General features: G+C 72.3%; 50 protein-coding genes and 2 pseudogenes (1 of these 52 cut by a window edge). 32 read left to right on the forward strand and 20 right to left on the reverse strand.

What is annotated here, in order from left to right; translation table 11 throughout:
• Positions 1 to 147 precede the first annotated feature (147 nt).
• Complete coding sequence (locus ACZ5WK_RS13420; RefSeq protein WP_405361588.1) at positions 148 to 864, reverse strand: LuxR C-terminal-related transcriptional regulator; 717 nt, start codon at positions 862 to 864, stop codon at positions 148 to 150.
• Between the two features lie 321 nt (positions 865 to 1185).
• Positions 1186 to 1848, reverse strand: coding sequence for a DUF3000 domain-containing protein (locus ACZ5WK_RS13425; RefSeq protein ID WP_465547477.1), 663 nt, complete (start codon positions 1846 to 1848; stop codon positions 1186 to 1188).
• 247 nt (positions 1849 to 2095) lie between these two features.
• Between ACZ5WK_RS13425 and hemE the strand changes: the two genes are divergently transcribed.
• Positions 2096 to 3109, forward strand: a complete 1014-nt coding sequence (gene hemE / locus ACZ5WK_RS13430; RefSeq protein ID WP_465547535.1) for a uroporphyrinogen decarboxylase — start codon at positions 2096 to 2098, stop codon at positions 3107 to 3109.
• Positions 3110 to 3172: 63 nt separating this feature from the next.
• On the opposite strand, the gene ACZ5WK_RS13435 is transcribed toward hemE, so the two are convergent.
• A complete protein-coding gene (locus ACZ5WK_RS13435; RefSeq protein WP_465547478.1) occupies positions 3173 to 4243 on the reverse strand; it encodes a DUF4349 domain-containing protein in 1071 nt (356 codons plus the stop codon).
• A 180-nt stretch (positions 4244 to 4423) separates the two neighbouring features.
• Positions 4424 to 4609: pseudogene (locus ACZ5WK_RS13440) on the reverse strand (2-thiouracil desulfurase family protein); the annotation flags it as partial.
• Between the two features lie 273 nt (positions 4610 to 4882).
• Here ACZ5WK_RS13440 and hemG point away from each other — a divergent pair.
• Together hemG and hemQ are read left to right on the forward strand one after the other, a co-directional pair.
• Positions 4883 to 6319, forward strand: coding sequence for a protoporphyrinogen oxidase (gene hemG, locus ACZ5WK_RS13445; RefSeq protein ID WP_465547479.1), 1437 nt, complete (start codon positions 4883 to 4885; stop codon positions 6317 to 6319).
• Positions 6316 to 7041: a hydrogen peroxide-dependent heme synthase gene (hemQ, locus tag ACZ5WK_RS13450; protein WP_465547480.1), complete on the forward strand. Its 726-nt coding sequence runs from the start codon at positions 6316 to 6318 to the stop codon at positions 7039 to 7041. Before hemG ends, hemQ begins: the two co-directional genes overlap by 4 nt.
• 73 nt (positions 7042 to 7114) lie before the next feature.
• Here the strand turns inward: hemQ and ACZ5WK_RS13455 are convergent, their stop codons facing one another.
• The 3 genes and pseudogenes from ACZ5WK_RS13455 to ACZ5WK_RS13465 all read right to left on the reverse strand — a co-directional run bounded on the left by ACZ5WK_RS13455 (position 7115) and on the right by ACZ5WK_RS13465 (position 10437).
• Positions 7115 to 7894, reverse strand: a complete 780-nt coding sequence (locus ACZ5WK_RS13455) for a TIGR04222 domain-containing membrane protein (protein ID WP_465547481.1) — start codon at positions 7892 to 7894, stop codon at positions 7115 to 7117.
• Between the two features lie 86 nt (positions 7895 to 7980).
• Entirely contained in the window at positions 7981 to 9051 is a 1071-nt protein-coding gene (locus ACZ5WK_RS13460; protein WP_465547482.1) for a TIGR04222 domain-containing membrane protein, read from the reverse strand.
• Positions 9052 to 9089: 38 nt separating this feature from the next.
• Positions 9090 to 10437: pseudogene (locus ACZ5WK_RS13465) on the reverse strand (multinuclear nonheme iron-dependent oxidase).
• 257 nt (positions 10438 to 10694) lie between these two features.
• On the opposite strand from ACZ5WK_RS13465, the gene ACZ5WK_RS13470 reads away from it, so the two are divergent.
• The 8 genes from ACZ5WK_RS13470 (at position 10695) to ACZ5WK_RS13505 (ending at position 18601) form a co-directional block, all read left to right on the forward strand.
• The gene (locus tag ACZ5WK_RS13470; RefSeq protein ID WP_465547483.1) at positions 10695 to 11618 is read left to right on the forward strand and encodes a GNAT family N-acetyltransferase; all 924 of its coding nucleotides are present in this window, start codon (positions 10695 to 10697) and stop codon (positions 11616 to 11618) included.
• Between the two features lie 187 nt (positions 11619 to 11805).
• Positions 11806 to 12552, forward strand: a complete 747-nt coding sequence (locus ACZ5WK_RS13475; protein WP_465547484.1) for a hypothetical protein — start codon at positions 11806 to 11808, stop codon at positions 12550 to 12552.
• Positions 12553 to 12780: 228 nt separating this feature from the next.
• Positions 12781 to 13800, forward strand: coding sequence for an MBL fold metallo-hydrolase (locus ACZ5WK_RS13480; RefSeq protein ID WP_465547485.1), 1020 nt, complete (start codon positions 12781 to 12783; stop codon positions 13798 to 13800).
• A 60-nt stretch (positions 13801 to 13860) separates the two neighbouring features.
• Positions 13861 to 15780 carry an ATP-binding protein gene (locus ACZ5WK_RS13485; protein WP_465547486.1) on the forward strand — a complete coding sequence of 640 codons (1920 nt, stop codon included), beginning with the start codon at positions 13861 to 13863 and terminating at the stop codon, positions 15778 to 15780.
• Positions 15777 to 16208, forward strand: a complete 432-nt coding sequence (locus ACZ5WK_RS13490; protein ID WP_465547487.1) for a roadblock/LC7 domain-containing protein — start codon at positions 15777 to 15779, stop codon at positions 16206 to 16208. Before ACZ5WK_RS13485 ends, ACZ5WK_RS13490 begins: the two co-directional genes overlap by 4 nt.
• Complete coding sequence (locus ACZ5WK_RS13495; RefSeq protein ID WP_396320539.1) at positions 16205 to 16567, forward strand: DUF742 domain-containing protein; 363 nt, start codon at positions 16205 to 16207, stop codon at positions 16565 to 16567. The genes ACZ5WK_RS13490 and ACZ5WK_RS13495 overlap by 4 nt, the downstream gene beginning before the upstream one ends.
• Positions 16568 to 16703: 136 nt before the next feature.
• Positions 16704 to 17264, forward strand: a complete 561-nt coding sequence (locus ACZ5WK_RS13500) for a GTP-binding protein (RefSeq protein ID WP_465547536.1) — start codon at positions 16704 to 16706, stop codon at positions 17262 to 17264.
• Between the two features lie 128 nt (positions 17265 to 17392).
• Positions 17393 to 18601 carry a cytochrome P450 gene (locus ACZ5WK_RS13505; RefSeq protein ID WP_465547537.1) on the forward strand — a complete coding sequence of 403 codons (1209 nt, stop codon included), beginning with the start codon at positions 17393 to 17395 and terminating at the stop codon, positions 18599 to 18601.
• Positions 18602 to 18649: 48 nt separating this feature from the next.
• Here the strand turns inward: ACZ5WK_RS13505 and msrB are convergent, their stop codons facing one another.
• The 4 genes from msrB to ACZ5WK_RS13525 form a co-directional block, all read right to left on the reverse strand.
• Positions 18650 to 19060 carry a peptide-methionine (R)-S-oxide reductase MsrB gene (gene msrB, locus ACZ5WK_RS13510; RefSeq protein ID WP_465547488.1) on the reverse strand — a complete coding sequence of 137 codons (411 nt, stop codon included), beginning with the start codon at positions 19058 to 19060 and terminating at the stop codon, positions 18650 to 18652.
• 27 nt (positions 19061 to 19087) lie between these two features.
• Positions 19088 to 20476: a UDP-N-acetylmuramate--L-alanine ligase gene (murC, locus tag ACZ5WK_RS13515; RefSeq protein WP_465547538.1), complete on the reverse strand. Its 1389-nt coding sequence runs from the start codon at positions 20474 to 20476 to the stop codon at positions 19088 to 19090.
• A gap of 164 nt (positions 20477 to 20640) precedes the next feature.
• Entirely contained in the window at positions 20641 to 21102 is a 462-nt protein-coding gene (locus tag ACZ5WK_RS13520) for an indole-3-glycerol phosphate synthase (RefSeq protein ID WP_396320536.1), read from the reverse strand.
• A gap of 143 nt (positions 21103 to 21245) precedes the next feature.
• Positions 21246 to 22031, reverse strand: coding sequence for a dihydrofolate reductase family protein (locus tag ACZ5WK_RS13525; protein ID WP_396320535.1), 786 nt, complete (start codon positions 22029 to 22031; stop codon positions 21246 to 21248).
• A gap of 75 nt (positions 22032 to 22106) precedes the next feature.
• On the opposite strand from ACZ5WK_RS13525, the gene zapE reads away from it, so the two are divergent.
• The 4 genes from zapE (at position 22107) to ACZ5WK_RS13545 (ending at position 27422) form a co-directional block, all read left to right on the forward strand.
• Positions 22107 to 23207 (forward strand): cell division protein ZapE, encoded by a 1101-nt coding sequence (gene zapE, locus ACZ5WK_RS13530; protein WP_465547489.1) that lies wholly within the window; start codon positions 22107 to 22109, stop codon positions 23205 to 23207.
• A 36-nt stretch (positions 23208 to 23243) separates the two neighbouring features.
• Positions 23244 to 25337 (forward strand): excinuclease ABC subunit UvrB, encoded by a 2094-nt coding sequence (gene uvrB / locus ACZ5WK_RS13535; protein WP_465547490.1) that lies wholly within the window; start codon positions 23244 to 23246, stop codon positions 25335 to 25337.
• Positions 25338 to 25592: 255 nt separating this feature from the next.
• Positions 25593 to 26174, forward strand: coding sequence for a TerD family protein (locus ACZ5WK_RS13540; protein ID WP_465547491.1), 582 nt, complete (start codon positions 25593 to 25595; stop codon positions 26172 to 26174).
• 267 nt (positions 26175 to 26441) lie between these two features.
• Entirely contained in the window at positions 26442 to 27422 is a 981-nt protein-coding gene (locus ACZ5WK_RS13545; protein ID WP_465547492.1) for a TerC family protein, read from the forward strand.
• 95 nt (positions 27423 to 27517) lie between these two features.
• Here the strand turns inward: ACZ5WK_RS13545 and ACZ5WK_RS13550 are convergent, their stop codons facing one another.
• Both ACZ5WK_RS13550 and ACZ5WK_RS13555 read right to left on the reverse strand, forming a co-directional pair.
• On the reverse strand, positions 27518 to 28171 hold the full coding sequence (locus ACZ5WK_RS13550) for an MBL fold metallo-hydrolase (RefSeq protein WP_396320529.1): 654 nt from the start codon (positions 28169 to 28171) through the stop codon (positions 27518 to 27520).
• A 78-nt stretch (positions 28172 to 28249) separates the two neighbouring features.
• Positions 28250 to 29023, reverse strand: a complete 774-nt coding sequence (locus tag ACZ5WK_RS13555; RefSeq protein WP_465547493.1) for a maleylpyruvate isomerase family mycothiol-dependent enzyme — start codon at positions 29021 to 29023, stop codon at positions 28250 to 28252.
• A 274-nt stretch (positions 29024 to 29297) separates the two neighbouring features.
• Between ACZ5WK_RS13555 and uvrA the strand changes: the two genes are divergently transcribed.
• The 11 genes from uvrA (at position 29298) to ACZ5WK_RS13610 (ending at position 42421) form a co-directional block, all read left to right on the forward strand.
• Positions 29298 to 32198, forward strand: a complete 2901-nt coding sequence (gene uvrA, locus ACZ5WK_RS13560; RefSeq protein WP_465547494.1) for an excinuclease ABC subunit UvrA — start codon at positions 29298 to 29300, stop codon at positions 32196 to 32198.
• Positions 32199 to 32324: 126 nt separating this feature from the next.
• Positions 32325 to 32777: a Rieske (2Fe-2S) protein gene (locus ACZ5WK_RS13565; RefSeq protein ID WP_465547495.1), complete on the forward strand. Its 453-nt coding sequence runs from the start codon at positions 32325 to 32327 to the stop codon at positions 32775 to 32777.
• A gap of 66 nt (positions 32778 to 32843) precedes the next feature.
• Complete coding sequence (uvrC, locus tag ACZ5WK_RS13570) at positions 32844 to 34955, forward strand: excinuclease ABC subunit UvrC (protein ID WP_465547496.1); 2112 nt, start codon at positions 32844 to 32846, stop codon at positions 34953 to 34955.
• A gap of 124 nt (positions 34956 to 35079) precedes the next feature.
• On the forward strand, positions 35080 to 35985 hold the full coding sequence (gene rapZ, locus ACZ5WK_RS13575) for an RNase adapter RapZ (RefSeq protein ID WP_465547497.1): 906 nt from the start codon (positions 35080 to 35082) through the stop codon (positions 35983 to 35985).
• A gap of 239 nt (positions 35986 to 36224) precedes the next feature.
• The gene (locus ACZ5WK_RS13580; RefSeq protein WP_465547539.1) at positions 36225 to 37196 is read left to right on the forward strand and encodes a gluconeogenesis factor YvcK family protein; all 972 of its coding nucleotides are present in this window, start codon (positions 36225 to 36227) and stop codon (positions 37194 to 37196) included.
• Positions 37187 to 38167 carry a DNA-binding protein WhiA gene (gene whiA, locus ACZ5WK_RS13585; protein ID WP_148642545.1) on the forward strand — a complete coding sequence of 327 codons (981 nt, stop codon included), beginning with the start codon at positions 37187 to 37189 and terminating at the stop codon, positions 38165 to 38167. The genes ACZ5WK_RS13580 and whiA overlap by 10 nt, the downstream gene beginning before the upstream one ends.
• A gap of 294 nt (positions 38168 to 38461) precedes the next feature.
• A complete protein-coding gene (gene gap, locus ACZ5WK_RS13590; protein ID WP_465547498.1) occupies positions 38462 to 39466 on the forward strand; it encodes a type I glyceraldehyde-3-phosphate dehydrogenase in 1005 nt (334 codons plus the stop codon).
• A gap of 142 nt (positions 39467 to 39608) precedes the next feature.
• Positions 39609 to 40814, forward strand: coding sequence for a phosphoglycerate kinase (locus tag ACZ5WK_RS13595; protein WP_465547499.1), 1206 nt, complete (start codon positions 39609 to 39611; stop codon positions 40812 to 40814).
• A gap of 4 nt (positions 40815 to 40818) precedes the next feature.
• On the forward strand, positions 40819 to 41604 hold the full coding sequence (gene tpiA / locus ACZ5WK_RS13600; protein ID WP_396320520.1) for a triose-phosphate isomerase: 786 nt from the start codon (positions 40819 to 40821) through the stop codon (positions 41602 to 41604).
• Between the two features lie 87 nt (positions 41605 to 41691).
• Positions 41692 to 41928 (forward strand): preprotein translocase subunit SecG, encoded by a 237-nt coding sequence (gene secG / locus ACZ5WK_RS13605; protein WP_465547500.1) that lies wholly within the window; start codon positions 41692 to 41694, stop codon positions 41926 to 41928.
• Between the two features lie 157 nt (positions 41929 to 42085).
• Complete coding sequence (locus ACZ5WK_RS13610; protein ID WP_104818705.1) at positions 42086 to 42421, forward strand: RNA polymerase-binding protein RbpA; 336 nt, start codon at positions 42086 to 42088, stop codon at positions 42419 to 42421.
• Positions 42422 to 42483: 62 nt separating this feature from the next.
• On the opposite strand, the gene pgl is transcribed toward ACZ5WK_RS13610, so the two are convergent.
• The 5 genes from pgl to tkt all read right to left on the reverse strand — a co-directional run bounded on the left by pgl (position 42484) and on the right by tkt (position 49304).
• Positions 42484 to 43272, reverse strand: a complete 789-nt coding sequence (gene pgl / locus ACZ5WK_RS13615; protein WP_465547501.1) for a 6-phosphogluconolactonase — start codon at positions 43270 to 43272, stop codon at positions 42484 to 42486.
• A complete protein-coding gene (gene opcA, locus ACZ5WK_RS13620) occupies positions 43269 to 44363 on the reverse strand; it encodes a glucose-6-phosphate dehydrogenase assembly protein OpcA (protein ID WP_465547502.1) in 1095 nt (364 codons plus the stop codon). Before opcA ends, pgl begins: the two co-directional genes overlap by 4 nt.
• Complete coding sequence (gene zwf, locus ACZ5WK_RS13625; RefSeq protein ID WP_396320573.1) at positions 44360 to 45916, reverse strand: glucose-6-phosphate dehydrogenase; 1557 nt, start codon at positions 45914 to 45916, stop codon at positions 44360 to 44362. Before zwf ends, opcA begins: the two co-directional genes overlap by 4 nt.
• A gap of 61 nt (positions 45917 to 45977) precedes the next feature.
• A complete protein-coding gene (gene tal / locus ACZ5WK_RS13630) occupies positions 45978 to 47117 on the reverse strand; it encodes a transaldolase (RefSeq protein ID WP_465547503.1) in 1140 nt (379 codons plus the stop codon).
• A gap of 87 nt (positions 47118 to 47204) precedes the next feature.
• Positions 47205 to 49304 (reverse strand): transketolase, encoded by a 2100-nt coding sequence (tkt, locus tag ACZ5WK_RS13635; protein WP_465547504.1) that lies wholly within the window; start codon positions 49302 to 49304, stop codon positions 47205 to 47207.
• Positions 49305 to 49760: 456 nt separating this feature from the next.
• Here tkt and ACZ5WK_RS13640 point away from each other — a divergent pair, with 456 nt between their 5' ends.
• A complete protein-coding gene (locus ACZ5WK_RS13640; protein ID WP_465547505.1) occupies positions 49761 to 50702 on the forward strand; it encodes a heme o synthase in 942 nt (313 codons plus the stop codon).
• Between the two features lie 126 nt (positions 50703 to 50828).
• On the opposite strand, the gene ACZ5WK_RS13645 is transcribed toward ACZ5WK_RS13640, so the two are convergent.
• Complete coding sequence (locus ACZ5WK_RS13645; protein WP_465547506.1) at positions 50829 to 51470, reverse strand: DUF2461 domain-containing protein; 642 nt, start codon at positions 51468 to 51470, stop codon at positions 50829 to 50831.
• A gap of 72 nt (positions 51471 to 51542) precedes the next feature.
• Between ACZ5WK_RS13645 and ACZ5WK_RS13650 the strand changes: the two genes are divergently transcribed.
• Positions 51543 to 51881, forward strand: a complete 339-nt coding sequence (locus ACZ5WK_RS13650) for a hypothetical protein (RefSeq protein WP_396320512.1) — start codon at positions 51543 to 51545, stop codon at positions 51879 to 51881.
• Between the two features lie 59 nt (positions 51882 to 51940).
• On the opposite strand, the gene ACZ5WK_RS13655 is transcribed toward ACZ5WK_RS13650, so the two are convergent.
• Positions 51941 to 52915 carry a COX15/CtaA family protein gene (locus tag ACZ5WK_RS13655; protein ID WP_465547507.1) on the reverse strand — a complete coding sequence of 325 codons (975 nt, stop codon included), beginning with the start codon at positions 52913 to 52915 and terminating at the stop codon, positions 51941 to 51943.
• A 203-nt stretch (positions 52916 to 53118) separates the two neighbouring features.
• On the opposite strand from ACZ5WK_RS13655, the gene ACZ5WK_RS13660 reads away from it, so the two are divergent.
• The 4 genes from ACZ5WK_RS13660 to ACZ5WK_RS13675 all read left to right on the forward strand — a co-directional run.
• The gene (locus ACZ5WK_RS13660; RefSeq protein ID WP_465547508.1) at positions 53119 to 53622 is read left to right on the forward strand and encodes a hypothetical protein; all 504 of its coding nucleotides are present in this window, start codon (positions 53119 to 53121) and stop codon (positions 53620 to 53622) included.
• 299 nt (positions 53623 to 53921) lie between these two features.
• Positions 53922 to 54632, forward strand: coding sequence for an LAETG motif-containing sortase-dependent surface protein (locus ACZ5WK_RS13665; protein WP_465547509.1), 711 nt, complete (start codon positions 53922 to 53924; stop codon positions 54630 to 54632).
• Between the two features lie 414 nt (positions 54633 to 55046).
• The gene (locus ACZ5WK_RS13670) at positions 55047 to 55511 is read left to right on the forward strand and encodes a WXG100 family type VII secretion target (RefSeq protein WP_465547510.1); all 465 of its coding nucleotides are present in this window, start codon (positions 55047 to 55049) and stop codon (positions 55509 to 55511) included.
• Between the two features lie 11 nt (positions 55512 to 55522).
• Positions 55523 to 57671 carry the 5' portion of a hypothetical protein gene (locus ACZ5WK_RS13675; RefSeq protein WP_465547511.1) on the forward strand. Its footprint extends 83 nt past the window's final position, so the window shows 2149 of its 2232 coding nt (coding positions 1-2149); its start codon is at positions 55523 to 55525; its stop codon lies beyond the right edge, outside the window.

A 57671-nucleotide genomic window follows, 5' to 3' on the forward strand; every position in this document is an offset into this window, starting at 1 on the left:
ACTCGGGGGGCGTTTAGGGGGGGTTCCTTTCTTGTGTCGCGTCCGCTTGGGGGGGGGGATCGCTCGTGTGGGTAAGGGGCGGGAATGGGCTGCGGCGGTCCTGGAGGAACGTTCCTCCAGGACCGCCGCAGCGGTCGCACCGACAGGTCAGTGGATGATGCCGGTGCGCAGGGCGACCGCGACCATGCCGGCCCGGTCGCCGGTGCCCAGCTTGCGGGCGATCCGGGCGAGGTGGCTCTTCACGGTGAGCGCGGAGAGGCCCATCGCGACGCCGATCGCCTTGTTGGACTGGCCCTCGGCGACCAGGCGCAGCACCTCGACCTCGCGGCCGGAGAGCTCCCGGTACGCGGCCTGCTGCGTGCCCGGCGCACCGGGGGCCCCGGGGGCGCCCGGCGCACCGGCCGCACCCGGCACGCCCGGCATGCCGGGACGGCGCATCCGGCCGGCCAGGCCGCCGGCGCCGATCGGCAGGCCGGGTCGGCCCGGCATGGCGACGTTGGTCCTGGTCCCGGTGACCACGTAGCCCTTGACGCCGCCGGCCAGCGCGCTGCGGACCGCGCCGATGTCGTCGGCGGCCGAGAGGGCCAGGCCGTTGGGCCAGCCCGCGGCGCGGGTCTCGGCCAGGATGGTCAGCCCGGAGCCGTCCGGGAGGTGGACGTCGGCGACGCAGATGTCGCGCGGGGTGGAGACCCGGGGGCGGGCCTCGGCGATCGAGGACACCTCGATCACGTCGCGGACGCCAAGCGCCCAGAGGTGCCGGGTGACGGTGTTTCGGACACGGGGATCGGCGATGACCACCATGGCGGTGGGCTTGGTCGGCCGGTAGGCGACCACGTTTGCGGGGTGCTCAAGAAGGACCGACACCAGGCCTCCTGCGGGGAGTGGCGGACGGAACCCCGATGGGGGCGGTCGGAGTGTTCCGCGTTTGGAAAGGGTCACAGTCTGCTTCGGCAGCAACCGTGCCCGGCTTTAGCGAAAGATCACGATCTAGTGAGTAACAATACGGACAAATCGCGCAGGTGACTGATTGCGACATGCCTTGAAATCGCACAAAATCGATCAGATCCAGCGCAGATCGGTCCGTTTCGACCGGTTAATTGACGCAGAGCGGATCCGAAGTCACACTCCGTCAGTCCTGGGGGTGGCGCCGGGCCCGCCGGGGCCGACCGGCCCGGACACCACTCGTCAGTGCGAGCGCGGGCGTCGGCGGGCGGGCATCGGGACCACCCCACCGAGTGACGGGACGTCGGCCGGCGGCTGCGGCGCCGGAGCGGCCGGCGGCAGGCCGGCGCTGATGCAGAGCAGGTCCCCCCAGGCCGCGAGGTGCCGCTCGAAGCGGCCGTCGGCCGGCGTCCAGGACGCCCGGATCTCGATCTCGGTGGACGACGCGCGGTCCGCCAGCGCGCCGAAGTACTGCGAGGCGCACCTGGTCACCGTCCCGGACGGCTCCGCGTACCCGGCGCCGTGCGTCTGCAGGGCGTCCAGCAGCCAGGCCCAGCCGACCTCCGAGAGCATCGGGTCGCCGGCCATCTCGGGCTCCAGCTCCGCCCGGGTCATCGTCACCACGCGGAAGTCCCCGTTCCAGGCCTCCTGCCCGGCCGGGTCGTACAGCAGCACCAGCCGGCCGTCGGCCAGCTCCTCGCCGTCCACCTCCACCGAGGCGGTCAGCGCGAAGGCGTGCGGGGCGAGCCGGCGCGGCGCCGGGGCGGGGGAGAGTTCGAGCTCGGGGCGCAGCCGCGCCCCTGTCAGGGCCTCGACCGCGGCACGGAACTCACTCGGCGCCGCCTCCCGATTCGTTCCGCCACCTGTTCCGCCACCCTGTGCGGGGTGCCCGCCGACCGCTGCCATGACCCGAAGACTAGGTCGAAAACCTGGGTAATCGCCGTAACTTCTGCCTGCGCGGCGTGCCGGGACGGCAAACCGGCCAGATCTTGGAGGAACCGACGAGCCCGCCCGGGGAGTCCGGTCCGGAGCGCGTGCGAAGATTTGAACCGTGAGCGAGACTACGGCAGACACCACGGCAGCCACCCAGGCTGGTACCACCCCCGGTCAGCAGTCCCCCGCGCGCCGCGGGGCCGCGCACGACTCCGCCTTCCTGCGCGCGTGCCGGCACGAGCCGGTGCCGCACACCCCGGTGTGGTTCATGCGCCAGGCGGGCCGCTCGCTGCCCGAGTACCTGAAGGTCCGCGAGGGCATCCCCATGCTGGAGTCCTGCATGCGGCCCGAGCTGGTCAAGGAGATCACCCTCCAGCCGGTGCGCCGGCACAAGGTGGACGCGGCGATCTTCTTCAGCGACATCGTGGTGCCGCTCAAGGCCATCGGCATCGACGTCGACATCAAGCCCGGCATCGGCCCGGTGATCGCCGACCCGATCCGCACCGCCGAGGACCTCAAGCGGCTCCGCCCGCTGGAGCCCGACGACGTCCCCTACATCACCGAGGCGGTCGGCCTGCTCGTCGACGAGCTCGGCTCCACCCCGCTGATCGGCTTCGCCGGCGCCCCCTACACGCTCGCCAGCTACCTGGTCGAGGGCGGCCCGTCCAAGAACCACGAGAACACCAAGGCCATGATGTACGGGCAGCCCGAGCTGTGGGCCGCCCTCGTCGACCGCCTCGCCGACATCACCTCGGCCTTCCTCAAGGTGCAGATCGAGGCCGGCGCCTCCGCCGTCCAGCTCTTCGACTCCTGGGTCGGATCGCTCGCCCCCGACGACTACCGCCGCTCGGTGATGCCGGCCAGCACCAAGGTCTTCGACGCGGTCGCCGGCTACGGCGTGCCGCGCATCCACTTCGGCGTCGGCACCGGCGAGCTGCTCGGCCTGATGGGCCAGGCCGGCGCGGACATCGTGGGCGTCGACTGGCGGGTGCCGCTGAACGTCGCCGCCGAGCGGGTCGGCCCCGGCAAGGGGCTGCAGGGCAACCTCGACCCGGCGGTGCTCTTCGCGCCCACCAAGGCCGTCGAGACCAAGGCCCGCGAGGTGCTGCACGCCGCCCAGGCGCTCGGCAGCAGCGGCCACATCTTCAACCTCGGCCACGGTGTGCTGCCCAGCATGGACCCGGACGCGCTCAGCCGGCTGGTCGCGTTCGTGCACGAGGCCAGCGCGCGCTGACCCCGGCGCAGGACTTCGCGGCGGGCCCCCTTCCGGGCGGAAGGGGGCCCGCCGCCTGTCCGGTCAGTCGTCCTGCACCTCCCGGCCGGCCTGCTCCTGATCCTCGGACTGCTCCTCGCCGCCCTGCCGCCGGGAGGGCGGACGGACGGGCATCGGCGGCACCGGGGTACCGGGCCCGGCGGTCCGGCGCCGCAGGACCAGCCGGAACACCAGCCCCGCCGGGGCGAGCACCAGCAGGAACGGCGTCACCGCCGCGATCGCCACGGCGACCGCGCGCACGACCGCGACCAGCACGTCCCAGCCGCCGCCCAGCGCGGAGCCGACCGACCCCCAGAAGCCCTCGTCCTTCTTCTCCCGGGCGTCTGGCCGGTCGTCGACGGGCTTCGGCTCCCGCCGCACGTCCAGCGTGACGGTCGAGAGCGACGTCCGCGCCGACAGCTCCTTCAGCTGCTTCTGCAGCGACTCCAGATCCGCCTCGCGCCGGCTCAACTCGCTCTCCAGGCTGGTGATCTCGCCCAGCGACTTCGCCTGCGCCATCAGCGCCCGCACCCGGTCCACGCTCGCCTGCTGGGTCTGCACCCGGCTCGACACGTCCGCCACCTGCTGGGTCAGGTCGTCCGCCTGGCTCCTGCGCGACAGCACCTCGCCGAGCGCGGCGAGCTGGTCCAGCGTCTGCGGGAAGGCCGCCGACGGCACCTTGACGGTGATCTGGCCGCTCTGCCCGGCGTTCTCGTCGCCCCCGCCGGTCACCGTCTCCGCGCCGACGTAGCCCCCGGCCGAGGACGCCAGCTCGCGCGCCTTCGCCAGCACCCCGGGCACGTCCTTGCTCCGCAGCGACAGCTGCGCCGTGTAGGCGATCAGCCTGGTGTCGGCCACCGGGACGGCGCCCGGCTGCCCCGCTCCGCCGGTCGCCGGCGCGCCGCCCGGCTTCTCGGCGGCCGAAGGCTGGGCGGGGGCCGCGCCCACCGCGGGCGCACCCGCCGCCGGGGCGGCCGCGTCCCGCTTGGCCGCCGCCGCACTGTCCGCACCGCGCTCGGCGCCGCCGGCGCCGCACCCCCCGACCAGCACCACGGCGGCGACCACCACCGCCGCCGCCCCCGCTCTGCGCCCTGCTCCGCGCCGTCCTCGCACCACGATCGATCCTCCCCAAGTCCCCTGTGCGGCACCCGGATCGGGATGCCACGACCATGGGACGGCGGAATCGCCGGATCGGACCCGCCCCGGAGATCGCAACTCGATCACGGCTCGGCAGCGGCCCGGACAAGGCGCTGCCCGGCCTGCCCCGCCGTCATCTCGATGCCCGCCGCGCCGCAGCAACGCCGCCGTCACCCCGTCGCCGGCGCGCAGCCGCCCGCCGAAGCCGCCGTCGTAGATCCGACCGCACCCGCACGACGGACTGCGCGCCATCAGCAGGGGCCCGTCGCACCCCGGCCGCCTCGGCGGTGGCCGGCGCCGGCCGCGCCCCGTCCAGGAACTCCTCCGTGCAGTCCGCCCCCGCAGACCGGGACCGCATCGTCAAGGTGTGCAAGTACGCCGAGGCCGGGATTCCGCATGACCGGGTGACCGAGGACGAGGACGCACGACCGGTGGTGCACGTCTACGCGTTGGACGAGCCCACCGCCGCCTACGTCGCCGCCGGGATCTTCCGGGGCCGGTTGGAGCGGCCCGTTCCGTTCCCCGTGGACATCGGCCTCGACGCGCTCGTACCTGCGCCGCATCGGTCGAAGCGGGCGGATTGCGGCAACGGTGTAAGGACCTGCGAGACTGCGGGGCATGGCGCAAGCACAGGTCGTGGTGATCGGCGGGGGTATCGCGGGGCTGGCCGCGGCCGCGTTTCTCGGTGGGGCGGCGGGGGAGCCCGCGAAGGCGCGGGTGACGCTGCTGGAGGCGTCGGAGCGGCTCGGCGGGAAGCTGCTGGGCGGGGAGGTCGGCGGGGTCCGGGTGGACCTGGGGGCCGAGTCGATGCTGGCCCGGCGGCCGGAGGCGGTCGAGCTGGCGCGGGCCGTCGGGCTGGGCGCGGAGCTGGAGCCGCCGACCACCGCCAAGGCCGCGATCTGGACGCGCGGCGCGCTGCGGCCGCTGCCGGGCGGCCAGGTGATGGGCGTCCCGGGTGACCTGGAGGCGCTCGCCAAGGCCGGGGTGCTCACCGCCGAGGGGCTGGAACGGGCCCGGCACGAGGGAGCCGGCGAGGGCGTCGCGGACGACGTCGCGATCGGCCGGTACGTCGCCGACCGGCTGGGCCGCGAGGTGGTGGACCGGCTGGTGGAGCCGCTGCTGGGCGGCGTCTACGCCGGGCACGCGGACGAGATCTCGCTGCGCGCCGCGGTGCCGCAGCTGCTGTCGATCGCCCGTGGCGGCGGCTCGCTGGTCGAGGGCGTGCACGAGCTGGCCACCCGGCCGCAGACCGTCTCCACGCCCGTCTTCCAGGGCCTGCGCGGCGGTATCGGCACCCTGCCCGAGGCGGTTGCCGCGGCCTGCGCGAAGGCCGGCGTCGAGCTGCGCACCCGCACCGCCGTCGCCGAGCTGCACCGCACCGCCGGGGGCTGGCGGGTGGTGACCGGCGACGGCGGGACCCTGGAGGCGGACGCCGTGGTGCTGGCCGTGCCCGCGCCCGTCGCCGCCCGGCTGCTGCGCACCGAGGCGCCGGGGGCCGCCGCCGAGCTGGACACCGTGGAGTACGCGGGGATGGCGCTGGTGACCCTGGCGTTCCGGCGCACCGATCTGCCGGAGCCGCCGGCCGGCAGCGGCTTCCTGGTGCCGCCGGTGGACGGCCGCCGGATCAAGGCGTCCACCTTCTCGTCCAACAAGTGGGGCTGGCTGGAGCGTTCGGCCCCCGAGACCTTCGTGCTGCGGACCTCGCTGGGGCGGCTGCGCGAGGAGCAGCCGCTGGAGCTGGCGGACGAGGAACTGGTGGCGCAGTCGCTGGAAGACCTGTGCGAGGCGATCGGCCTGACCGCCCGGCCGTACGACACGGCCGTCACCCGGTGGCGGGCCGGCCTGCCGCAGTACCCGGTGGGCCACCTCGACCGGGTGGCGCGGATCCGGGCGGCGGCCGGCCGGGTGGGCGGGCTGGCGCTCTGCGGGGCCGTGTACGACGGGGTGGGCATTCCGGCGTGCATCGCGAGTGCACGGGCGGCCGTCGCCGCGCTCGACAAAGTGTTGACCCCGCCGACCGGGGAGAACGTCACGGAGAGGACAATGGGCGCATGACTGAGACCGTTGAGCAGCAGCCGGAGCAGCAGCCCGAGAAGAAGAAGGCGCGCGACCTGAACCAGGTCATCCGCTACACCATGTGGTCGGTGTTCAAGCTCAAGGGCGCGCTGCCCGAGGACCGCACCGCCCTGGCCGCCGAGGTGGACGAGCTGTTCGCGCAGCTCGCCGCGAAGGACGTCACGGTGCGCGGCACCTACGACGTGTCCGGTCTGCGCGCGGACGCCGACATCCTGGTCTGGTGGCACGCGGAGGACTCGGACGACCTCCAGGAGGCGTACAACCGCTTCCGCCGCACCGGCCTGGGCCGCGAGCTGGAGCCGGTCTGGTCGAACATGGCGCTGCACCGCCCGGCCGAGTTCAACAAGTCGCACATCCCGGCGTTCCTCGCCGACGAGCGCCCGCGCGACTACGTCTGCGTGTACCCGTTCGTCCGCTCCTACGAGTGGTACCTGCTGCCGGACGCCGAGCGGCGCGCGATGCTCGCCGAGCACGGCCAGATGGCGCGCGGCTACCCGGACGTGCGGGCCAACACGGTGGCCTCGTTCGCGCTCGGCGACTACGAGTGGCTGCTCGCCTTCGAGGCGGACGAGCTGCACCGGATCGTGGACCTGATGCGCGACCTGCGCCCGTCCCGCGCCCGGCTGCACGTCCGCGAGGAGGTGCCGTTCTTCACCGGCCGCCGCAAGCCGGTGAGCGAGCTCCTCAACGGCCTGGTCTGAGCGACGGTCCGATCTTCCGCAGGGCCGGCTCCCCGGACGGGGAGCCGGCCCTGCGTGTGTTCCGGTGGCACCGTCAGTGCCGGTGGCGCAGGGCCGCGCGGAGGCGGGGGTCGGGGACGGCGGCGGGGCCGATCATGGCGACGGCGGTGAGGAGTTCGCGCTCGTCGTCGTCGGTGAGGCCGTGCTGGCGGGGCGGCCGGACCTCGCGGAGCACCTCCTGGCCGACCGGGGAGGCCCAGCGGGTGTAGGGGTAGACGTCGACCCGGGCCATCAGCAGCGTGCCCGAGGTGAGCACCAGCGGGAGCGAGAACCAGGCGAGCGGCGCGAGCGCGTCACCGTCCGAGATGCCGCCGACGGCGACGGCGGCGGCCATCAGCACCAGGGAGAGCAGCAGTGCCTGCCGGACCTGGCGGATCACCAGGACGGTCTGCTGCTGGACCGGCGCGGGGGTGGCCAGGCCGGCCAGGGCGAGCCGGCTGCCGATCTCCAGGACGGTGGGGTGGGCGGCCATCGCCCGGCGCAGGTCGTCCGTGCGGCACTGGCCGTCCGGGCCGGCGGCGGCGATGACGGCCCGCTCCAGCCGGCTGCGGCCCTTGGGGTCCACCACCGTGGTCCAGCCGGTGTGGGCGAGGTGCAGCCGGCCGCGGGAGGCCATCAGGACGAGGGCCAGTTCGACCACCCGGTCCGGGCCGCCCGCGAGGTACGCCGTCTCGTACAGGCCGATCCCGACCGCCTCGGGCGGCCGGGGCCCCTCCTGGCCGGCGAGCGCGTCGGCGGTGGCGGTCATCCGGACCAGCCGGATGCAGGAGAGCACCGCGGCGGCGCAGGCCGGTATCAGGAAGAGCAACCACATGGGCTTGTTGTAGACCCGCCTTCACACTGGGCGGAACGGATTCCCGGACCGCGATACCGAACTGTGACTCGGGAGGCCGGTGGGCCTCAGGACCCGCAGGAGCTGCCGCCGCCGCAGCTGGACGACGACGAGCCGCAGCTGGAGGAGGACGAGGACCCGCAGCTGCTGGAGGAGGAGCCGCAGCCGGAGGACGAGGACGAGCCGCAGCTGCCGGAGGACGAGCCGCAGCTGCTGCTGCCGCAGCTAGAACCGGAGGAGCCGGAGTCGGAGGACCCGCCGCACCAGGTGGCCGCGGAGCTGCAGGAGGAGCCGGACGAGGACGACGAGGACGAGGAGTACGAGGACGCGCCGACCGCCGCCCTGGCCTGCTCGGCCGCGGCTGCGGCGAGCATCGCCTCCTGCAGCTCCGCGTCGGCCAGCCCGGACGCGGCCAGCCCGCTGAGCGCGACCGCGCCGAGCAGCGCGCCGCCGGTCGACCCGGCTGCCAGGCCGGCACCGGGCTTCCACGGGCTGCCGGTGGTCATCAGGGCGAGCTGGCGGCGTCCGGCCGGGGTGACCCGGCCCTTGAGCGGCCAGGTCACGATCATCGAGACCAGCCAGACGGCCAGCAGCACCAGCGGGATCCAGATCGCCGGACGGTCCGCGTCCGCGTCGCCGTTGTCGAGGACGTAGGCGAGGACGGTGCTCAGCACCACGGCCGGCAGGGCGAGCCAGAGCAGCCGGCGCGCCACCCTGGCCCGGTGCAGCCGGACGGGGTTGCGCATCAGCCCGCGGTCGGCGAGCTTGTCGCCCAGCTCCTGGACGGCGGGCGAGCGCATCACGTCACGGCGTAGCCCGGCGAGCTCCCGCTGCCTGCCCGGTCCGCCGGCCTCGATGATCGCCAGGTCGACGGCGTCGTACGGCTGCTCGGAGGTCAGCGTGACCAGGCCGGCCCGGTTGACGACGGCCCGGCCCGCCTGGTGCATCCGGACGAACGCGGTGTCGAAGACCCGGCCGGGACCGCCGGAGAGGAACGCGGTGTCCAGCAGCGGCAGCCCGCGGCCGGGCAGGCCCTTGGCGTGCGGGACCTTCTTGACCAGCTGCTTGGTCTGCGACGCGTAGAGCGCGGCGGCGACCAGCAGGACGGCAGGGACGAGGAAGTACGAGTTGTGCCACATGGGCGGTTCCCCCGGGTGGTGAATGGGCGGAGAGAAGGTCAGTGGGGCCGGCGGGCGGGCAGCAAGGCCCGGCGCAGGCGGGTGAGCGGGCCGGGCGGCTGCTCCGGGGCGGGGCCGCGGAGCCACTGCTCCAGGGCCCGGCGCTCGTCCGGGCCGAGCCCGGTGCCGTCCCGGGGCGGGTCGTTGTCCAGCGCCCAGGCGGCGAAGGCCCGGGCGTCGGCGCGGTAGCCGCCGGTCTGCGGGCGGGTGCCCGCGTAGGCGAGGAAGAGCGGTCCGTACTGCCGGCCGAGCAGCCGGCGCAGCTCCGGCGCCACCTTGGCGGCGGTGTCCCGGCGCTTGGCGGCCAGGCCGGCGGACTGGGCGCGGACCTGGGCCGGGTCGAAGCCGGGCGGTACCGGCCCGCCGGCCACCAGGGCGGCCAGCAGCTCCTCCTGGCGCCGGGCCAGCCGGGCGCGGGCGGCGTCGGGCTCCACGGGCTCGGACCGGTCAGCCATCGCGCCGGGCCCCGTCCAGCACGCGCCGGATGGCGTCCAGTTCGGCGGCCAGTTCGGCGGGCGGCGGGAAGTCGGCGTCCCGCTCCAGCAGGACGCCGGGCGGTGCGACCCGCGCGCACAGCTCGGCCAGCACCTCCAGCACCGGCTCGGTGACGGGGTGGGCGTGGGTGTCGTGCCAGACGCCGTCCACCAGCTGCCCGCCCGCCACGTGGACGTAGGCGAGGGCCTCCAGCGGCAGGCGGTCCAGTTCGGCGGCCGGGTCCACGCCGAGGTTGACCCGGTTGGTGTGCAGGTTGGCGACGTCGATCAGCAGCCGGACGCCGGTGCGTTCGACCAGTTCGGCGAGGAACTGACCCTCGGTCAGCTCGTCGTCCGGCCAGGCCAGCTGGGCGGCGATGTTCTCCAGCGCCAGCGGCACCGGCAGCTGGTCCTGCGCGATCCGGATGTTCTCGGCGATCACCTTCAACGCGTCTCGCGAGCGCGGTACCGGCAGCAGGTGCCCGGCCTCCAGGCCGCCGGCCCGGACGAACGCCAGGTGCTCGGTGACCAGCGGTGAGCCGAGCGCGCCGGCGGCCTCGGCGAGCCTGCCGAGCCGGGCCGGGTCGGGCCGGTCGGCACCGCCCAGGCCCAGCGAGACGCCGTGCGGGATCACGGTGACGCCGCGCGCCCGCAGGATCCGCAGCGACTCGGGCAGGTGGCCGGCGCAGACGTTCTCCGCGACCACCTCGACCCAGTCCAGGCCCGGCTGGCGCTCGACCACGACGTCGATCTCGCTGCGCCAGCCGAGGCCCACGCCGAGCGTGGTGGCCCGGGTGCCGCCGCCCCGGGCGGCGAGGTCGCCCCCGGCGGGCGCGGTGCCCTTCACGGGCGCTTTCAGGGCAGGGGAGGTCATCGGTGCGCCCCCTTCGGAGGGCTGGGCGGGGAGCCTTCGGTCGGCGCGGACGTCGTCGGCAGGGCCGGACCGGGCTGTTCTGCTGAGGATGTCCCCGGGAGCGGCGACTGCCAAGCCTCACCCGGTCTTCTCAGAGCATTATTTGAGCTTGCCGGCCCCGTGGTGAGGGACCTTGGTCCCTCCGGAGCACGGACCCGCAGGTGGGGGCGGAAATACGGAGGCGAACCACCGTTGCGGGGAGCTACCGTGACGCACCTATGAACACACTGACGATCCGTGACTTCCGCCCCGCCGACGCCGAGGCCGCGGCCGCCGCCCACAGCGCGGGCCGTGAGCACCTGGTGCTCACCCCGGAGGTGTTCCGGTGGATGGACGCCAACTTCCCGCCCGGGCAGCACCACCGGACCTTCGTCGCCGAGGTCGACGGCCGGGTGGCCGGTGCACTGCGCTGCGGCCTGGTCACCGGTACGACGACCAGGGGAGTCGGCTACGCCAACGGCAGCATCCTGCCCGCGTACCGGCGGCGGGGCGCGTTCACCGCGCTGCTGGCCGCCGCCGAGGCGCACCTGGCCGAGCACGGCGTCGCCGAGGTGCACAGCTGGGTGGACGAGGAGCCGGGCTCCCTGCAGTTCGCCGCGAACCGGGGCTTCACCGCCGGGCGGACGGCCCACTTCGCCGGCCGTGACCTCTCGCTCCCGCTCCCGGCGGCCCCCGCGCTGCCGGCCGGTGTCGAACTGCGCCCGGCGAGCGAGTGGGTGGACAACCCGTACCCGATCTTCGTCGTCGAGGCGGACGCGGTCCGCGACGAGCCGGGCGAGGTCGAGATGGACGCCGCCGACTACGAGGAGTTCCTCAACGGAGCCTGGGCCCGGCCGGACTTGGACCGCGAGCTGACCGTCGTCGCCGTCCTCGACGGCGAGCCGGTCGCGTTCAGCGCGGTGCAGACGGACGGCGCGGACCGCTACTGGTCGGCGTTCTCGGCCTGCCGGCGGGACTTCCGGGGGCGGGGCCTGACCAAGCTCGCCAAGCTGGAGTCGCTGCGCCGGGCACAGGCGGCCGGCTACCGGCGGGCGTACACCAGCAACGACGCGGCCAACGCGCCTATGCTCGCGATCAACGAGTGGCTCGGGTACGAGCGCTGCGCGAGCGAGCGGAAGTTCGTCAAGCGGCTGGACGGCTGAGCGGCGCAGCGTCCGGCCGACGGGCGGGAACGGGAGGGCGCGGCGCGGCCTCACTCGAAGGAGTGAACTGGGCGCATTTCCCGCCGTGGGCGCCGGGTGGACTGCAGTGCCGGGAGTTCCTGGTGTTCTACGGGGCATCACCTCACGGCAGACAGTTCGTGCCCGAGTCTTCCGTGCGGGGGATGGTATGGAGATCCTGCTTCAGGTCCTGGTCGGGTTCGTACCGGCTGTGATCGGTTTTCTCGCGGCCCGTTCCCTCGCGCGGGCCCGGCTCTTTCTCCGCTACGGCTTCCTCCGTGCGCTGCTGGCGCCGTACAGCCGGGTGCAGATCATCACCCCCAGCATCGAGGTGGCGGAGTTCGCCTTCGCCAAGGACGGCCGACGGCTGACCAGCCGGGGGCCGAAGAACGTCCTCTTCATGCCGATGGCCGAGGCGCGGGCGATCGCCCAACTCATCGACCTGCTGCGGAAGGTCAACCGGAAGGCGACGATCGAACTGGTCGCGGCCGGTTCGCAGGACCCGAGGATGCCGACGTTCTCGATCGGCGGCCCGAGCGTCAACCCGTACTCGGCGACCGTGCTCGGCGCCGCGTTCCCGGACTTCTGCATCGAGTACCCGGAGGCGGCCCGGGCCCGGTGGGGCGGGATGACCTTCGAGACGCAGTACAACGCCGCGGACGAACTGATCCGGGACCACGGCTTCGTCTTCGTGACCCGCACCTCCCGGCACGCGCCGTGCATCGTGGTGTGCGGGGTCTTCGCCTTCGGCTCGGCGATGGCGGTGGAGGCGCTGGCGGCCGCGGGCCGGAAGTCGCCGCTGGCGGCGCTGTTCCGCAGCGGGGAGAAAGGATTCGCCGCGGTGGAGGGGCGGGTCATCGGCCTCGACACCGTGGACGTGACGGTGGAGGTCTGCCGGATCCTGCCGGCGGCGTGACGGAGAGCCGTGCGGGCGCGGCGCGAGGATGACCGGCCTCCTGCTTCGCCGGCCGGCGGGCCCGGCAGGCCCCCTGCTTCGCCGGCCGCCCCGTCCCGCCTCGAGGCGAATCGGCCCAGGACCGTGCCGGTGCGAAGTCGGACAGGTCGGGGCGCTCCGGGGCGGGAAATGGCTTGAATCGCAGGGGTTTTGCTCCACACCTGTCACATCATCGGCATAATCGCGCACATGACGACCAGCCGCGCGAACGTGAGCGCGATTGCCGAGGACCTGTACGTGTGGCTTCCGCCCAAGCGCGGCTGGGGGCTGGCCAACTGCGGGCTGCTGGCCTCGCCGAGGACCGCGCTCTGGATCGACACGCCCTACGACCCGTCCCTCGCCGCGGAGTTCCTCGCGGAGAGCCGGCAGCGGCTGGCCGACGGCGTGACCGTCGACCGGGTCGTCGTCACCCACGCCAACGGGGACCACCTCTGGGGCGCGGGCGTGCTCCCGGACGCCGAGGTGATCGCCACCCGCGAGGCGCTGGGCCACATCCACTACGAGCCGACGCCGAAGCAGCAGCACGCGCTGGTCTCGGGCAGCGACCCGGGGTCGCTGCTCGGCGGCTACCTCCGGCGCCACTTCGGCCAGTTCGACTGGTCGGCGACCGAGCCCGTCCACCCGCACACCGTCTTCAGCGGCGAGCTGGAGCTCCGGGTGGGGGAGTACCCCGTGCAGATCACCGCGCTGCCGTCCGCGCACACCGGCGGTGACCTGATCGTCCACCTGCCGCACCAGCGCGCGGTGTTCACCGGTGACGTGATCTTCGGCTCGACGCCCGAGCAGCCCGGCGACCACCCCTCGCACTGGGCCGGCCCGCTGGAGAACATCGTCGGCGCCTGCGAACAGGCGCTGGCCACCGGCGCCGAGATCTTCGTCCCCGGCCACGGCCCGGTGCTGGACCGCGCCGGGGTCCGGGACCACATCGCCTACCTCGCCCACGTCCGCGAGCGCGCCCACGCGCTGCACACCGCCGGGATACCCGCGCTGGACGCCGCCCGGCGGATCATCGCCGAGCAGCGCCATTCCGAACTCGGCCTGCCCGAGCGGCTGGTGCTCACCGTCGCCGCCGAGTACCGGCACCTGGACGGCAGCGAGGTGCCGAACGTCCTGGAGGCGATGAGCCAGGTCGCCCTGGTGGCCAAGGAGCTGGACGAGGACGCCGGCCGCCCGCCGCGGCCCCGGCAGGACGCCCCCGCCCCCGCCTGACCCGGCGCCCGCGCCGATCCGCCCCCAGCCCCCTTCGTACGAGGACGTCCGAGGACTTCGATGATGCAGATCGCGCTGCTCGCCCTGGCAGTGCTCGCGGTCGCCGCGCTCGCGGCTGCCGGTGTCCTGGCCCGCCTACGGACCCGTGCGCTCGCCCGGGCCGCCGCCGCCGAGACGGCCGCCGCCCACGGCGAGGAACGTGCCCGCGCCGCCGACGGCCGGCTGGCCCGCGGCGAACAGCAGCTGCGCGAGGCGCAGGCGGTCACCCGCCGGGCCACCGAGGAGGTACAGCGCACCGAGACCCGGGCGCTGGCCGCGGAGGGCCGGGCCCGCGAGGCGGACCAGCGCACCGCCGAGGCGGAGCACCGCGCGGCCGAGGCCGACCTGCACGCCCGCGCGGCCGAGGACCGCACCGCCGAGGCCGTCCGGCGGGCCGCGGAGGCCGACGAGCGGGTCCGTGCCCTGCTGGCCGAGGTCGGCCACCTCGCCGCCGAGCGGGTGAGCGCCGCCGCGCTGCGGCTCATCCACCCCAACGCGCCCGCCGACGGCGCGCTGGACCCGCAGGCCGTCGGACCCGAGGCCGTGCGGGTGCTCCAGGCCGTCCTGGACGCCGCGACCACCGCCGTCACCGACGAGCGCGAGCGGGTCGACGCCGCCGCCCGGGCCGCGATGCGCGGAGCCACCTCCAAGATCCAGACCCTGCTGTACCAGATCCAGAGCCTGGTCCAGCAGCTCCAGCACGACAACGACGACCCCCGGCTGCTGGAGCTCGACTTCCGCAACGAGGTCGCGCTGCGCCGGATCCAGACCATCGCCGTGCTCTGCGAGGCCTGGCCCGGCCTGGCCCGGACGGACTCGCCGCTGGCCGAGGTGGTGCTCGGCGCGCTCTCCCGGGTGCCCGGCTACGCCCGGATCAAGGTGGCCAACCACCTGCGGGAGAACCGGCTGGCCGTGGCCGCCCGGGCCGCCGAGCCGCTCGCCATCACCATCGCCGAGCTGCTCGCCAACGCCACCGCGTACTCGCACCCGGAGACCGACGTCCCGGTCACCGTCCAGCAGGGCGGCCGCGGGGCGCTGGTGATCATCGACGACAGCGGCATCGGCATGGAGGAGGACCAGCTGCGCCGCGCCCGCCGGCTGCTGGCCGGCCCGCCCGAGGTGCTGCTCACCGAGCTGGGCAACCCGCCGAAGACCGGCTTCGCGGTGGCCGGCAAGCTGGCCCGTCAGTATGGCTTCGCCTGCCACATCGAGCCCTCGCCGTATGGGGGCATGCGGACCATCGTGCGGATCCCGGCCGGGCTCCTGACCGTGGTGGACGGGGAACAGCAGCTCTCGGTGCTCACCCCGCTGCCGCTGCGCGCCGGGACGGGGCCGGCCCCCGCGCCGACCGTCCAGGTGGTGCCGGCGCCGCGCGCCGAGCCCGGTGACCGGACCGGGCACGACGTGCCGCCTCGGCACGACCTGCCGCCTCGGCACGCCGTGCCGGCCATGCACGTGGTGCCGCCGGTGCACGACGTGCCGTCCGACGGCAGCGGCCTGCCCAGCCGGCGCAGGCGCCAGCCGCTCGCCCAGCAGCCGGCCGGCGCCCGGGCCGGCGGGGCCGTCGAGGGCGCGCCGGACGACACGCTCACCGGCCCGGCCGGCCGGACCCCCGAAGAGGCCGCCGCCCGCTGGCAGGCGCTGCAACAGGGCACCGGCTCCGGACGGGCCGCCGTCGCCCGGGCGGCGGTCTCCGACGGCGGGCACCCGGCCGCCCCGCAGCCGGACGCAGACACCCCTCACACGGACGTCCCGCACCCGGACACCCCGCATGCGGACGCCCCGCACCCGGACGCCGAGCGTGCCGACGGCCCGGCCCCCGCCGCCGGCACCGCCGACCGCACCGCCGACCGCACCGCCGACCGCACCGGCCCCGGGGCCGCCCGCCCGGGCCCGACCGGCCACCGCCCCGCCCAGCCCTCCGAAGGAGCCGAGCAGTGAGCAGTACGCCCAGCCCTACCGCCACCGATGAGATCTCGTGGGTGCTGACCCCGTTACTCGAGCTGCCGGGCGTCCTGCACGCGGTCATCGCGACCGGTGACGGCCTCGTCGAGGGCGCCTCGGACGGCCTCGGCCGCGCCTCCGCCGAGCGGGTCGCCGCGATGACGGCCACCGTGCACGCCGCCGCCCGCGCGTTCACCACCGCGTTCACCGACACCGAGCACCCGCAGCTGGCGCAGACCGTGGTCGAGTCCGACCTGGGCTTCGCCATCGTCGTCCCGGCCGGGGAGAACACCTCGCTGGCCGTGTTCACCACCTCGGAGGCCCAACTCGGCAACGTGGCCTACCAGATGCAGGTCCAGGTCGCCGCCCTGGGCCACGCCCTGGCGAGCCCGGCCAGGCGGCAGGACGCCAGCGCCCGGTCATGACCGCCGTACCCCGCAGGCGGATGGTCCCCGCCTACCTGGCCACCGGAGGCCGGACCCGCCCCGGCACCGAGGGCTTCGAGCGGCTCACCGTGCTGCACGCCACCGGCGCCGAACCGCCACCGGCCCTGCAGGACCTGGAGGGCGAGCACCGGCGGCTCTGGGAGCTGCTGCAACCCGGCGCACTGACCGTGGTGGAGGCCGCCGCCCACCTGAGGCTCCCAGTCAGCGCCACCGTCTTCCTCGCGGCCGACCTGGTCGAGGCGGGCTGTCTGCGCGCCCGCGCCCCGATCCCCCGCGCCCAGCAGACCGACCGCTCCATCGTCGAGAGGCTCCTCGTTGGACTCCGCACACTCCGGTAGCGCCGGGGGCCCCGCCGGCCCGGTCGGCGGCTCCGGCACCCTGGCCGGCAGCCCCGGTGGCCCCGTCGGCGGCCAGGCAGACAGCCGGTCCCGGACGGGCCGCGTGGGCTACCTGCCCGACCGGGACCAGACGCTGATGAAGCTGGTCGTCGCCGGCCCGTTCGGCGTCGGCAAGACGACGCTCATCCGCACCCTCTCGGAGATCCCGACCCTCCACACGGAGGAGGCGATGACCGAGACCGGGGCCCCCGTCGACAGCACCGCGCTGCCGCCCGGCAAGGCCACCACCACGGTGGCGGTGGACTTCGGCCGCCTCACCCTGCCCGGCCAGGTGGTGCTCTACATGTTCGGCACCCCCGGCCAGCGCCGCTTCTTCCCGCTCTGGCAGGACATCGCCCGCGGCGCCGTCGGCGCCCTCGTCCTGGCCGACACCCGCAGGCTGGCCGACTCCTTCGAGATCATGGACATGGTCGAGGAGCAGGGCCTGCCGTACGCGGTCGCCGTCAACCGCTTCCCCGACGCGCCCGCACACCCCGTCGAGGTGCTCCGGGCCCACCTCGACCTGCACGCCGAAACCCCGCTGGTGCTCTGCGACGCCCGCGACCGCGGCGCCAGCCTGGACGCGCTGATCGCGCTGGCCGAGCACGTCCTGCACGGCCTGCCCGCAGCCCCCGACGCCGCCCCGGAGCAGCCGTGACCAGCACCGACACCACCAGCAGCACCGACACCACCGGCAGCACCGGCACCACCGGCACCACCGGCACCACCGTCACCGGCGCCGCCACTGTCACCGCCACCGCCGTGCGCGCCACCGGCACCGGCCCCGTGCGCGCCGCAACCGCGCCCGCCGACAGCGGCCCCGTCCCGATCCACGGCCCGGCGTTCGCCGCCGACCCGCAGCTCGTCTACGACCGGCTGCGCCGCTACGGCCCCGTCGCCCCGGTGGAGCTCGCCCCCGGCGTCGAGGCCCTGCTGGTCACCGACTACCAGGCCGCGCTGGACCTGCTCCGCGACACCGACACCTTCTCCAAGGACCCCAGGCCCTGGCAGCAGACCGTCCCGCCGGACTCCCCGCTGCTGCCGATGCTCGGCTACCGCCCCACCGCCTTCTTCGCCGACGGCGCCGAGCACGCCCGCTACCGTCAGGTGATCACCGACGGGCTCGCCCTGCTCGAACCGCACCTGCTGCAGCGCCGCATCGCCGAGGTCGCGCACCAGCTGATCGACGCCTTCGCGGCCACGGGCTCGGCCGACCTGATCTCCGAGTACGCGCGCCGGCTGCCGGTGGCCGTCTTCAACACCTGGTACGGCGTGCCGGAGGAGCACAGCGCCCGGCTGGTGGCCGGTATCGCGGACATGATCGAGTCCACCGAGAAGTCGGTCGCCGCCTACCTGCACCTCGTCTCGGTGGTCACCGAGATGGTCGCCGACCGCCGCGTGCGGCCCCGGCACGACCTGACCTCGTGGTTCCTCACCCACCCGGCCGGGCTGGACGACGACGAGGTGGTCCGGCAGATCACCCTCACGATGATCGCCGGGCACGAGCCGACCGCCAACCTGATCGCCAACGCCCTGCTGCGGCTGCTCACCGACGCCCGCTACGCCGGTTCGCTGTTCGGCGGTGCGATGACCGCGCACCAGGCGATCGACGAGGCGCTCTGGCACGAGCCGCCGCTGGCCAACCTCTCCGCCCACTACCCGCGCTACGACGTCACCTTCCACGGCCGCGAGATCCCGGCCGGTTCGCTGGTGCTGGTCTCCTACGCGGCCGCCAACTCCCAGGCCGCGCCGCCCATCGACGGCACCGAGCTGGGCAGCGGCCACTCCGCCCACCTGGCCTGGTCCGCGGGCCCGCACGCCTGCCCGGCCCGCGACCCCGCGCTGCTGATCGCGATCACCGCCATCGAGCAGCTGACCAGCCGCCTCAGCGACCTCGAACTCGCCACCCCGGCCGAGCACCTGCTCTGGCGCCCGGGCCCCTTCCACCGCGCCCTGGTCCACCTCCCGGTCCGCTTCCAGCCGGTCCCCGGGTAGCGCGGAGGCCCGGGAACCGAACGGTTCCCGGGCCTCCGGCACGCCGGGTCAGGCCTCCTCGGCCGGCTTCAGCGTCAGCGAGATGCTGTTGATGCAGTAGCGCTGGTCCGTCGGCGTCCCGTAGCCCTCGCCCTCGAAGACGTGCCCGAGGTGCCCGCCGCACGTCGCGCACCGCACCTCGACGCGGCGCATGCCGAGCGTGGTGTCCTCGATGTACTGGACGCGGTCCCCGGCGAGCGGCGCGTAGTAGGACGGCCAGCCGCAGTGGCTGTCGAACTTGGTCTCCGAGCTGAACAGCTCGGTGCCGCAGGCCCGGCAGCTGTAGACGCCGACCGTCTTGGTGTCGGTGTACTCACCGGTGAAGGGGCGCTCGGTGCCCGCCTCGCGGAGGACGTGGTACTCCTCCGGCGTGAGCTGGGCGCGCCACTCGGCGTCGGTCTTCTCGATCTCGTAGCTCATGACAGCGCACTCCCGGAGGCGGTGGACTCAGACGTTGGTGGCAACGTTCGCGAGGTGCCCGAGGATTTCCGGCCCGAGGTTGGTGACGTCCCCCGCGCCCATCGTCAGCAGCAGGTCGCCCGGGCGGGCCAGGCCGGCCAGCAGGGCGGGGGCGGCGTCGAAGGCGTGCTCGGCGGTGACGTCGGCACCGGCCCGCTTGGCCGCGTCGATGATCAGCTCGCTGGTGACGCCGGGGATCGGGTCCTCGCGGGCCGGGTAGATGTCGAGGACGACGGAGGCGTCGGCGAGGGCGAGCGCCTGGCCCATCTCCTCGGCGAGCTGCTGGGTGCGGCTGAACAGGTGCGGCTGGAAGACCACCAGCACCCGGCCCGCGCCCTCCAGTCCCTCGCGGATCGCCTCCAGGTCGGCGGTCATCTCGGTCGGGTGGTGGGCGTAGGAGTCGATCACCTGGACGCCGCCCGCCTCGCCCTTGAGCTGGAGCCGGCGCCGCACGCCGGTGTAGGCGCCGAGCGCCTTGGCGAGGTCGGCGGCCGGGACGCCGAGCGCCACGCCGGCGGCCAGCGCGGCGACCGCGTTGTGGGCGTAGTGCCGGCCGGGGACCGAGACGGTGAAGGCGAGCTCGTCGCCGTCCAGCAGGACGGTGACCTCGCTGGTCATGCCGCGGGCGACCACCGACAGGACGCGGACGTCGGCGTCCTCGGCGGCGCCGACGGTGACGACGTTCAGGCCCTCGCGGCCGGCCACCCGGGAGGTCAGCTCGCGCGCACCGGAGTGGTCGGCGGAGACGACCAGGGTGCCGCCGGGGGTGATCCGGCCGACGAAGGTCTCGAAGGACTCGTAGATCTCGTCGATCGAGGCGTAGTTGGCGTGGTGGTCCAGCTCCACGTTGAGCACGATCGCCACCTCGGGCGCGTACTTGTGGAAGCTGCGGTCGCTCTCGTCGGCCTCGGCGACGAAGATCTCGCCGGTGCCGTGGTGGGCGTTGGAGCCGGGCGCGTCGAGGTCGCCGCCGATCGCGTACGAGGGGTCGAGGCCCAGCTCGCCGAGGGCGACGGCGAGCATGCTGGTGGTGGTGGTCTTGCCGTGGGTGCCGGCCACGGCCAGCGCCCGGCGGCCGCCCATCAGCGCGGCCAGCGCGTCGGAGCGGTGGACGACGGGGATGCCGCGCTCGCGGGCGGCGGCCAGCTCCGGGTTGTCGGCGCGGATCGCGCTGGAGACGACGACGCTGCTGACGCCCTCGGGCAGGTTCTCGGCGGCGTGGCCGATGTGCACGACGGCACCGAGCGCGCGCAGTGCCAGGACGGTCTCGGACTCCTTGGAGTCGCTGCCGGAGACCCCGGCGCCGCGGACCGCGAGGATCTTCGCCAGGCCGGACATCCCGGCGCCGCCGATGCCGATGAAGTGCGGGGCGTGCAGGTCGTGCGCGGCGTCGTTCAAGGCGGGGCTCCGTACGGGCGGGGTCAGGAACAGGGGGACAGCGGGGTCGGACGTGCGAATCGTCCTCGCGGACGGGCCGCAAGGACGATTCTGCACCACCGGTGGCGGCCTCCTCGTGCCCGAGGGCGGGCAGGCAGGGAGGCTCAGGAGTCGCTGGCGAACAGTCGCAGCACCGGGACACCCACCTTGTGCCGGGCCTGGGAGGCCCAGTCGCGGTGGAAGAACTCCTCCACGAAGTGCGGCGAGGTGAGCACCACCACCTCGTCGGCCCGGTGCTCCTCGACCACCGTGCGCAGCCGGTCCAGCGGCTTCTCCTCGACCAGCTCGCCGACCGCCTCGGCCCCGGCCCGGCGCAGGTGGCGCAGGCTGTGCTCCAGCGACTCGCCGGCCACCGTCGGCTCGTCGCCGGACTCGTCGTGCTCGCGCACCACCTTGTCGAGGTGGCCGAGCGCGACGTCGTCCAGCGCCCGCAGCAGCTCGTCCTGCTTGCCGCGCGGCTGCATCAGGACGACGAAGGACACCTTCTCGTCGCTGTGGAGCGTGGTGACCAGCTCCACATCGGCGTCGGAGAGCGCCTTTTCGATCATCAGTACCGTCTTGAACACGTGAATCCCTTCCAGTGGCCGGCCCCCGGGCCCCGGCATCGCATCCCATACTGCCCGGCGGAAGCTTTCCGCACGCTGCCCACCCGTCACACGGGCCACGCGGACGAAAGCTCCCGAACGGGATCGGGATCACGCTCCGGGGATCACGGGGTCGGCGAGGCCGAGTGCGGGTGAAGACGCAGGTAGCGGGTGAAGAGGAATCCTTTCTGCTCGATCAATGAGACCAGTCGCATCCGCTGCACGTCAGGCATTTCCGCATCGTGGATGATGCGCGGCGCGTCGCCGGCCGTGATCAACGGAGCCAGCGACAGGCACAGCTCGTCCAGCAGCCCCTGGGCCGCCAGCTGTCCCAGCAGCCGCGGGCCGCCCTCGCTCAGCAACCGCGTCCAGCCCCGCCCGGCGAGCGCCGCGACCGCCGCCCGCAGGTCCACCGAGCCCTTGCCGGCCACCACCACGTCGGCCACCTCGGCCACCGCGCGCCGGCTCTCCGCCGGGGCGTCCTCGGTGGTGATCACCACCGTCCGCACCAGCGGCTCGGTGAACAGCGGCGCCGCGAGGTCCAGCCCCAGGGAGCGGCTGACCACCGCGATCGCCGGGGCCGGGGCCTGCCCGGCCGCCCGGCGCGCCGCGGCGAACTCGGCCCGCGCCCGGCCAGGGCGGTAGCCCTCGGCGCGGACCGTCTCGGCGCCCACCAGCACCACGTCCGACAGCGCCCGCAGCACCCCGAAGATCCGCTTGTCGGCGTCCCCGGAGAGCCCCTCAGAGAGCCCGTCCAGCCCGGCCCCGCCGTCCAGGCCGGCCACCATGTTGGCGCGCAGCCACGGGCGGCCGTGATTCACCTGGTCGGGGTACGCGTAGACGGCGGCGAGCGACTCCAGCGAGGCCGGATCGGCGAACGGCTGGGCCAGCGGGCTGATCAACTGATGCATACCGCCAGTCTTCCACCGGGCTCCACCGATGGCCCCGCCCTGAGCCGTGCGGGACCAGGCGTACCCTCTACTAACGTGCCCGCAGCAGCCCCACACCCCGACGCCGCGACCGTGACCGGGTCGATAGCCACCGCCCCCGTCGCGCTCACCGACCGGCGCCCCGTCGTCCCCGCCGAGCGCCTGGTCGCCGAGATGGTCCCCCCGCCTCGCTTCTCCGACGTGAGCTTCGGGACGTACATCCCGGACCAGACCCAGCCCAGCCAGTACGAGGCCGTGCAGGTGCTGGAGCAGTTCGCCGGCACGCTCAACAGCGGCAACGGCTCCGCCCCCCGGCGCAGCTGGTTCCGCCGCAGCGCCCCGGCGCCCACCGGCCCGGCCGGCGTCTACCTGGACGGCGGCTACGGCGTCGGCAAGACCCACCTGCTCGCCTCGCTCTGGCACGCCGCGCCCGGCCCCAAGGCCTTCGGCACCTTCGTCGAGCTGACCAACCTGGTCGGCGCGCTCGGCTTCCAGCAGGCCGTGCAGACCCTCTCCGGGCACAAGCTGCTCTGCATCGACGAGTTCGAGCTGGACGACCCGGGCGACACCGTCCTGGTCTCCACCCTGCTCGGCCGCCTGGTCGAGAACGGCGTCAAGCTCTGCGCCACCTCCAACACCCTGCCTGAGAAGCTCGGCGAGGGCCGGTTCGCCGCCGCCGACTTCCTGCGCGAGATCCAGGGCCTGTCCGCCCACTTCCGCCCGATGCGGATCGACGGCCAGGACTACCGCCACCGCGGCCTCCCGGACGCCCCGCCGCCGTACGCCGACGCCCACGTGGACGCCGTCGCCGCCCGCACCCCGGGCGCCTCGCTGGACGGCTTCGACGCGCTGCTGGCCCACCTCTCCGCCGTCCACCCCAGCCGCTACGGCGCGCTGCTGGACGACGTGCGGGCGGTCTGCCTGCGCGGGGTGCGGCAGGTCGACGACCAGTCCACCGCGCTGCGCCTGGTCGTCCTCGCCGACCGGATGTACGACCGCGAGCTGCCGATCACCGCCTCCGGCATCCCCTTCGACCGGGTCTTCCCGGAGGAGATGCTGCGCGGCGGCTACCGCAAGAAGTACCTGCGGGCCGTCTCCCGCCTGGTCGCCCTGGCCCGGGACAGCGCCAAGGCCGGCGCCGGGGACCGCGCGGAGTAGGCACCGGCTGTCAGTGATGGGTCGTACGGTGGACACGTGCGACCCATCACGAGTATTGAGCGGTCAGAGACGCCCTTCGAGGTCGTCAGTCCCTTCCAGCCCAACGGCGACCAGCCCGCGGCCATCGCCGAGCTGGAGCGCCGGATCCGCGCGGGAGAGAAGGACGTCGTCCTGCTCGGCGCCACCGGTACCGGCAAGTCGGCCACCACGGCGTGGATGATCGAGAAGCTCCAGCGCCCCACCCTGGTGATGGCGCCGAACAAGACGCTCGCGGCCCAGCTGGCCAACGAGTTCCGCGAGTTGCTGCCGAACAACGCGGTCGAGTACTTCGTCTCGTACTACGACTACTACCAGCCCGAGGCGTACGTCCCGCAGACGGACACCTACATCGAGAAGGACTCCTCGATCAACGAGGAGGTCGAGCGGCTGCGCCACTCGGCCACCAACTCGCTGCTCACCCGCCGGGACGTGGTGGTGGTCGCCTCCGTCTCCTGCATCTACGGCCTCGGCACCCCGCAGGAGTACGTCGACCGGATGGTGCGGCTCAAGGTCGGCGAGGAGATCGACCGCGACGTCCTGCTCCGCCGGTTCGTCGACATCCAGTACACCCGCAACGACCTCGCCTTCACCCGCGGCACCTTCCGGGTCCGCGGCGACACCATCGAGATCTTCCCGGTCTACGAGGAACTGGCCGTCCGGATCGAGATGTTCGGCGACGAGATCGAGGCGCTCTACACCCTGCACCCGCTCACCGGCGAGATCATCAGCCAGGACGACTCCGTCCACGTCTTCCCCGCCTCGCACTACGTGGCCGGCCCGGAGCGGATGGAGCGTGCCGTCAACGGCATCGAGCAGGAGCTGGAGCAGACGCTCGCCCGGCTGGAGAAGCAGGGCAAGCTGCTGGAGGCCCAGCGGCTGCGCATGCGCACCACCTACGACATCGAGATGCTCCGCCAGATCGGCACCTGCTCCGGCGTGGAGAACTACTCGATGCACTTCGACGGCCGCGAGCCGGGTTCCCCGCCGAACACCCTGCTCGACTACTTCCCGGAGGACTTCCTCCTGGTCATCGACGAGTCGCACGTCACCGTCCCGCAGATCGGCGCGATGTACGAGGGCGACGCCTCGCGCAAGCGCACCCTGGTCGAGCACGGCTTCCGGCTGCCCTCCGCGATGGACAACCGCCCGCTGAAGTGGGAGGAGTTCCTGGAGCGGACCGACCAGACCGTCTACCTCTCGGCCACCCCGGGCCCGTACGAGCTCTCGCGCGGTGACGGCCAGGTCGAGCAGATCATCCGCCCGACCGGCCTGATCGACCCCGAGGTGATCGTCAAGCCGACCGAGGGGCAGATCGACGACCTGGTGCACGAGGTCCGCAAGCGGGTGGAGAGGGACGAGCGCGTCCTGGTCACCACCCTCACCAAGAAGATGGCCGAGGACCTCACCGACTACATGCTCGGCCTGGACATCCGGGTCCGGTACCTGCACAGCGACGTCGACACGCTGCGCCGGGTCGAGCTGCTGCGCGAGCTGCGGGCCGGCCGGTACGACGTGCTGGTCGGCATCAACCTGCTCCGCGAGGGCCTCGACCTGCCCGAGGTCTCCCTGGTGGCGATCCTGGACGCCGACAAGGAGGGCTTCCTGCGCTCCGGCACCTCGCTGATCCAGACCATCGGCCGCGCCGCCCGTAACGTCTCCGGCCAGGTCCACATGTACGCGGACCGGATCACCCCCTCGATGGAGAAGGCGATCGAGGAGACCAACCGGCGCCGGGTCGTCCAGCAGGCCTACAACAAGAAGCACGGCATCGACCCGCAGCCGCTGCGCAAGAAGATCGGCGACATCCTGGACACCCTCGCCCGCGAGGACGTGGACACGGACGAGCTGCTCTCCTCCGGGTACCGCGGTGCGGCGTCCAAGGGCAAGGCCCCGGTGCCGGCGCTGGGCGCGGACCGCAAGCCGGCCAAGTCCCTGCCGGCCGCCGAGCTGGCCGAGCTGATCCAGTCGATGACGGACCGGATGCACGCGGCCGCGACCGACCTCCAGTTCGAGGTCGCGGCCAGGCTGCGTGACGAGGTCAAGGAGCTGAAGAAGGAGCTGCGGCAGATGCGGGAGGCGGGCATCGCCTGATTCCCCCGGGAGTGCGGGCCCACGCCTGGCCTGGCCGGTTCTGGCACCGGTCAAGCCCGGCGGTGTCTCAGGCTCGCCACAAACGGGTAGGCGCTGGCCGGTGCGTCCCACCGCAGGCCCTAGGCTGGCCTGCGGTGCCGCCCCCGGGACGGGGCGGTCGCATCAGGGGGCCTCAGCCGGGGGACGGCAACGGGGTGTTCCACCGTGGAGCCGGCGCGGGGACCGACCGCGCGGCTGGGCAGAGAGGACAACGCCGTGTCGGTGAACCTTGCCAAGGGGCAGCAGGTCAGCCTGCAGAAGGGTTCGGGCGAGTCGCTGACCGTCGTCCGGATGGGGCTGGGGTGGAAGGCGGCGCCCAGGCGCGGTCTCTTCGGCAGCCGCACCCGGCAGATCGACCTGGACGCCTCGGCGCTGCTGTACGCCGAGCAGACCCCGTCCGACGTGGTCTTCTTCCAGCACCTGGAGAGCAACGACGGATCCGTCCGGCACACCGGCGACAACCTGGTCGGCGGCAGCGGAGCGGGCGAGGACGACGAGTCGATCCTGGTCGACCTGGTGCACGTGCCGGCGCACATCACCCAGGTGGTGTTCACCGTCAGCTCGTACACCGGGCAGACCTTCGCCGAGGTGCAGAACGCGTACTGCCGGCTGGTGGACGAGTCCACCGGGCTGGAGCTGGCCCGGTACGAGCTGGCCGGCGGCGGCCCGCACACCGGGCAGATCATGGCCAAGGTGTTCCGCGAGGCGTCCGGCGGCTGGGGCATGGAGGCGATCGGCGCGCCCGCCCGGGGCCGGACCTTCCAGGACCTGCTCCCGGCGATCGAGCCGTTCCTGTAGCGAGCCGCTCCCGCAGGAAGGCCGGAAAGTACCCAGGGAGGGGGCGCACAGGGCGGTTCTTTACCTTCTTTACCTTTCTTTGGACTTCCTGTTACTCTCGATGGCAGCGGAGGGGAGTATTCCCTCGCAGTCGTCCCGTCATCACGGGCGCCCTCGAAGCGGCGCCCCGGGGCACTGGTCCGCGGACGCGCCCCAGCGGGTCCGACGGGCGGAAGAGACCTCCGGCAGTGACGATGACTGTCTCGCCTACCTGCCGGAGGAGCAGTAGTGGACGTTTCCGTAAGCATGTGGGTCGGCACGATCGGTGTGCTGGTGGCGCTGATCGTGGCCGACTTCTTCATCGGCGGGCGCAAGCCGCACGAGGTGTCGGTCAAGGAAGCCGGAATCTGGACCACGGTCTGGATCGTGCTGGCCGCGGTCTTCGGCGGGTTCCTCTGGTGGCACTCCGGTTCGCAGCCGGCCGGTGAGTTCTTCGCCGGGTACATCACCGAGAAGTCGCTCAGTGTCGACAACCTGTTCGTGTTCATTCTGATCATGGGCAAGTTCGCGGTGCCGAGGATCTACCAGCAGCGCGTGCTGATGTTCGGTGTGATCATCGCCCTGGTGCTGCGCGCGGTCTTCATCGCCGGAGGCGCGGCGCTCGTGGCGCAGTTCTCCTGGGTGTTCTTCATCTTCGGCGGCTTCCTGGTGTGGACCGCCTGGAAGCTCATCAAGGAGGCCCGGGCCGAGGAGGAGGACGACGAGTTCGAGGAGAACCGCCTGCTCAAGTCGATCGAGCAGCGCTTCCCGTCCACCGACAAGTACCACGGCACCAAGCTCTTCATCCGGGAGAACGGCCGTCGGCTGATGACGCCGATGCTGATCGTGATGCTGGCCATCGGCACCACGGACGTGCTGTTCGCGCTGGACTCGATCCCCGCGATCTTCGGCCTCACCCAGGACCCGTACATCGTGTTCACCGCCAACGCCTTCGCCCTGATGGGCCTGCGCCAGCTGTACTTCCTGATCGGCGGCCTGCTGAAGAAGCTGGTCCACCTCTCGTACGGCCTGTCGGTGATCCTCGGCTTCATCGGCGTGAAGCTGGTGCTGCACGCGCTGCACGAGCAGGGTGTGCACGTCCCCGAGATCGGCATCCCGTTCTCGCTGGGCTTCATCGTGGTGGTGCTCGCCATCACCACCGTGACCAGCCTGATGGCCTCGAAGAAGCAGGAGCGGGAAGCGGTGGAGTCGGAGAAGATCGACGCCTGACGCCTGACGCCTGACGCCTGACGCATAAGCACGGCGGGCCCGCGACCGCACAGTGGTCGCGGGCCCGCCGTCGTTCCCGGCTGCCGGGGCGGCTCCTACCAGCCGCGCTCGCGCCACTCCTGGAGGTGCGGGCGCTCGGCGCCGAGGGTGGTGTCGTTGCCGTGGCCGGGGTAGACCCAGGCCTCGTCCGGCAGGACGTCGAAGATCTTCTCGTTGACGTCCCGGAAGAGGCTCTCGAAGGCCGCCTCGTCGCCCCAGGTGTTGCCCACGCCGCCGGGGAAGAGGCAGTCGCCGGTGAAGACGTGCTGGTGGCCCTGGGGGTCGTCGTAGACCAGCACGATCGCGCCCGGCGTGTGGCCGACCAGGTGCCGGACGGTCAGCTCCACCTGGCCGACCCGCAGGGTGTCGCCGTCCGCCAGCAGCACCTCGGTGGGGACGTCGATGCCCTCGGCGTCGTGCACGCCGGCCGCGGTGCGGGCGCCGGTGGCCGCGACCACCTCGGCGAGCGCGCCCCAGTGGTCGTGGTGGCGGTGCGTGGTGACCACGGTGGCCAGGTCCTCGCCGACGGTCTCCAGCAGCACCGGCGCGTCGGCGGCGGCGTCGATCAGCAGCTGCTCGTCGGTGGCCCGGCAGCGCAGCAGGTAGGCGTTGTTGTCGTACGGCCCGACGGCCACCTTCGTGATGATCAGATGGGCCAGCTCGCGCACGTCCGGCGGTCCGCCGACCTTGACCGCTCCGTGGTACGTCATCCGTCCGCTCCTCGAATCGTGGATGGATTGCCTTGGGGCGAGTCCTCGCAGTCCTGCCCTGACAGCATCGTCCCGCCGTCAGCCCAGCGGGGGAAGCGGGGGCAGCGCGGCGCGGCCGTCGGCGAGCTGGACGCCGCCCCGGTGGACCTGGAGACCGTCGCCGTCGGAGCGGCCGGAGAGCCAGGCGGTGAGCGCCCGCACGGGGCCCTCGGCGGTGAGCTCCGCGGTGCTTCCGGCGCCGATCCCGGCCCGGTCCTCGGTGTCGTCGGCGACCAGCTCGATCGCGGGCAGGCCCTCCGCGCCGGCCAGCTTCTCCGCCAGGCGGCGGAACTCGGCCACCGCGAAGACCTCGGGCCAGTGCGCGGGGGTGTAGCCGGCGTCCAGGTCGACGTGGTGGTACTCGACCTCCATCAGCCGCTTCCAGGGGAGGTCGTGAGCGGGGAAGGTGTAACCGCTGCGGTGCCGCAGTGTGGCCGTCCAGGCCTCGTCGGGCAGCAGAGCGGCCGCCGCGGCGAACCGCTCGGCCGAGGCGCGCAGGTCGTCGAGCTGGACGTCCAGCGGGCGCGGCGCGCCGGCCTCGATGCCCTGGTCGCGGGCCTCGTTGCTGGCGTACTGCGGGATGTCGGTGCCGGTGCGGGCGCCGTTCAGCAGGTTGACCAGGGAGTCGGCGTTGCGGGCCACGTGGGCCAGGACGTGGCCCCTGGTCCAGCCGGGCAGGGCGGAGGGCTCGGCGACGGCCTCCGGCTTCAGCCCGGAGACGCCGTGCAGCAGGTGCCCGGTGCTCTGGACGACCAGGCGCAGCCGCTCGTGGGCGAGCGCGGCGGCGGCGGTGGCGGTCTCGGGAGTGGTCATCGGGTACGGCCTCCGGTTGACGGTCCTGCGAGCGTTGCCCGGGCAGGCCCTCGCTCGTTGACGAGGGTGACGCTATCGCCGATGTCACGGCTGAGCAGGGCTTTTCTCGAACTGCCGGGGTCCGCGTCCCATGAGCGCTTCACTCGTTCGGGTGGACCCGGCTGGACAAGCTCGATAATCGAACGCGTGAGCTAGTAGGCTGGCTGCCGCATCCTGGAAGAAGTACGCATCACTTTCACCAGCCATCTCGCCCCGGAGAAAGGCGCCAGAAGCAGTGGCCGACCGCCTCATCGTCCGCGGTGCTCGCGAGCACAACCTCAAGAACGTCTCGCTCGACCTGCCCCGCGACTCCCTCATCGTCTTCACGGGCCTCTCCGGGTCCGGCAAGTCCTCGCTGGCCTTCGACACGATCTTCGCCGAGGGGCAGCGCCGGTACGTCGAGTCGCTGTCCTCCTACGCCCGCCAGTTCCTCGGGCAGATGGACAAGCCCGACGTCGACTTCATCGAGGGCCTCTCCCCGGCCGTCTCGATCGACCAGAAGTCCACCAACCGCAACCCGCGCTCGACCGTCGGCACCATCACCGAGGTCTACGACTACCTGCGCCTGCTGTTCGCCCGGATCGGCAAGCCGCACTGCCCGCACTGCGGCCGCCCGATCGCCAAGCAGTCCCCGCAGGCCATCGTGGACAAGGTGCTGGAGCTCACCGAGGGCACCCGGTTCCAGGTGCTCAGCCCGGTGGTGCGCGAGCGCAAGGGCGAGTTCGTCGACCTCTTCGCCGACCTCCAGTCCAAGGGCTACGCCCGCGCCCGGGTGGACGGCGAGACGATCCAGCTCGCCGAGCCGCCCAAGCTCAAGAAGCAGGAGAAGCACACCGTCGAGGTGGTGATCGACCGCCTCACCGTCAAGGAGAGCGCCAAGCGCCGCCTGACCGACTCGGTGGAGACGGCCCTGCGGCTGAGCGGCGGCATGGTCGTGCTCGACTTCGTCGACCTCCCGGAGGGGGATCCGGAGCGCGAGCGGATGTACTCCGAGCACCTCTACTGCCCGTACGACGACGTGTCGTTCGAGGAGCTGGAGCCGCGCTCGTTCTCGTTCAACTCGCCGTTCGGCGCCTGCCCGGACTGCTCGGGTCTGGGCAACCGGATGGAGGTGGACCCGGAGCTGGTCGTCCCCGACGACGAGAAGTCGCTGGACGAGGGTGCCATCCACCCGTGGTCCGGCGGCCACACCAAGGAGTACTTCCAGCGGTTGATCGACGCCCTCGCCGGCGAGCTGGGCTTCCGTACCGACATCCCCTGGGCCGGGCTGCCGGCGCGTGCCAAGAAGGCGCTGCTGTACGGGCACAAGCACCAGGTCGAGGTGCGCTACCGCAACCGCTACGGGCGGGACCGCTCGTACACCACGGGCTTCGAGGGCGCCGTCCCGTTCATCCAGCGCCGCCACACCGAGGCGGAGAGCGACTCCAGCCGCGAGCGCTTCGAGGGCTACATGCGCGAGGTGCCCTGCCCGACGTGCGAGGGCACACGGCTCAAGCCGGTGGTGCTCGCCGTCACCGTCGAGGGCCGGTCGATCGCGGACGTCTCGGCGATGTCGATCAGCGACTGCTCGGACTTCCTCGGCGCGATGAAGCTCAACGCCCGGGACAAGCAGATCGCCGAGCGCGTCCTCAAGGAGGTCAACGAGCGGCTGCGCTTCCTGGTCGACGTCGGCCTGGACTACCTCTCGCTCAACCGCGCGGCCGGCACCCTCTCCGGCGGCGAGGCCCAGCGGATCCGGCTCGCCACCCAGATCGGCTCCGGCCTGGTCGGCGTGCTCTACGTGCTGGACGAGCCCTCCATCGGCCTGCACCAGCGCGACAACCACCGCCTGATCGAGACCCTCGTCCGGCTGCGGGACATCGGCAACACCCTGATCGTCGTCGAGCACGACGAGGACACCATCAAGATGGCCGACTGGGTGGTCGACATCGGGCCCGGCGCCGGTGAGCACGGCGGCAAGGTGGTGCACTCCGGTTCGCTGAAGCAGCTGCTCGGCAACAAGGAGTCGCTGACCGGCCAGTACCTCTCCGGCAAGAGGTCCATCCCGATCCCGGCCGCCCGCCGCGACCGGGACAAGAAGCGCCAGCTGACCGTCCACGGCGCCCGCGAGCACAACCTCAAGGACGTCACGGTCGGCTTCCCGCTCGGCACCTTCACCGCGATCACCGGCGTCTCCGGCTCCGGCAAGTCGACGCTGGTCAACGACATCCTCTACACCCACCTCGCCCGGGAGCTGAACGGCGCCCGCAGCGTGCCGGGCAGGCACACCCGGATCACCGGCACCGACCTGGTGGACAAGGTGGTGCACGTCGACCAGTCGCCGATCGGCCGCACCCCGCGCTCCAACCCGGCCACGTACACCGGCGTGTTCGACCACGTCCGGCGGCTCTTCGCGGAGACGCAGGAGGCCAAGGTCCGCGGCTACCTGCCCGGCCGGTTCTCGTTCAACGTCAAGGGCGGCCGCTGCGAGAACTGCTCCGGTGACGGCACCATCAAGATCGAGATGAACTTCCTGCCCGACGTCTACGTGCCGTGCGAGGTCTGCCACGGCGCCCGGTACAACCGGGAGACGCTGGAGGTCCACTACAAGGGCAAGTCCATCGCCGAGGTGCTGGACATGCCGATCGAGGAGGCGCTGCACTTCTTCGAGGCCGTCCCGGCGATCGCCCGCCACCTGAGGACGCTCAACGACGTCGGCCTCGGCTACGTCCGGCTCGGCCAGTCCGCGCCGACGCTCTCCGGCGGCGAGGCGCAGCGCGTCAAGCTCGCCTCCGAGCTGCAGAAGCGCTCCACCGGGCGGACGGTCTACGTGCTGGACGAGCCCACCACCGGTCTGCACTTCGAGGACATCAGCAAGCTGATCAAGGTGCTCTCCGGCCTGGTGGAGAAGGGCAACACGGTGATCGTCATCGAGCACAACCTCGATGTGATCAAGACCGCCGACTGGATCGTCGACATGGGCCCCGAGGGCGGCTCCGGCGGCGGCATGGTGGTCGCCGAGGGCACCCCGGAGCAGATCGCGGCCGTCCCGGAGAGCCACACCGGCAAGTTCCTGCGGGACATCCTCCCGGGCGAGTTCACCGACGCCCCGGTCGCGGTCAAGGCCCCGCGCAAGCGGGCCGCCGCGAAGAAGTAGCCCCCGGAGCAGCACTGCGCGACGCCCTCACCGGCCGCCCCCGCCCCAGGGGGCGGCCGGTGAGGGCCGCATAGACTTCCCGGCGACCGCAGCAGCCGAGCCCGCCGCCAGACCAGGAGCGAACCCATGTCCGAGGCCCCCGAGAGCCCGCAGGCCGAGAGCCCCGCCACCTCCCGCCGAACCCTGCTCTGCGGGGCCGCGGCCGTCCTCGCCGCCGGCGGCGCCCCGGCGGTCTCCGGCTGCTCGTCCTCCTCCGGCTCGTCCGGCTCCTCCTCCGCCAAGACCCCGGTGGACGTCGGCCCGGCCTCCGCCGTGCCGGTCGGCGGCGGCACCGTCTACCGCGATCAGAAGATCGTGGTGACCCAGCCGGCCGAGGGCCAGTACAAGGCGTTCAGCGCCAAGTGCACCCACGCCGGCTGCATCGTCGACCAGGTCAAGAACCAGAAGATCCAATGCCCCTGCCACGGCAGCATGTTCGGCATCACCGACGGCGCGGTGCTGGACGGCCCCGCCCCCACCCCGCTGCCCCAGTACACGGTGGCGGTCGAGGGCGGCAACCTCAAGGTGACCCCGAGCTGAAGCAGTTGATCTCCGCCCAGTTGATCTCCCCTCCGCAGGCCCGGCCCGACTCGGTACGGTGGACCCATGGCTGACCCGTCCACCTACCGCCCGGCGCCGGGCGCGATCCCGACCTCGCCGGGTGTCTACAAGTTCCGCGACGCCCACGACCGGGTCATCTACGTCGGCAAGGCCAAGAGCCTGCGCCCCCGGCTGTCGTCCTACTTCCAGGACCTCGCCGGGCTGCACCCGCGTACCGCGACGATGGTGACCACCGCGGCCTCGGTGGAGTGGACGGTGGTCGCCACCGAGGTCGAGGCGCTCCAGCTGGAGTACTCCTGGATCAAGGAGTTCGACCCCCGCTTCAACGTCAAGTACCGCGACGACAAGAGCTATCCGGAGCTGGCGGTCACCCTCGACGAGGAGTACCCGCGGGTCCAGGTGATGCGCGGGGCGCACAAGAAGGGCGTGCGCTACTTCGGCCCGTACGGGCACGCCTGGGCGATCCGCGAGACGGTCGACCTGCTGCTGCGCGTCTTCCCCGTGCGCACCTGCTCCAACGGCGTCTTCAAGCGCGCCCGCCAGGTCGGCCGGCCCTGCCTGCTCGGCTACATCGGCAAGTGCGCCGCGCCCTGCGTCGGCAAGGTCTCGGCCGACGAACACCGGGCGCTCGCCGAGGACTTCTGCGACTTCATGGCCGGCCGCACCGGCAACTACCTGCGCCGGCTGGAAGAGCAGATGCAGGAGGCCGCCGCGGAGATGGAGTACGAGAAGGCGGCCCGGCTGCGCGACGACATCGGGGCGCTCAAGCGCGCGATGGAGAAGAACGCCATCGTGCTCGCCGACGCCACCGACGCCGACCTGCTCGCCCTCGCCGAGGACGAGCTGGAGGCCGCCGTCCAGATCTTCCACGTCCGCGGCGGCCGGGTCCGCGGCCAGCGCGGCTGGGTCACCGACAAGGTCGAGGACGTGGACACCGCGGGCCTGGTCGAGCACGCCCTCCAGCAGCTCTACGGCAGCACCAGGGGGGACGAGCGGAACGAGTCCGTCCCGCGCGAGGTGCTGGTGCCCGCGCTGCCCGAGCCGGCCGAGCCGGTGAAGGAGTGGCTGAGCAGCCTGCGCGGCGCCCAGGTGGACCTTCGCATCCCGCAGCGCGGCGACAAGAAGGACCTCATGGCCACCGTGCAGCGCAACGCCCAGCAGGCGTTGGCGCTGCACAAGACCAAGCGCGCCTCCGACCTCACCACCCGCAGCCGCGCCCTCCAGGAGATCGCCGACGCGCTGGAGCTGGACTCCGTGCCGCTGCGCATCGAGTGCTTCGACATCTCGCACCTCCAGGGCGAGGACGTGGTCGCCTCAATGGTGGTCTTCGAGGACGGCCTGGCCCGCAAGAGCGAGTACCGTCGCTTCCAGATCAAGGGCTTCGAGGGCCAGGACGACGTCCGCTCGATGCACGAGGTGATCAGCCGGCGGTTCCGCCGCTACCTCCAGGAGCGCGAGGAGACGGGGGAGTGGGCCGTCCCCGAGGCCGACGACCCGGGCGCCGCGCCCGCCGCCGACGGCGCCCCGGAGACCCCCGCCGAGGGCGGCTCCGAGATCCCCGCCGGGCCGATCGACCCGGACACGGGCCGCCCCCGCCGCTTCGCCTACCCGCCACAGCTGTTGGTCGTCGACGGCGGCCAGCCGCAGGTCGCGGCCGCCAGGCGCGCCCTGGACGAGCTGGGCATCGACGACGTCGCCCTCTGCGGCCTGGCCAAGCGCCTGGAGGAGGTCTGGCTGCCCGGCGAGGACGACCCGGTGGTCCTGCCGCGCAGCAGCGAGGGCCTCTACCTGCTCCAGCGGGTCCGCGACGAGGCACACCGCTTCGCCATCACCTACCAGCGCAACAAGCGTTCCAAACGACTCACCGCCGGGGAGCTGGACTCCGTCCCCGGCCTCGGCGAGACTCGCCGCCAGGCGCTGCTCAAGCACTTCGGCTCGCTGAAGAAGCTCCGTGCGGCCACCGTCGACGAACTCTGCGCCGTCCCCGGCATCGGACGCCGGACGGCGGAGACTGTTGCGTCAGCGTTGTCGTCCCGTACACCCGCGGCACCGGCTGTGAACACCGCCACCGGCGAGATCATCGATGACAGCGCCGACGCGGCCGGCCCAGCGGCCGCCGCAGCGCCCCAGACCGCACCGTCCCAGGAGACGCCATGACGGCCGACGCCGCCCGTCAGCCGGCGCGCCCCGCGCTCACTCGCCCGAGTGAGCCGGGGAAGCGTGCCCGCGCGACGCGCGTTCTCCTCAGCAGAACCATCGAGAGCGGGGAACCGAAGTGACCATGTCCGACCATGGGGGTACCACCCGGCCGGAGGCTGGGGGAGAGAACGCCCCGGAACTGGTGATCATCTCCGGCATGTCCGGAGCAGGCCGCTCCACCGCGGCCAAGTGCCTGGAGGACCTCGGCTGGTTCGTGGTGGACAACCTGCCGCCGGCCCTCATCCCGACCATGGTCGACCTCGGCGCCCGCTCCCAGGGCAACGTGGCGCGGATCGGTGCCGTGGTGGACGTCCGCGGCCGGCAGTTCTTCGACGACCTGCTCACGTCGCTGGACGAGCTGGAGAAGCGCGGCGTCCGGCTGCGCGTCGTCTTCCTGGACTCCTCCGACGACGCCCTGGTCCGCCGCTTCGAGAGCGTCCGCCGCCCGCACCCGCTCCAGGCCGACGGCCGGATCGTCGACGGCATCGCCCAGGAGCGCGACCTGCTGCGCGAGCTGCGCGGCGAGGCCGACCTGGTGATCGACACCTCCAACCTCAACGTGCACCAGCTGCGCGCCAAGCTCGACGCCCAGTTCGCCGACCACGACGAGCCCGAGCTGCGCGCCACCGTGATGTCCTTCGGCTTCAAGTACGGCCTGCCGGTCGACGCCGACCTCGTGGTGGACTGTCGCTTCCTGCCCAACCCGCACTGGGTCCCCGAGTTGCGCGCCCGCACCGGCACCGACGCCGACGTCGCCGACTACGTGTTCCGGCAGCCCGGCGCCAACGAGTTCCTCAACGGCTACACCGAGCTGCTGCGCATCGTGACCGAGGGGTACCGCCGCGAGGGGAAGCGCTACATGACGCTTGCCGTAGGCTGCACCGGTGGCAAGCACCGCAGCGTCGCGATGTCCGAGCGCCTGACGAAGCGTCTCATCGCGGACGGAGTGGAAACCGTGCTCGTCCACCGTGACATGGGACGGGAGTAGCCGCCGCGCCCCTGCCGGGCCGCCGGCGGAGGGCCGGCGGCGGGCAAGAGGAACGCGAGGTAGGTGTGACGGGATACGTGCCCGGGCGGCAGCTCCAGAACAAGACCGCCGACCGGACGGGGGTCCCGGCGCGCGCCGCGACCCCCGTCCGGTCCCGGACGGGGCAGGCCCGGACCAGCCCGGCCCGCCCCGGCCCCGCCCGCACCAGCCAGGCCCCCCGGTCCAACCAGGCGCCCAGGATCACCGCCCTCGGCGGCGGCCAGGGGCTCTCCGCCTCGCTGTCCGCACTGCGCCGGCTCACCACCGACCTCACCGCCGTGGTCACGGTGGCCGACGACGGCGGCTCCAGCGGCCGGCTGCGCGAGGAGCTCGGGGTGCTGCCCCCGGGGGACCTCCGCAAGGCGCTGGCCGCGCTCTGCGGCGACGACGACTGGGGCCGCACCTGGTCCGAGGTGATCCAGCAGCGCTTCACCGGCACCGGGGGGCTGGGCGGCCACGCCGTCGGCAACCTGCTGATCGTCGCGCTCTGGGAGAAGCTCGGGGATCCGGTGGCCGCCCTGGACTGGGTGGGCCGGCTGCTGAACGTCCAGGGCCGGGTGCTGCCGATGTCGGCGGTGCCGCTGGACATCGAGGCGATAGTCCGCGGCCACGACCCGGCCCACCCCGGCGCGGTCTCCGCCGTCCGTGGGCAGGCCAGCGTGGCCGTGACGCCGGGCACCGTGGAGTCGGTCCGGCTGCTGCCGGACGAGCCGCCGGCCGTGCCGGAGGCCGTCACCGCCGTCCGCGAGGCGGACTGGGTGGTGCTCGGCCCCGGCTCCTGGTTCACCAGCGTGCTGCCGCACCTGCTGGTGCCCGAGCTGGCCCAGGCGCTCACCGAGACCCGCGCACGCCGTCTGCTCACCCTGAACCTCGCCCCCCAGCCCGGCGAGACGGAGGGCTTCACCCCGCAGCGTCACCTGGAGGTCATCGCCGACCACGCCCCCGCCCTTGCGGTGGATGCGATCCTGGTGGACGAGCGCGCCGTCACCGGCGGCGCCTTCGGCCAGGCGGACCTGGCCGGCCTGGAGAAGGCCGCCGAGCGGATGGGCGCAGCCCTGGTGCTCGGGCGGGTCGCCCGTACCGACGGCACGCCGCGACACGACCCGGAGCTCTTGGCAGCCGCGTACGACCGGATTTTCCGGACACATGGAAGGATCGGGCCATGGCGATGACTCCAGCGGTGAAGGACGAAATCAGCCGGCTCCCGGTCACCCGGGCCTGCTGCCGCAAGGCGGAGGTCTCGGCGATCCTGCGTTTCGCGGGCGGGCTGCACATCGTGAGCGGCCGCATCGTGATCGAGGCGGAGCTGGACACCGGCGCGGCGGCGCGCCGTCTGCGCAAGGACCTGCTGGAGATCTTCGGACACTCCTCGGACCTCGTCGTGATGGCGCCCGGCGGCCTGCGCCGCGGCAGCCGCTACGTGGTCCGGGTGGTCAAGGACGGCGAGCTGCTGGCCCGCCAGACCGGTCTCGTGGACGGCCGCGGTCGGCCGATCCGGGGCCTGCCCCCGGCCGTCGTCTCCGGCGCCACCTGCGACGCCGAGGCGGCGTGGCGCGGGGCGTTCCTGGCGCACGGCTCGCTCACCGAGCCCGGCCGTTCCTCCTCCCTGGAGATCACCTGCCCCGGCTCCGAGGCCGCCCTCGCGCTGGTCGGTGCCGCCCGCCGGCTCGGCATCCCGGCCAAGGCCCGCGAGGTGCGCGGCGTGGACCGGGTGGTGATCCGCGACGGCGACGCCATCGGCGCGCTGCTGACCCGGCTCGGCGCCCACGAGTCGGTGCTGGCCTGGGAGGAGCGCCGGATGCGGCGTGAGGTGCGGGCCACCGCCAACCGCCTGGCCAACTTCGACGACGCCAACCTGCGCCGCTCGGCCCGCGCCGCGGTGGCGGCCGGCGCCCGGGTGCAGCGCGCGCTGGAGATCCTCGGCGAGGAGGTGCCGGAGCACCTGGCCGCCGCGGGGCAGCTGCGGATGCAGCACAAGCAGGCCTCGCTGGAGGAGCTGGGCGCGCTGGCCGACCCGCCGCTGACGAAGGACGCGGTCGCCGGCCGGATCCGCCGGCTGCTGGCGATGGCCGACAAGCGCGCCTCGGAGCTGGGCCTGCCGAGCACCGAGGCCAATCTGACCGACGAGATGGCGCTCAACTAGCGATCACGGTCCGTGAGTACGAGCGGCCGGTGTCCGGATTCCGGACATCGGCCGCTCTGTGTTCGGACGCCAGCGAACAGGGGTTGACAACGCGCTCCGCAGGCCTGGAGCAACTCCCGCGACGGCAAGCGGAGAAGGCCTGTTCGTGAGCTATTGACACGCCACGCCAAGGCGTCCGACCCGGGCTGATGTGCCCTCTCAGGGCTCGGAGGGGTAGGGTCATAGGCGGTCGGGGACATCCCAAATTCCACCCCGTCGGCATAGTTCCGGCGTACCTAACGAGGAGATCGGTTCGTGACGATCCGGGTAGGCATCAACGGATTCGGCCGCATCGGCCGCAACTTCTTCCGTGCGGTCAAGGCCCAAGGCGCGGACATCGAGATCGTCGGTGTCAATGACCTGACCGACACCAAGACCCTGGCGCACCTTCTCAAGTACGACTCCATCCTGGGCACCTTCCCCGGCGAGGTCTCGCACACCGAGAACAGCATCACCGTCGACGGCAAGACCTTCAAGGTCATCGCCGAGCGTGACCCGGCCAACCTGCCCTGGGGCGAGCTGGGCGTGGACATCGTCATCGAGTCCACCGGCATCTTCACCAAGGCCGATGCGGCCAAGAAGCACGTCACCGCCGGCGCCAAGAAGGTCATCATCTCGGCGCCCGCCACCGACGAGGACGTCACCATCGTGATGGGCGTCAACGACGACAAGTACGACGCCGCCAAGCACACCGTCATCTCCAACGCCTCCTGCACCACCAACTGCGTGGCGCCGCTGGCCAAGGTGCTGAACGAGAACTTCGGCATCGTCAAGGGTCTGATGACCACGGTGCACGCGTACACCAACGACCAGGTCACCCTGGACTTCCCGCACAAGGACCTGCGCCGCGCCCGCGCCGCCGCCCTCAACATCATCCCGACCTCCACCGGTGCCGCCAAGGCCACCGCGCTGGTGCTGCCGGAGCTGAAGGGCAAGCTGGACGGCACCTCGCTGCGCGTCCCGGTCCCGACCGGCTCGATCACCGACCTGGTCGTCACCCTGGAGCGCGACGTCACCGTCGAGGAGGTCAACGCGGCCTTCCAGAAGGCCTCCGAGGGCTCGCTCAAGGGCATCCTGCAGTACACCGAGGACCCGATCGTCTCCTCCGACATCGTGAACTCGCCGTTCTCCACGATCTTCGACTCGCTGATGACCATGGTCCAGGGCAACCAGGTCAAGGTCTTCGGCTGGTACGACAACGAGTGGGGCTACTCGAACCGCCTCGTCAACCTGACCACCCTCGTCGGTGAGCAGCTCTGACGCAGCGGGAGCTGACGTGAAGTAAGGGGGAGGGCCCGGAAGGCTTCGACGCCATCCGGGCCCTCGTCTGCGCACCCTCAACTCCCCTATGACGGCCCGCCGTTGTGCCGTCCTTGCTCCACCCCCCAGGAGACGGAAGACCGTGAAGACCATCGAAGACCTCGACGTCGCCGGCAAGCGCGTATTCGTCCGCGCGGACCTGAACGTGCCGCTGTCCGGCGCCACGATCACCGACGACGGCCGGATCCGTGCCGTCGCCCCGACCATCGCCAAGCTCGTCGAGCGCGGTGCGAAGGTCGTCGTCGCCTCCCACCTCGGCCGCCCCAAGGGCGAGCCGGACCCGCAGTTCTCCCTCGCGCCGGTGGCCGTCCGCCTCGGCGAGATCCTCGGCAGGCCGGTCGCGTTCGCGACCGACACCGTGGGCGAGAGCGCGAAGGCCACCGTCGCCGCCCTGGCCGACGGCGAGGTCACGCTGCTCGAGAACCTGCGCTTCAACGCCGGCGAGACCAGCAAGGACGACGCCGAGCGCGGCGCCTTCGCCGACGAGCTGGCGCAGCTGGCCGACCTGTACGTGGGCGACGGCTTCGGTGCGGTGCACCGCAAGCACGCCTCCGTCTACGACCTGCCGGCCCGCCTGCCGCACGCCGTCGGCGACCTGATCGCCACCGAGGTGGGCGTGCTCAAGCGCCTCACCGAGGAGGTCGAGCGCCCCTACGTGGTCGTGCTCGGCGGCTCCAAGGTGTCCGACAAGGTCGGCGTGATCGACAACCTGCTCGGCAAGGCCGACCGCATCCTGATCGGCGGCGGCATGGCGTACACCTTCCTCAAGGCCCTGGGCCACGAGGTCGGCATCTCGCTGCTGCAGGAGGACCAGATCCCGGTCGTCCTGGAGTACCTGGAGCGGGCGAAGGCGAACGGCGTCGAGTTCGTGCTGCCGGTGGACGTCGCGGTGTCCGCGAGCTTCCCCGACACCAAGACCCACAAGCCGGTCGAGGACTACGAGGTCGTGGACGCGGACAGGATCCCCGCGGACAAGGAGGGACTGGACATCGGCCCGAAGACCCGCGAGCTGTTCGCGGCGAAGCTGGCCGACGCCAGGACGGTGTTCTGGAACGGTCCGGTGGGCGTCTTCGAGCACCCGACCTTCGCCGAGGGCACCAAGGCAGTCGCGCAGGCGCTGCTGGACAGTGACGCGTTCACCGTGGTCGGTGGCGGCGACTCCGCCGCGGCCGTCCGCATCCTGGGCTTCGACGAGACGAAGTTCGGGCACATCTCGACCGGCGGTGGCGCCAGCCTTGAGTACCTGGAGGGCAAGACCCTCCCCGGTCTCGCCGCCCTGGAAGGCTGAGGCAATGACTGAGCGTCTCCCGCTGATGGCGGGCAACTGGAAGATGAACCTCAACCACCTTGAGGCCATCCAGCACACCCAGAAGCTGGCGTTCGCGCTGGCCGACAAGGACTACGAGGCCGTCGAGGTCGCCGTCCTGGTGCCGTTCACCGACCTGCGGTCGGTGCAGACCCTGGTCGACGGCGACAAGCTGAAGATCAAGTACGGCTCGCAGGACATCTCGCAGCACGACTCCGGTGCCTACACCGGCGAGGTCTCCGGCCCGATGCTGTCCAAGCTGAAGTGCACCTACGCGGTCATCGGTCACTCGGAGCGCCGGCAGTACCACGGCGAGAACGAGGAGATCGTCAACGCCAAGGTCAAGGCCGCCTACCGCAGCGGGGTCACCCCGATCCTCTGCATCGGCGAGCCGCTGGACATCCGCAAGGCCGGCACCCACGTCGAGTACACGCTGGCCCAGCTCGACGGCGGCCTGAAGGACGTCCCGGCCGCGCAGGCCGAGTCCATCGTCGTCGCGTACGAGCCGGTCTGGGCGATCGGCACCGGCGAGGTGGCGACCCCCGAGGACGCCCAGGAGGTCTGCGCCGCGATCCGCCGGCGGATCGCCGAGCTGTACGACGCCGCGCTGGCCGAGAAGGTCCGTGTCCTGTACGGCGGTTCGGTCAAGTCGTCGAGCGCGGCCGGCCTGATGGCCAAGCCCGACATCGACGGCGGCCTGATCGGCGGTGCCTCCCTGGACGCCGACGAGTTCGTCAAGATCGTGCGGTACCGTGAGCAGGCAGTAGGCTAACGCCGCCGCAGCAACGTAGGCTTTGGGGCCGGACCGCTCAGTGCGGCCCGGCCCCTTCGCCGAAGATACGAGAGAGTTGGTCCCGTCGTGGTTATCGGGTTCTCGATTGCCCTGATCATCTTCAGCCTGCTGATGATCCTCCTGGTGCTGCTGCACAAGGGGAAGGGCGGCGGCCTGTCCGACATGTTCGGTGGCGGCGCGATGTCCACCGGCGGCGGCTCGGCGGTGGCCGAGCGCAACCTGGACCGCATCACGATCATCGTCGGTGTCGCCTGGTTCGCGTGCATCATCGTGCTCAGCCTGGTGCTCAAGTACCAGAGCTGACGTATCTCTGACGCCCCGTCGCCCCGCGGCCTATGCTGGAACGGTCCGGGGCGGAGCCGGTGGTGGTGGATCCTTAACTCCTGCTTACACTAGGACGACTTTCGCCACCGACGCGCACCGCGGCGGGTCGGCGCACCAGCACGCAGGGAGTCAGACCGTGGCAAGTGGCAACGCCATCCGTGGCAGCAGGGTCGGAGCCGGTCCGATGGGGGAGGCGGAGCGCGGCGAGTCCGCCCCGCGCAGCCGGATCTCCTTCTGGTGTGCCAACAAGCACGAGACCCGCCCCAGCTTCGCCGCGGAGGCGGTCATCCCGGAGACCTGGGACTGCCCGCGCTGTGGCTTCCCGGCCGGCCAGGACGAGCACAACCCGCCGGCCCCCTCGCGCAACGAGCCCTACAAGACCCACCTCGCCTACGTGCGCGAGCGGCGCACCGACGCCGACGGCGAGGCGATCCTCGCCGAGGCGCTGGCCAAGCTGCGTGGCGAGATCTGAGGGCCGGCAACACGAAGGGCGCCACCGTTTCGAACGGTGGCGCCCTTTCGCGTAGCCGGGGCCTAGGCCGAGGCCGGCGGGTAGAGCTGCGGCGGGAGCTGCGCCGCCGCGGCCCGGTCCAGCAGCCAGAGCGTGCGGCTGCGGCCGTACGCGCCCGAGGCGGGCGCCTGGAGCTCGCCCGGGCCGGAGAGGGCCAGCGCGACCGCGCCGGCCTTGTCCTCGCCGGCCGCCAGCAGCCAGACCTCGCGGGCCGCCCGGATCGCCGGGAGGGTCAGCGAGACGCGGGTCGGCGGGGGCTTCGGCGCCCCGCGCACGCCGACCACCGTCAGCTCGGCCTCCCGGACGCCCGGGTGCTCGGGGAAGAGCGAGGCGACGTGGGTGTCCGGGCCGACGCCGAGCAGCAGCACGTCGAAGGCGGGCACGCCGAGCCGGTCGCCCGGCCCGGCCGCCTCGGCCAGCTCCTCGGCGTAGCGGGCCGCGGCGGCCTCCACGTCCGAACCGTCCACGCCGTCCGAGGCGGGCATCTCGTGCACCCGCGCCGGGTCGAGCGGGACGGCGTCGAGCAGCTCCGCCCGGGCCTGGACGGCGTTGCGGTCCGGATCGGCGGCGGGCACGAAGCGCTCGTCGCCCCACCAGAGGTCCAGCCGGGCCCAGTCGACCGCGTCCCGGGCGGGGGAGGCGGCGATGGCGGCCAGCAGCGCGTTGCCGTTGCGCCCGCCGGTGAGCACCACCGAGGCGGTGCCGCGGGAGGCCTGGGCGTCCACGATCCGGGTGATCAGCCGGGCCGCGGCCGCCTGGGCCATCAGCTCCTTGTCCCGGTGGACGACCAGCTGCGGGGTCGCCGCCGTCACGATCCCGCCTTCTTGCTCGCGCGCTTGGCCGGGGCCTTCTTCGCGGCGGCCTCCTCCGGCGCGGCGGTGCCCGGCACCTTGGCGGTCACCCGGGCCGGGTTGGCCACCGCGGCCTCGGAGACGGCCTGGGCGACCTGCTCGGCCGCCACCGTCTCGGCGTTGACCGGCTCGTGCAGCCGCTCGACGGGCGTGCGCACGGCCGACGCGTAGATGTCGTCCGGGTCGAGCCGGCGCAGCTCCTCCGCGATCAGCTCGGACGTCTCGCGCCGCTTGAGCGCCACCTGGCGGTCCGGCGAGCCGGCCATGGAGAGCGTGCCCATCAGGCCGTCCGGGCGGTCCAGGGTGATGTCCCCGTCCGCGGTGCGCAGGTGTACCGCGGTGATGCCCGGGCCGCCGGTGACGACCCGCTCGACCGGCACGTGCAGCCGGTTGTGCAGCCAGAGGCCGAGCAGCTCGACGCTGGGGTTGTACGACTCGCCCTCGACCACCGCGGAGATGATCTTCGACGGCCGCTGGTCCAGCGCCGCGGCCAGCATCGAACGCCAGCCGGTGATCCTGGTCCAGGCCAGGTCGGTGTCGCCCGGGGTGTAGCTCTGGGCCCGCTGGGCGAGCTGGCCGACGGGGGACTCCGCGGTGACGGCGTCGGTGATCCGGCGCTGGGCGATCGAACCCAGCGGGTCCTGCGCCGGGTGCAGCGGCGCGTTCTCCGGCCACCAGACGACCACCGGGGCGTCCGGGAGGAGCAGCGGCAGGACGACCGACTGGGCGTGCGCGGCGAGCTCGCCGTGCATGCGCAGCACGACCGTCTCGCCGGAGCCGGCGGCGGTGCCGACGAGGATCTCGGCGTCCAGGCGGGTCTCGGCGCGGGCCCGGGGCGAGCGCCCGGCGCGCTTGATGACCGCCAGGGTGCGCGAGGGGTGCTCGCGGGAGGCGTCGTTGGCGGCCTTGAGGGCGTCGTACGCGCTGCCCTCGTCGGTCACGATCACCAGGGTGAGCACCATGCCGGCGGCGGTGGAGCCGCTGGCCCGGCGCGCCTCCATCAGCGCTGCGTTGATCTTGCTGGACGTGGTGTCCGTGAGGTCGATCTTCATGGCCGGCGCCAGCTCCTGCCGTCTCGTGCGAGCATCTCGTCAGCCTCGACCGGTCCCCAGGTGCCGGCCGGGTACTGGGCGGGCTTGCCGTGGGCGTCCCAGTACTTCTCGATCGGGTCGAGGATCTGCCAGGAGAGCTCGACCTCCTGGTGGCGCGGGAACAGGTTGGCGTCACCGAGCAGCACGTCGAGGATGAGCCGCTCGTACGCCTCCGGGCTGGACTCGGTGAAGGACTCGCCGTAGGCGAAGTCCATCGTGACGTCCCGGACCTCGAAGGAGGTGCCCGGCACCTTGGAGCCGAACCGCACCGTCACGCCCTCGTCCGGCTGGACCCGGATGACCAGGGCGTTCTGCCCCAGCTCCTCGGTCGCGTAGGAGTCGAACGGCAGGTACGGGGCGCGCTGGAAGACCACCGCGATCTCGGTGACCCGGCGGCCGAGCCGCTTGCCGGTGCGCAGGTAGAACGGCACACCCGCCCAGCGGCGGTTGTTGATCTCCAGCTTGATGGCCGCGTAGGTGTCGGTCTTGGAGTCCGGGTTGATGCCGTCCTCGTCGAGGTAGCCGCCGACCTCCTCGCCGCCCTGCCAGCCGGCCGCGTACTGGCCGCGCACGGTGTGCTTGCCGAGGTCGGCCGGGAGCTTGACGGCGCTGAGCACCTTGAGCTTCTCGGCGACCAGCGCCTTGGGGTGGAACGACGCCGGCTCCTCGATGGCGGTGAGCGCCATCAGCTGGAGCAGGTGGTTCTGGATGACGTCCCGGGCCGAGCCGATGCCGTCGTAGTAGCCGGCACGGCCGCCGATGCCGATGTCCTCGGCCATGGTGATCTGCACGTGGTCGACGTACGACCGGTTCCAGATCGGTTCGAACATCTGGTTGGCGAAGCGGAGCGCCAGGATGTTCTGGACGGTCTCCTTGCCCAGGTAGTGGTCGATCCGGAAGACCTCGTCCCGGGGGAAGACCTCGTGGACGATCCGGTTCAGCTCCTGGGCGCTCTCCAGGTCGTGGCCGAAGGGCTTCTCGATGACGGCGCGCCGCCAGGAGCCCGAGGGCGGGTCGGCCAGGCCGTGCTTCTTCAGCTGCTGGACGACGGTCGGGAAGAACTTCGGCGGCACCGAGAGGTAGAAGGCGAAGTTGCCGCCCGTGCCCTGGGCCTTGTCGAGCTCCTCGATGGTCGCGCGGAGCTTGTCGAAGGCGTCGTCGTCGTCGAAGGTGCCGTGGACGAAGCGCATGCCCTTGGCGAGCTGCTGCCACACCTCCTCGCGGAAGGGCGTCCTGGCGTGCTCCTTGACCGCGTCGTGGACCTCCTTGGCGAAGTCCTCGTCCTTCCACTCGCGGCGGGCGAAGCCGACGAGCGAGAAGCCCGGCGGCAGCAGGCCGCGGTTGGCCAGGTCGTAGATGGCCGGCATCAGCTTCTTGCGGGACAGGTCGCCGGTGACCCCGAAGATGACCAGGCCCGACGGCCCCGCGATGCGCGGGAGCCGTCGGTCTGCAGGGTCACGAAGCGGGTTGACGGGAGCCGGCGGGGTGTCGGCCGCGTCCGAGTCCGACGTCAACTCAGGGAAATCAGTGCTCACTTGATGGGCTCCGCTTTCGTGCGCTGGCTGTGAGCAGGAATCACTTCTCGTCGGTGAAGGAGGCGAGCGAGGCGGTGACGGTGTCGAGCAGCTCGTTCCAGGACTGCTCGAACTTCTCCACGCCCTCGTCCTCGAGCACCTGGACCACGTCGTCGTAGTCCACGCCGGCGGCGGCGATGGCGTCCATCACGGCCTTGGCGTCGGCGTAGTTCGGGACGATGGTGCCGCCGGTGATCACGCCGTGGTCGCCGGTGGCGTCCAGGGTGGCCTCGGGCATGGTGTTGACGGTGCCCGGGGCGACCAGCTCGGTGACGTACAGGGTGTCCGGCAGGGCCGGGTCCTTGACGCCGGTGGAGGCCCAGAGCGGACGCTGCGGCTTGGCGCCGGCGGCCTCCAGGGCCTTCCAGCGGTCGCTGCCGGCGGCCTTGCCGTCGACGCTGCCGAAGACCTCCTCGTACGCCTGGTAGGCGAGGCGGGCGTTGGCCAGGGCGGCCTTGGAGCGCAGGTTCCTGGCGTCGCCGCCGACCTTGTCCAGGCGCTTGTCGATCTCGGTGTCCACGCGGGAGACGAAGAACGAGGCGACCGACTCGATCTGGGAGAGGTCCAGGCCCTTGGCCTTGGCGGCCTCCAGACCGGTCAGGTAGGCGTCGATGACGGCGCGGTAGCGCTCCAGCGAGAAGATCAGCGTGACGTTGACGCTGATGCCCTTGCCGATGACCTCGCTGATCGCCGGCAGGCCGGCCTTGGTGGCGGGGATCTTGATGAAGACGTTCGGGCGGTCGACCAGCCACCACAGCTGCTTGGCCTCGGCGATGGTGGCGGCGGTCTCGTGGGCCAGGCGCGGGTCGACCTCGATGGAGACCCGGCCGTCGCGGCCGTTGGAGGCGTCGTAGACCGGGCGCAGCACGTCGGCGGCGTCGCGCACGTCCGAGGTGGTGATCATGCGGACGGCCTCGTCGGTGGTGACCTTGCGGACGGCGAGGTCGCGCAGCTGGCCGTCGTACGAGCTGTGCCCGCCGCCGATGGCCTTCTGGAAGATGGTGGGGTTGGTGGTGACACCCACCACGTGCTTGTTCTGCACCAGCTCGGCGAGGTTGCCGGTGTTCAGCCGCTCGCGGCTGAGGTCGTCCAGCCAGATCGCCACGCCTTCGTCGCTGAGGCGCTTCAGTGCGTCAGTCATGGTGCTTCAGTCCTTTTTTCTTCTGTCTTCGTGGGGTCGTCAGAGGGGCCGCGTACTCGCGTGCGGGCGAGTACGCGGCCCAAGGGGCTAGCGGTTGACGGCTTCGAGCGAGCGCAGCGCGTTGTGGGCCTCGGCGACGACCCGCTCGGAGGTCAGGCCGAACTCCTCGAACAGCACCTTGTAGTCGGCGGAGGCGCCGAAGTGCTCCAGCGAGACGATCCGGCCGTGGTCGCCGACCAGCTCGCGCCAGCCCTGGCCGATGCCGGCCTCGACCGAGACGCGGGCCTTGACCGACGGCGGCAGCACGCTGTCGCGGTAGGCCTGGTCCTGCTCCTGGAACCACTCGAAGGACGGCAGCGAGACCACGCGGGTCGCGATGCCCTCGGCCTCCAGGACCTCGCGGGCCTTGACGGCCAGCTGGACCTCGGAGCCGGTGCCGAGCAGGATCAGCTGCGGGTCGCCGTTGGACGCCTCGGCCAGGATGTAGCCGCCCTTCGCCGTGCCCTCGGCGGAACCGAAGACCTCGCGGTCGAAGGTCGGGACGTTCTGGCGGGTGAGCGCCAGGCCGACCGGGCCGGGGTGGGTGGTCTGCCGCTCGATCACCGTGCGCCAGGCGACGGCCGTCTCGTTGGCGTCGGCCGGGCGGACCATGGCCAGGCCCGGGATGGCGCGCAGCGAGGCCAGGTGCTCGACCGGCTGGTGGGTCGGGCCGTCCTCGCCGAGGCCGATCGAGTCGTGCGTCCAGACGTAGGTGACCGGCAGCTTCATCAGCGCGGCCAGGCGGACGGCCGGGCGCATGTAGTCGGCGAAGACCAGGAAGGTGCCGCCGAAGACGCGGGTCTTGCCGTGCAGAGCGATGCCGTTCATGGTCGAGCCCATGGCGTGCTCGCGGATGCCGAAGTGGATCGTCCGGCCGTAGGGGCTGGCGGACTTCAGCGGGTTGCCCCCGGGGAGGAAGGAGCTCTCCTCGTCGATGGTGGTGAGGTTGGACTCCGCGAGGTCGGCCGAGCCGCCCCACAGCTCCGGGATCACCGCGCCGATCGCCTTGAGGGTCTCGCCGGAGGCCTTGCGGGTGGCGACGTCCTTGCCGGCCTCGAAGACCGGGACGGTCTTCTTCCAGCCCTCGGGCAGCTCGCCGGCGTCGATGCGGTCGAACTCGGCGGCGCGGTGCGGGTGGGCGGCGCGCCAGGCGTTGAAGGACTGCTGCCACTCGTCGCGGGCGGCCTTGCCGCGCTTGATCACCTGGCGGGCGTGCCCGATCACCTTCTCGCTGACCTCGAAGGTCTTCTCCGGGTCGAAGCCCAGGACCTTCTTGGTGGCGGCGATCTCGGCGGCGCCGAGCGCGGAGCCGTGCGCCTTGGCGGTGTTCTGCGCGTCCGGGGCCGGCCAGGCGATGATGGTGCGCATCGCGATCAGCGACGGGCGGCCGGTCTCGGCCTTGGCGGTGGCCAGCGCGTCGGCCAGGGCGGCCACGTCGATGTCGCCGTTGGACTTCGGGGTGACCCGCTGGACGTGCCAGCCGTACGCCTCGTAGCGCTTGAGGACGTCCTCGGAGAAGGCCGTCTCGGTGTCGCCCTCGATCGAGATGTGGTTGTCGTCGTACAGGGCGACGAGGTTGCCCAGCTTCTGGTGGCCGGCGAGCGAGGAGGCCTCGGCGGAGATGCCCTCCTCCAGGTCGCCGTCGGAGACGATGGCCCAGATGGTGTGGTCGAACGGCGACTCGCCGGCCGGGGCGTCCGGGTCGAAGAGGCCGCGCTCGAAGCGGGCCGCCATCGCCATGCCCACCGCGTTGGCGATGCCCTGGCCCAGCGGACCGGTGGTGGTCTCGACGCCCGCGGTGTGACCGTGCTCGGGGTGGCCGGGGGTGCGGCTGCCGGCGACCCGGAAGGCCTTGAGGTCGTCCAACTCCAGACCGTAACCGGAGAAGTAGAGCTGGGTGTAAAGGGTCAGGCTGGTGTGCCCGGGGGAGAGGACGAAACGGTCGCGGCCCACCCAGGCCGGGTCGGTCGGGTCGTGGCGCAGGAAGCGCTGGAAGATCAGGTACGCCGCCGGGGCCAGCGACATGGCCGTCCCGGGGTGTCCGTTGCCGACCTTCTGGACCGCGTCCATGGCCAGGACGCGGGCCGTGTCGACAGTCCGCTCGTCCAGTTCGGACCACTCGAATGCATTCGTCGGCGTCGTGCTCACCCTGTCTCAGGGCTCCTTCCGTTGTGAAGAGTGACCCCGTGAGGGGGACCGGGTCGGCCACGTCGGTGGGGCCGGACGCTTGGGTGGTGCCGGTCACGGAGGGTAGATCCCGCTTCTCGTGGCGAGCCTACCGTCCGGGCCGGGGCTCACCCTCAGTGCTGAGACAACGGGGAATTCGATATGGCGATTCCCACGAGGGATCGATGGGCTGTTTTGTCACAGGCTCTCCTGGTTTCACGGGCTCTGCCCCTCCGGGGGGCAGGACGGGGGACCGATGCCGCACGGGCCCAGCTTCGTGGGTTCACCCAGGGGTGTGCGTTCCGCCTCGCCGGGGGACCCCGGAGCCGGTGGGGAGATATGGAGCGTCTAAGGTGGCGTGGTACGCGCAGAGCGGACGATTCGGGACCCTTCGTTCCTGTAGCCGCCTGTGAGGATTCATCTTCAGTTGGGGTGTTAGTGACCGCCGTCGAATCCCGTCCCGCCGGGGTCACCGGGGCGACGCCTGCGCACCGGCCGTTCGGGGCCCGTGTCGGCGCATTCGTCGCACTGACCAAGCCTCGGATCATCGAGCTGCTGCTGATCACCACCGTGCCGGTGATGTTCCTGGCGCAGCGCGGTGTTCCGGATCCGCTGCTGGTGCTGCAGGTGGTCATCGGCGGCTACCTCTCGGCCGGTGGCGCCAACGCCCTCAACATGTACATCGACCGCGACATCGACGCGGTGATGTCGCGGACCGAGCGGCGGCCGATCGTCACCGGCATGGTGTCGCCGCGCGAGGCGCTGGTCTTCGGCATCGCGCTGGCGATCGGCTCGACGATCTGGCTGGGCGCCCTGGTCAACGTGCTGTCCTCGCTGCTGGCGCTGTCGGCACTGCTCTTCTACGTGTTCGTCTACACGCTGGGGCTGAAGCGGCGGACCGCGCAGAACATCGTCTGGGGCGGCATCGCCGGCTGCATGCCGGTCTTCGTCGGCTGGGCGGCGGTCACCAACTCGGTGTCCTGGTCGGCACTGGTGCTCTTCCTGGTCATCTTCTTCTGGACACCGCCGCACTACTGGCCGCTGTCGATGAAGGTGCGCGAGGACTACGAGCGGGCCGGCGTGCCGATGCTGCCGGTGATCAAGGGCAACCTGGCGGTCGCCAAGCAGATCGTCGTCTACTCCTGGGTCATGGTGGCCGTCTCGCTGGCCCTGTGGCCGCTGGCAGACACCAGCTGGCTCTACCCCGTCTCGGCCGTCGTGCTGGGCGCCGCCTGGCTGAAGGAGGCGCACGGGCTGTACACCCGGGCCAAGGCCGGGGTGGTCGGCGCCAAGCTGAAGGAGATGCGGCTGTTCCACTGGTCGATCACCTACCTGACGCTGCTGTTCGTGGTGATCGCGGTGGACCCGTTCGTGAAGTAGAGCTGCTGAGGAAGGGCCCCGGTCTTCGGACCGGGGCCCTTCCGTTTTTCGCGCGCCGCCTCAGCGGTTCTCGCGCTCCGCCTCAGCGTTTTTCGCGCTCCGCCTCAGCGGTTCTCGCGCGCCGCGTCAGCGGGGCGGCAGCTCGGACGGCCCGACGTGGCCCTCCAGCCAGTCCCGGAGCGGCTGGGAGGCCCGCAGGAAGCCGGTGATCCGCTCGTAGGCGGTCCGGGTGCCGAGCCACGGCGCGGGCGGCCACTCCTGCCAGGCGATCAGGCCCTTGTGGCGGAGCAGTCCGATCCGCGGGTGGTCCTTCGGGTAGCCGCGCGGGGCGGACTTCAGGCTGTCCCGGCCGACCACCTCCGGGCCGGCCTTGCGGACCCGGGCGGCCACCCGCTCCAGCTCCGCGCCGCTCACGTCCTCGGCGACGGCCGCGCGGTAGCGTTCCAGCTGGTCGGGGGCGAGCCGGTAGAGCCCGTTGCCGCAGGCCAGGCCGTCGGCGGAGAGCTGGACGTACCCGCCGGCCGTCAGGTGGGCGCCGATGTGCGTCTTGTACGGGGACTTGTCGGCGCTGAACCGGACGTCGCGGTTGGGGCGGAAGATCTTGCCCGGCCCGAACTCCGGTTCCAGCTCGGCGAGCAGCTGCTCCATGGGCTCCCGTACGGCGTGCTCGTACCGGTCCTTGTGGGCTTGCCAGAAGGTCCTGGAGTTGTCGGCCTCCAGGTGCTCGTAGAAGTCGAGGGCCTCAGCGGGCCAGCCTTGGAAGGTCACCCCTCCAGTATGTGGCCCGGTGCACAGCCCGCTCCCGTCGCCAGCTCCGCTACCGATGGGTAGCATGCGGGCATGAGCAGCGCAGAGACCGCCACCCCCGCCGCGCCGGACGCCCGCGTTGAGCGCCGCGCCAAGCGCATCGCCAAGCACCTCTCCAGCTTCGCCCGCCAGCATGGCGGCAGCGCCGACGCCGTCGTCGAGTACGTCGGCGCCGTGGCCACCCGGATCGTCGTGGTCGGCGCGGACGGCACCTGGGGCGACCAGGTCGCCCCGAGCTACGCCGTGGGCCGCCGGGCCGCCGAGCTGGCCGGGGTCACCCTGCACGACGACTTCGAGGGCGAGCTGGGCCTGAAGGTGAAGACCGGCCCGTACGAGTGGAAGCGGATGGCCGGAATCCAGATCGGCGGCTGACGCCGGTCCCGGACATGCGGAAGGGGCCCCGGGTGATCCGGGGCCCCTTCGCGTGCGGCTCAGACCGCGGCGGCCTGCGGCTCGCGGGCCGGCAGCGGCGCGGCGGGCGCGTCCCCGTCCGTGCGGACCCGCAGCGCGAGCGGGATGCGCAGCACGGCGATCCAGGTGAGCGTGGCGCCCAGCATGTGCAGGCCGACCAGGATCTCCGGGACGTCCGTGAAGTACTGGACGAAGCCGAGCACGCCTTGGAGCAGCAGCACCACGAGCAGCTCGCGGGCCCGGGCCCGGGCGGCCGGCGGGGCCTTCACCGCGGCGAAGACGAAGAGGACGGCGACCGCCAGGCCGACCGAGACGAACGCCAGGTCGGCGTGCACCTGGGCCAGACGGTCGTAGTCGATCGGGATCCGCGGCACGATCTTGTTGTCCCTGGGCGTCCCCGGGTGGTGCCCGGCGCCGGTCACCAGCGTCCCGGCCGCCACCAGCAGGCCGATCACGGTGACCAGGACGTACGAGAGCTGCACGATCGGACGGGCCACGGCCGGCTGCGGCGGGCCGTCGCCCTCCTTCGACCGCTCCCACATCAGCAGCGCGACCCAGACCAGGGCCATCGCGGAGATCAGGTGCACCGCGACGGTGTACGGGTTGAGGCCGGTCAGCACGGTGATGCCGCCGATCACGGCGTTGCTCATCACCAGCCAGAACTGCGCCCAGCCCAGCCTGGTGAGGCCGCGCCGCCACGGCCGGTGGCAGCGGGCAGCCAGGATGGCCCAGCCGACCGCGGCGCTCAGCACGTAGGTGAGCATCCGGTTGGTGAACTCGACGATGCCGTGGAAGCCCATTTCGGGCGTCGGCGTCAGGCTCTGGTCGGTACAGCGGGGCCAGGTGGTGCAGCCGAGGCCGGAGGCGGTGAGCCGGACGGCGCCGCCGGTGACCACGATGACCACGCTCATCACCAGCGCGGTGAGCGCGGCGCGCCTGACCATGGCGGCGGACGGCTGCCAGCGCTCGGCGAGCAGGGAGAAGGGGGTACGCACGGGGTCAATCGTAGGCGGCCTTACAGCCGATCTTGGGGCGGGGCGGCTGCGCGCCGCGCGGGCCCCTAGGGTTGCCGTTCCTGCTGTCCCGCCGGCTGTCGCTCCGGTTGCCGCTCCGGCAAGAGCGCCGGCGCAAACGGGACTGTTGGGGCATGGCGGTCATTGGTCTTGGCCAATTGCCCGACCGGCCGAAGGAGTGCGGATTGGTCCACGGCGCTGCCCGGGGCAACGCGCTGGTCGTGGCCGGCCGTGTGCCCGGGCACAACACCCAGGTCGTGAAGGGCAACGGCGTCTACGGCTCGAAGGCCGCGGGTGCCGTGATCGAGGCACATCAGGGCAGGATCGGCCAGGGCGCGTCCCCGATCGACTCCAAGGCCGAGTCCGCCAAGCTGCGCTCCGCCACGCCGGGAACGCCGGGCACCTCGGTGGTGCCGACCGCCCCGGCGAACCCGGGCAGCTCCGTCCACCCGTCCACGCCGGCGAGCGGCAGGCCGAGCCAGGGTGCCTCCGGCAGCCCGTCCGCCTCCGCCCCGGCGGCCGCGCCGGGCGCCTCGGCCGGCCCGACGGCCACCGCGACCGGTGGCGTGAATCTCGCGCACACCGGCTCCGGCCCGGTCGTCCCGCCGGCGATCGGTGGGGCGGTCGTGATCGCCGCCGGTGGCGCGATCGTGGTGGCCACCCGTCGCCGGGCGGCGAGGAAGGCCTGAAGGTTCGTCGACCGGCTGAACGGGGCGCCCTCGGTGATTGAACCTGATCACCGGGGGCGCCGTTCTTCATGGCAGTGTGACGAAGTCCATTCAAGTGTGCCGAATCCGCGTCCTCCGAGGTCGCGGGTGTGATGGGCCGGCGATGCACATCCGAGGCCGGACGGACAGACGAAATCCGGTCGTCAGCGGGGTGTAGAGCGGGACGGGAGTGCCGGTAGAGTCCCCCGGACAGTCGTAGCGGGCCACCGTCAAACACTCAACATGCCTGCTGCACAGGACCGTTCGGAGGGGACAACGAAATGGCGCGACAGCAGCGGCAGCTCGGCATCAGGGGTGCGGCACTGGCCGGCGCGGCGGCAGCAGCCGTCCTGCTCCCGATTGCCATGGCCACCAGCGCTTCGGCGCACGTGCCCACCTGGCACACGACCTGCGACAAGATCGTGATCGACCTGACCAACTACAGCGACGCGTCGGGCGTGAAGAACGCCGTCAGCCTGACCGTCGACGGCGAGAAGGTGCTCGACCAGAAGCAGTTCGGCAAGGAGTTCCACGGGACGTACCCGGTCAAGGAGCACAGCAAGCCGGTCACCGCGACCTTTGTGGTCACCACCACCGAGGACCCGAAGAACCACGACTGGAACAAGACCGAGACCAAGACGATCGAGGTCTGCCAGACCCCGACGCCGACCCCCACGGCCACGCCGACCAAGACGGCGACGCCGACTCCCACGGCGACGCCCACCGCCACGCCCACCAAGACGGCGACCCCGACCCCGACCCCGACCGGGACGGCCTCGCCCACCGCGACCGCCAGCCCGACGGCGGCGGTCTCCACTCCGCCCAAGACGCCCAGCCCGGCGACGAGCACCGCGACCCCCGGGCCGGCGCTCGCCCAGACCGGTGGTAACGACTCCACCCCGATCATCGCGGCGGCCGGCGGCGCCGTCGTGCTGATCGGTGGCGCTCTCGTCCTGGTCGCCCGCAAGCGCCGGAGCAGCAGCGAGAGCTGACGCCCGCGCCCGGCAACACGGCGGCCCCCCGCTCGCACCGTCGAGCGGGGGGCCGCCGTGGTTGTCTGCTCCCCCAGTGGAGGGCTCTTCTCAACGCCGCAGGGCATGCGGTGTCAGGGCGTGGAGACCTCGGCATCGGCCGGTCCGTGAAACGCCGACCAGCGACCGCACGCACACGCACGGGGCGAAACCCCGCGCGGCACGTGCGGCCGGAATCCCGTGTTCTGACACGGGGAGGAAGTCAACCTCAAGGTTCGCTCAACTCCCCAACGCGGACCGGACATCCGTGGAAGGGTTTGCCCGGCTGCAGAAATGCACAACGGGGTGCGGCCGTCTCTCCTCCACTTCGGAGAACGGCCGCGGGTTGGATGGGCCGTCCCTTCGACGGTCACTTCGCGGGGGGATTTTCTTCACATGGTTGACCTCGATTTCGAGCGGCGGATGAATCCGTGGCTCTTCGACAGTTCCGGAAATCTGACGGAAGCGGCAAGAAAGCAGTTCCCGGACCTCGCGGCCGCCGCGTCCGGCGCGCCCGCACCGTCGTGGACGCCCGTCACGCCGGGCACGCCGGGGCCGTCGGGCCCGACACTGGCGGTCAGTCCGGACGCGCTGCGCAAGGCCGCGAACAACGCGACGACGTTGCAGGCGAAGTTCACCCAGGCAGGCCGGAAGCCCTTCGAGCACCTGCACGACGCGACGGAGGACCTGCCACGCAGTTGGGCGCTGGTGGGCGCGCTGTGGACCGCGGACGAGGTCTGGATGGGGCAGGTCAATTCGCTCGACGCGGCGCTCGGGAGGGTGGCGGAGTTCCTGGGCACCAATGCCGACTCCTACGCGCGCGCCGAGCAGTTGAACGCACAGAACTTCGGGAAGAGCTGAGGCGACTCGTCATGGTGGAATTCAGGGAACTGCGATACGCGCCGCTCTCCGGTATCGACCGGGTGGCAGGCGCCTTCGAGTCGCTCGTCCGAAGTTGGGAGTTCTCCTCCGAGCTGACCGGTGACGTGATCGCCCCTCTCCAGGGCTCGGGCTGGCGCGGCATCGCGGCCGAGCAGGCGGCCGGCGGTATCCAGAAGGTCCGTACCGAGATCGACGCGGCCTTCGAGGAGGCCAGTGCCATGGCCCGGGCCCTGCGCGATGCTCACACCGAACTCGCCGGGGCCCAGGCCGACTTGAAGGCGACCATCCAGTCGGCCGCCGACCGGGGGCTGACGGTGGACGACACCGGTGGCGTTCACTGGCCGCCGGCGACGAACCCGGCGGACAAGAACGACCCGGACTACGCCAACAGTTATCGGCAGAAGGCGACGGACGTGGCCGACGCGATCGCCAGGGCGGTGGCCCGGGCCACCGCGGCCGACGCCGCCGCAGCCGGCGCCCTCGCGGCGGACACCGGCGCCGACCGTACGTCCTTCAACGCGAAGCCGCTCGGCGGGCAGCCCGAGCAGGAGGCCAAGAAGGCGGCGGACCTGCTGCGACTCGGGGACAAGGCGACGGAGGCCCAGGTCCTCGAACTCAACCAATTGGTGAAGAGTCACGCAGGGGACCCCCGCTTCGCCACCGCGTTCTACACCTCCGCCGGACCGGACGGTTTCCTGAGCTCCTACGGTGCGTTGAGCGAGTTCGGCGGTTACTACGGCAGCGACGCGACCAAGAAGGCGCTCGTCGAACTGCAGGGCAACCTCGGCCGCACCCTCGCCACGGCGACGGACGGCGCGAAGGTGCCCCACCTGTCCGATGCCTGGCAGGCCGGGCTGCGCAAGGCCGGCGCCGCCCAGTACCAGCTGCTGCCGGACCGGCTCCAGGGCGGCAACCCGTACGGCTACCAGATCCTTTCCAACATCCTGCGGACCGGCACGTACGACCCGCACTTCCTCAACCCGGTCGTCGAGCACATCACCCAGCTCAGTGCGCAGAACCCGGGCCGATGGGAGGACGCCGTCAGCAAGGCGAACCCGATCGGCCAGGTGTTCTTCCTCGGCAAGGACGGCTCCGGCATCAACCCGATGTCGGGCGCGCTGGAGGCCCTAGGCCACAACCCGACGGCGGCGACGAAGTACTTCCACGACCAGGCCACGGTCTATAACGAGGACGGCACGGTCAAGGCCACCGGCCAGCCCAACACCTACCTGAAGCAGCTGACCGGCACCGGCTTCAACTCCATCCTCCAGGACTACCAGCCCGACCACCTCAGCCCGCACGGCAAGGCCGCGTCGATGGAGGCCGGCGCGCTCGGCCACGCCCTGGAGGCCGCCACGACCGGCCGGGCGTACGACGCGACCGACGCGCCCCTGCCGCCGCACACGCCGGAGATGGCGGCCGTGGCGGCGCAGGTGGTGGACCGCTTCGGCAATGACGACGGGCCCAAACTGCTCCGCAAGGGCGAGCTGTTCGCGGACCTTGCCCCGAGCCTCGGCCATGCGACGGCCGCCTACATGGGCGACGTGCAGGCGGCGCTGAGCCCGCAGGACCGGACGCTGCCCAGCTACGGCGCCCCGGCGCACCTCGGCCAGGAGAGCACCGCGAAGCTCCTGGGCGCGCTGGGCCGCAACCCCGAGGCCTTCGGTGCCATCGCCCAGGCCCAACAGGCCTACACGACCGCGCACATCCAGGACGTGATGCTGCACCGGGACACGTACGGCGACCAGTTCGGCCAGGCCGTGAACAACGCGGCGCATCCCGGCGGCGAGGTGGCGGGGATCCTCACCGCGGCTCGGACCTCCGCACTGGTGGGCGAGATGAAGGACCAGGCGGACGCGTACAACAAGTCCATCGACCAGAACGCCATGTGGGGGAAGTCCGTCTGGGCCATGACGGGCGGCAAGGTGCTGGGGCAGGTTCCCGTCGTCGGTGCGGGCCTGTCGCTGCCGGTGAACTACTTCATCGACCAGCTGGCCGCGAACTACCACATCGAAGCGAACACCGCGGACCCGGCCACGGCCGCGGACGTCGCCGGACTCAACGGGTCGGCCGAAGCCGCCAAGCGGGCGGTGGAGCAGGCCGCGCAGGGGACCGGGCTGAACCCGCAGCAGATCGAGG

The sequence above is a fragment of the Kitasatospora sp. NPDC032757 genome (assembly GCF_055579305.1).

Coding starts and splice junctions, on each gene's coding strand:
- ACZ5WK_RS13525 (WP_396320535.1), bottom strand. CDS start 22,031: ATGCATCAGTTGATCAGCCCGCTGGCCCAGCCGTTCGCCGATCCGGCC.
- ACZ5WK_RS13670 (WP_465547510.1), top strand. CDS start 55,047: ATGGTTGACCTCGATTTCGAGCGGCGGATGAATCCGTGGCTCTTCGAC.
- ACZ5WK_RS13650 (WP_396320512.1), top strand. CDS start 51,543: ATGAGCAGCGCAGAGACCGCCACCCCCGCCGCGCCGGACGCCCGCGTT.
- msrB (WP_465547488.1), bottom strand. CDS start 19,060: ATGAGCTACGAGATCGAGAAGACCGACGCCGAGTGGCGCGCCCAGCTC.
- rapZ (WP_465547497.1), top strand. CDS start 35,080: ATGTCCGACCATGGGGGTACCACCCGGCCGGAGGCTGGGGGAGAGAAC.
- hemQ (WP_465547480.1), top strand. CDS start 6,316: ATGACTGAGACCGTTGAGCAGCAGCCGGAGCAGCAGCCCGAGAAGAAG.
- opcA (WP_465547502.1), bottom strand. CDS start 44,363: ATGAAGATCGACCTCACGGACACCACGTCCAGCAAGATCAACGCAGCG.
- ACZ5WK_RS13555 (WP_465547493.1), bottom strand. CDS start 29,023: ATGACCACTCCCGAGACCGCCACCGCCGCCGCCGCGCTCGCCCACGAG.
- ACZ5WK_RS13470 (WP_465547483.1), top strand. CDS start 10,695: ATGAACACACTGACGATCCGTGACTTCCGCCCCGCCGACGCCGAGGCC.
- hemG (WP_465547479.1), top strand. CDS start 4,883: ATGGCGCAAGCACAGGTCGTGGTGATCGGCGGGGGTATCGCGGGGCTG.
- ACZ5WK_RS13565 (WP_465547495.1), top strand. CDS start 32,325: ATGTCCGAGGCCCCCGAGAGCCCGCAGGCCGAGAGCCCCGCCACCTCC.
- ACZ5WK_RS13550 (WP_396320529.1), bottom strand. CDS start 28,171: ATGACGTACCACGGAGCGGTCAAGGTCGGCGGACCGCCGGACGTGCGC.
- tal (WP_465547503.1), bottom strand. CDS start 47,117: ATGACTGACGCACTGAAGCGCCTCAGCGACGAAGGCGTGGCGATCTGG.
- ACZ5WK_RS13500 (WP_465547536.1), top strand. CDS start 16,704: ATGAAGCTGGTCGTCGCCGGCCCGTTCGGCGTCGGCAAGACGACGCTC.
- ACZ5WK_RS13425 (WP_465547477.1), bottom strand. CDS start 1,848: ATGGCAGCGGTCGGCGGGCACCCCGCACAGGGTGGCGGAACAGGTGGC.
- uvrC (WP_465547496.1), top strand. CDS start 32,844: ATGGCTGACCCGTCCACCTACCGCCCGGCGCCGGGCGCGATCCCGACC.
- whiA (WP_148642545.1), top strand. CDS start 37,187: ATGGCGATGACTCCAGCGGTGAAGGACGAAATCAGCCGGCTCCCGGTC.
- ACZ5WK_RS13665 (WP_465547509.1), top strand. CDS start 53,922: ATGGCGCGACAGCAGCGGCAGCTCGGCATCAGGGGTGCGGCACTGGCC.
- ACZ5WK_RS13475 (WP_465547484.1), top strand. CDS start 11,806: ATGGAGATCCTGCTTCAGGTCCTGGTCGGGTTCGTACCGGCTGTGATC.
- ACZ5WK_RS13455 (WP_465547481.1), bottom strand. CDS start 7,894: ATGTGGTTGCTCTTCCTGATACCGGCCTGCGCCGCCGCGGTGCTCTCC.
- ACZ5WK_RS13485 (WP_465547486.1), top strand. CDS start 13,861: ATGATGCAGATCGCGCTGCTCGCCCTGGCAGTGCTCGCGGTCGCCGCG.
- ACZ5WK_RS13495 (WP_396320539.1), top strand. CDS start 16,205: ATGACCGCCGTACCCCGCAGGCGGATGGTCCCCGCCTACCTGGCCACC.
- ACZ5WK_RS13460 (WP_465547482.1), bottom strand. CDS start 9,051: ATGTGGCACAACTCGTACTTCCTCGTCCCTGCCGTCCTGCTGGTCGCC.
- tpiA (WP_396320520.1), top strand. CDS start 40,819: ATGACTGAGCGTCTCCCGCTGATGGCGGGCAACTGGAAGATGAACCTC.
- ACZ5WK_RS13480 (WP_465547485.1), top strand. CDS start 12,781: ATGACGACCAGCCGCGCGAACGTGAGCGCGATTGCCGAGGACCTGTAC.